Source organism: Aeromonas jandaei (assembly GCF_037890695.1).
Taxonomy (GTDB): Bacteria; Pseudomonadota; Gammaproteobacteria; order Enterobacterales; family Aeromonadaceae; genus Aeromonas; species Aeromonas jandaei.
This window is the reverse complement of sequence record NZ_CP149571.1, coordinates 4,398,999-4,454,420: the sequence shown is the minus strand read 5'-3', so window position 1 is coordinate 4,454,420 and position 55,422 is coordinate 4,398,999. Positions and strand designations below refer to the sequence as shown.

The 55,422-nt window shown below is 56.6% G+C and carries 57 protein-coding genes and 2 pseudogenes (2 of these 59 running past the window's edge); 28 read left to right on the top strand and 31 right to left on the bottom strand.

Annotation, left to right across the window (positions count from 1 at the left end):
• Positions 1-119, top strand: partial view of a hypothetical protein gene (locus WE862_RS20935; RefSeq protein WP_033114700.1) — the 3' portion only. 79 nt of this gene lie to the left of the window's left edge; only the last 119 of its 198 coding nucleotides appear in the window; its start codon lies off the left edge, out of view; it ends in the stop codon at positions 117-119.
• A gap of 41 nt (positions 120-160) precedes the next feature.
• On the opposite strand, the gene WE862_RS20930 is transcribed toward WE862_RS20935, so the two are convergent.
• Together WE862_RS20930 and WE862_RS20925 are read right to left on the bottom strand one after the other, a co-directional pair.
• Positions 161-1,069 (bottom strand): pseudouridine-5'-phosphate glycosidase, encoded by a 909-nt coding sequence (locus WE862_RS20930; RefSeq protein WP_005335313.1) that lies wholly within the window; start codon positions 1,067-1,069, stop codon positions 161-163.
• Positions 1,063-2,154 (bottom strand): PfkB family carbohydrate kinase, encoded by a 1,092-nt coding sequence (locus WE862_RS20925; RefSeq protein WP_042030835.1) that lies wholly within the window; start codon positions 2,152-2,154, stop codon positions 1,063-1,065. Before WE862_RS20925 ends, WE862_RS20930 begins: the two co-directional genes overlap by 7 nt.
• 203 nt (positions 2,155-2,357) lie before the next feature.
• On the opposite strand from WE862_RS20925, the gene WE862_RS20920 reads away from it, so the two are divergent.
• The gene (locus WE862_RS20920; protein WP_042030834.1) at positions 2,358-2,810 is read left to right on the top strand and encodes an RNA methyltransferase; all 453 of its coding nucleotides are present in this window, start codon (positions 2,358-2,360) and stop codon (positions 2,808-2,810) included.
• 17 nt (positions 2,811-2,827) lie between these two features.
• On the opposite strand, the gene WE862_RS20915 is transcribed toward WE862_RS20920, so the two are convergent.
• Both WE862_RS20915 and WE862_RS20910 read right to left on the bottom strand, forming a co-directional pair.
• Complete coding sequence (locus tag WE862_RS20915) at positions 2,828-3,190, bottom strand: FlxA-like family protein (protein WP_042030832.1); 363 nt, start codon at positions 3,188-3,190, stop codon at positions 2,828-2,830.
• Between the two features lie 95 nt (positions 3,191-3,285).
• Complete coding sequence (locus tag WE862_RS20910; RefSeq protein ID WP_042030857.1) at positions 3,286-4,026, bottom strand: substrate-binding periplasmic protein; 741 nt, start codon at positions 4,024-4,026, stop codon at positions 3,286-3,288.
• Positions 4,027-4,220: 194 nt separating this feature from the next.
• On the opposite strand from WE862_RS20910, the gene WE862_RS20905 reads away from it, so the two are divergent.
• Positions 4,221-4,652, top strand: a complete 432-nt coding sequence (locus tag WE862_RS20905; RefSeq protein ID WP_033114597.1) for a universal stress protein — start codon at positions 4,221-4,223, stop codon at positions 4,650-4,652.
• Positions 4,653-4,719: 67 nt separating this feature from the next.
• Here the strand turns inward: WE862_RS20905 and WE862_RS20900 are convergent, their stop codons facing one another.
• From WE862_RS20900 to crp, 4 genes are all read right to left on the bottom strand, one after another.
• Positions 4,720-5,355, bottom strand: coding sequence for a murein L,D-transpeptidase catalytic domain family protein (locus tag WE862_RS20900; RefSeq protein WP_042030831.1), 636 nt, complete (start codon positions 5,353-5,355; stop codon positions 4,720-4,722).
• A gap of 177 nt (positions 5,356-5,532) precedes the next feature.
• On the bottom strand, positions 5,533-6,657 hold the full coding sequence (locus WE862_RS20895) for a porin (RefSeq protein ID WP_042030830.1): 1,125 nt from the start codon (positions 6,655-6,657) through the stop codon (positions 5,533-5,535).
• Positions 6,658-6,985: 328 nt separating this feature from the next.
• Positions 6,986-7,786, bottom strand: a complete 801-nt coding sequence (locus WE862_RS20890) for a putative RNA methyltransferase (RefSeq protein WP_042030829.1) — start codon at positions 7,784-7,786, stop codon at positions 6,986-6,988.
• Positions 7,787-7,895: 109 nt separating this feature from the next.
• Entirely contained in the window at positions 7,896-8,534 is a 639-nt protein-coding gene (gene crp, locus WE862_RS20885; RefSeq protein ID WP_005335304.1) for a cAMP-activated global transcriptional regulator CRP, read from the bottom strand.
• 333 nt (positions 8,535-8,867) lie between these two features.
• On the opposite strand from crp, the gene WE862_RS20880 reads away from it, so the two are divergent.
• Together WE862_RS20880 and WE862_RS20875 are read left to right on the top strand one after the other, a co-directional pair.
• Complete coding sequence (locus tag WE862_RS20880; RefSeq protein WP_033114601.1) at positions 8,868-9,272, top strand: OsmC family protein; 405 nt, start codon at positions 8,868-8,870, stop codon at positions 9,270-9,272.
• A gap of 49 nt (positions 9,273-9,321) precedes the next feature.
• Positions 9,322-9,618: an MliC family protein gene (locus tag WE862_RS20875; protein WP_033114602.1), complete on the top strand. Its 297-nt coding sequence runs from the start codon at positions 9,322-9,324 to the stop codon at positions 9,616-9,618.
• A gap of 88 nt (positions 9,619-9,706) precedes the next feature.
• Here the strand turns inward: WE862_RS20875 and WE862_RS20870 are convergent, their stop codons facing one another.
• From WE862_RS20870 to WE862_RS20860, 3 genes are read right to left on the bottom strand one after another with little or no spacing between them, the layout of a single operon-like run.
• Complete coding sequence (locus WE862_RS20870) at positions 9,707-10,240, bottom strand: DUF4136 domain-containing protein (RefSeq protein ID WP_042030827.1); 534 nt, start codon at positions 10,238-10,240, stop codon at positions 9,707-9,709.
• Between the two features lie 16 nt (positions 10,241-10,256).
• Positions 10,257-11,126: a phosphoribulokinase gene (locus WE862_RS20865; protein ID WP_041210528.1), complete on the bottom strand. Its 870-nt coding sequence runs from the start codon at positions 11,124-11,126 to the stop codon at positions 10,257-10,259.
• Between the two features lie 52 nt (positions 11,127-11,178).
• Positions 11,179-11,403, bottom strand: coding sequence for a YheU family protein (locus WE862_RS20860; protein ID WP_033114605.1), 225 nt, complete (start codon positions 11,401-11,403; stop codon positions 11,179-11,181).
• Positions 11,404-11,502: 99 nt separating this feature from the next.
• Between WE862_RS20860 and WE862_RS21380 the strand changes: the two are divergent.
• Positions 11,503-12,144: pseudogene (locus WE862_RS21380) on the top strand (membrane-associated sensor domain-containing protein); the annotation flags it as partial.
• Positions 12,136-12,654: a diguanylate cyclase gene (locus WE862_RS21375; RefSeq protein WP_422388486.1), complete on the top strand. Its 519-nt coding sequence runs from the start codon at positions 12,136-12,138 to the stop codon at positions 12,652-12,654. The pseudogene WE862_RS21380 and the gene WE862_RS21375, both read left to right, overlap by 9 nt.
• Here the strand turns inward: WE862_RS21375 and WE862_RS20845 are convergent.
• The 3 genes from WE862_RS20845 to WE862_RS20835 all read right to left on the bottom strand — a co-directional run bounded on the left by WE862_RS20845 (position 12,633) and on the right by WE862_RS20835 (position 15,395).
• Complete coding sequence (locus tag WE862_RS20845; RefSeq protein ID WP_042030825.1) at positions 12,633-13,619, bottom strand: hydrolase; 987 nt, start codon at positions 13,617-13,619, stop codon at positions 12,633-12,635. The genes WE862_RS21375 and WE862_RS20845 overlap by 22 nt on opposite strands.
• A gap of 67 nt (positions 13,620-13,686) precedes the next feature.
• Complete coding sequence (locus WE862_RS20840) at positions 13,687-14,586, bottom strand: chemotaxis protein (protein WP_041210532.1); 900 nt, start codon at positions 14,584-14,586, stop codon at positions 13,687-13,689.
• Positions 14,587-14,744: 158 nt separating this feature from the next.
• Complete coding sequence (locus WE862_RS20835) at positions 14,745-15,395, bottom strand: hypothetical protein (protein WP_042030823.1); 651 nt, start codon at positions 15,393-15,395, stop codon at positions 14,745-14,747.
• Positions 15,396-15,434: 39 nt separating this feature from the next.
• On the opposite strand from WE862_RS20835, the gene WE862_RS20830 reads away from it, so the two are divergent.
• A complete protein-coding gene (locus tag WE862_RS20830; protein ID WP_019446475.1) occupies positions 15,435-15,638 on the top strand; it encodes a YheV family putative zinc ribbon protein in 204 nt (67 codons plus the stop codon).
• Positions 15,639-15,780: 142 nt separating this feature from the next.
• Positions 15,781-16,452, top strand: coding sequence for a peptidylprolyl isomerase (gene slyD, locus WE862_RS20825; protein ID WP_019446474.1), 672 nt, complete (start codon positions 15,781-15,783; stop codon positions 16,450-16,452).
• Between the two features lie 82 nt (positions 16,453-16,534).
• Here slyD and WE862_RS20820 read toward each other — a convergent pair whose 3' ends face one another.
• Both WE862_RS20820 and WE862_RS20815 read right to left on the bottom strand, forming a co-directional pair.
• The gene (locus tag WE862_RS20820; protein WP_033114612.1) at positions 16,535-16,750 is read right to left on the bottom strand and encodes a SlyX family protein; all 216 of its coding nucleotides are present in this window, start codon (positions 16,748-16,750) and stop codon (positions 16,535-16,537) included.
• A 14-nt stretch (positions 16,751-16,764) separates the two neighbouring features.
• Positions 16,765-17,733, bottom strand: a complete 969-nt coding sequence (locus tag WE862_RS20815; RefSeq protein WP_042030822.1) for a WD40 repeat domain-containing protein — start codon at positions 17,731-17,733, stop codon at positions 16,765-16,767.
• A 118-nt stretch (positions 17,734-17,851) separates the two neighbouring features.
• Here WE862_RS20815 and fkpA point away from each other — a divergent pair, with 118 nt between their 5' ends.
• Positions 17,852-18,646 (top strand): FKBP-type peptidyl-prolyl cis-trans isomerase, encoded by a 795-nt coding sequence (gene fkpA, locus WE862_RS20810; RefSeq protein ID WP_033114614.1) that lies wholly within the window; start codon positions 17,852-17,854, stop codon positions 18,644-18,646.
• Between the two features lie 150 nt (positions 18,647-18,796).
• The gene (locus tag WE862_RS20805) at positions 18,797-20,203 is read left to right on the top strand and encodes a sigma-54-dependent transcriptional regulator (RefSeq protein ID WP_042030821.1); all 1,407 of its coding nucleotides are present in this window, start codon (positions 18,797-18,799) and stop codon (positions 20,201-20,203) included.
• A 56-nt stretch (positions 20,204-20,259) separates the two neighbouring features.
• On the opposite strand, the gene WE862_RS20800 is transcribed toward WE862_RS20805, so the two are convergent.
• From WE862_RS20800 to WE862_RS20790, 3 genes are all read right to left on the bottom strand, one after another.
• A complete protein-coding gene (locus WE862_RS20800) occupies positions 20,260-21,129 on the bottom strand; it encodes a hypothetical protein (RefSeq protein ID WP_042030820.1) in 870 nt (289 codons plus the stop codon).
• 113 nt (positions 21,130-21,242) lie between these two features.
• Positions 21,243-21,578 carry a hypothetical protein gene (locus WE862_RS20795; protein WP_042030818.1) on the bottom strand — a complete coding sequence of 112 codons (336 nt, stop codon included), beginning with the start codon at positions 21,576-21,578 and terminating at the stop codon, positions 21,243-21,245.
• A 170-nt stretch (positions 21,579-21,748) separates the two neighbouring features.
• Positions 21,749-22,093: a DUF2956 domain-containing protein gene (locus WE862_RS20790; protein ID WP_041210540.1), complete on the bottom strand. Its 345-nt coding sequence runs from the start codon at positions 22,091-22,093 to the stop codon at positions 21,749-21,751.
• Between the two features lie 259 nt (positions 22,094-22,352).
• Here WE862_RS20790 and ushA point away from each other — a divergent pair, with 259 nt between their 5' ends.
• A complete protein-coding gene (ushA, locus tag WE862_RS20785; RefSeq protein ID WP_042030815.1) occupies positions 22,353-24,077 on the top strand; it encodes a bifunctional UDP-sugar hydrolase/5'-nucleotidase UshA in 1,725 nt (574 codons plus the stop codon).
• A gap of 457 nt (positions 24,078-24,534) precedes the next feature.
• On the opposite strand, the gene WE862_RS20780 is transcribed toward ushA, so the two are convergent.
• Positions 24,535-25,395: a Tim44-like domain-containing protein gene (locus WE862_RS20780; protein WP_339058672.1), complete on the bottom strand. Its 861-nt coding sequence runs from the start codon at positions 25,393-25,395 to the stop codon at positions 24,535-24,537.
• Positions 25,396-25,758: 363 nt separating this feature from the next.
• Here WE862_RS20780 and dnaB point away from each other — a divergent pair.
• The 3 genes and pseudogenes from dnaB (at position 25,759) to WE862_RS20765 (ending at position 28,837) form a co-directional block, all read left to right on the top strand.
• A pseudogene (dnaB, locus tag WE862_RS20775) lies at positions 25,759-27,154 on the top strand (replicative DNA helicase).
• A 190-nt stretch (positions 27,155-27,344) separates the two neighbouring features.
• On the top strand, positions 27,345-28,418 hold the full coding sequence (alr, locus tag WE862_RS20770) for an alanine racemase (RefSeq protein WP_042030813.1): 1,074 nt from the start codon (positions 27,345-27,347) through the stop codon (positions 28,416-28,418).
• Complete coding sequence (locus WE862_RS20765; protein ID WP_042030812.1) at positions 28,418-28,837, top strand: secondary thiamine-phosphate synthase enzyme YjbQ; 420 nt, start codon at positions 28,418-28,420, stop codon at positions 28,835-28,837. The genes alr and WE862_RS20765 overlap by 1 nt, the downstream gene beginning before the upstream one ends.
• 120 nt (positions 28,838-28,957) lie before the next feature.
• Here the strand turns inward: WE862_RS20765 and pepE are convergent, their stop codons facing one another.
• The 8 genes from pepE to WE862_RS20725 all read right to left on the bottom strand — a co-directional run bounded on the left by pepE (position 28,958) and on the right by WE862_RS20725 (position 38,873).
• Complete coding sequence (pepE, locus tag WE862_RS20760; RefSeq protein ID WP_042030810.1) at positions 28,958-29,695, bottom strand: dipeptidase PepE; 738 nt, start codon at positions 29,693-29,695, stop codon at positions 28,958-28,960.
• A 213-nt stretch (positions 29,696-29,908) separates the two neighbouring features.
• On the bottom strand, positions 29,909-31,717 hold the full coding sequence (locus tag WE862_RS20755) for a carbon starvation CstA family protein (RefSeq protein ID WP_042030809.1): 1,809 nt from the start codon (positions 31,715-31,717) through the stop codon (positions 29,909-29,911).
• 207 nt (positions 31,718-31,924) lie between these two features.
• A complete protein-coding gene (btsR, locus tag WE862_RS20750) occupies positions 31,925-32,662 on the bottom strand; it encodes a two-component system response regulator BtsR (RefSeq protein ID WP_042030807.1) in 738 nt (245 codons plus the stop codon).
• Positions 32,656-34,350, bottom strand: a complete 1,695-nt coding sequence (locus WE862_RS20745; RefSeq protein WP_042030806.1) for a sensor histidine kinase — start codon at positions 34,348-34,350, stop codon at positions 32,656-32,658. The genes btsR and WE862_RS20745 overlap by 7 nt, the downstream gene beginning before the upstream one ends.
• Positions 34,351-34,596: 246 nt before the next feature.
• Positions 34,597-35,967 carry an endonuclease/exonuclease/phosphatase family protein gene (locus WE862_RS20740; RefSeq protein WP_042030805.1) on the bottom strand — a complete coding sequence of 457 codons (1,371 nt, stop codon included), beginning with the start codon at positions 35,965-35,967 and terminating at the stop codon, positions 34,597-34,599.
• A gap of 214 nt (positions 35,968-36,181) precedes the next feature.
• A complete protein-coding gene (locus tag WE862_RS20735) occupies positions 36,182-36,982 on the bottom strand; it encodes a heme ABC transporter ATP-binding protein (protein ID WP_042030803.1) in 801 nt (266 codons plus the stop codon).
• 11 nt (positions 36,983-36,993) lie between these two features.
• Positions 36,994-38,025, bottom strand: a complete 1,032-nt coding sequence (locus tag WE862_RS20730; protein WP_042030802.1) for a FecCD family ABC transporter permease — start codon at positions 38,023-38,025, stop codon at positions 36,994-36,996.
• Positions 38,022-38,873 carry a heme/hemin ABC transporter substrate-binding protein gene (locus tag WE862_RS20725; protein WP_042030801.1) on the bottom strand — a complete coding sequence of 284 codons (852 nt, stop codon included), beginning with the start codon at positions 38,871-38,873 and terminating at the stop codon, positions 38,022-38,024. Before WE862_RS20725 ends, WE862_RS20730 begins: the two co-directional genes overlap by 4 nt.
• A 167-nt stretch (positions 38,874-39,040) precedes the next feature.
• Here WE862_RS20725 and hutX point away from each other — a divergent pair, with 167 nt between their 5' ends.
• Positions 39,041-39,553 (top strand): heme utilization cystosolic carrier protein HutX, encoded by a 513-nt coding sequence (gene hutX / locus WE862_RS20720; protein ID WP_042030800.1) that lies wholly within the window; start codon positions 39,041-39,043, stop codon positions 39,551-39,553.
• Entirely contained in the window at positions 39,550-40,107 is a 558-nt protein-coding gene (gene hutZ, locus WE862_RS20715; protein WP_042030798.1) for a heme utilization protein HutZ, read from the top strand. The genes hutX and hutZ overlap by 4 nt, the downstream gene beginning before the upstream one ends.
• A gap of 77 nt (positions 40,108-40,184) precedes the next feature.
• Here hutZ and WE862_RS20710 read toward each other — a convergent pair whose 3' ends face one another.
• Genes WE862_RS20710 through WE862_RS20700 form a run of 3 tightly spaced genes read right to left on the bottom strand, consistent with a single transcriptional unit; the run spans position 40,185 to position 42,155 of the window.
• Complete coding sequence (locus WE862_RS20710) at positions 40,185-40,568, bottom strand: hypothetical protein (protein WP_042030797.1); 384 nt, start codon at positions 40,566-40,568, stop codon at positions 40,185-40,187.
• A gap of 38 nt (positions 40,569-40,606) precedes the next feature.
• A complete protein-coding gene (locus WE862_RS20705) occupies positions 40,607-41,161 on the bottom strand; it encodes a cysteine hydrolase family protein (protein ID WP_042030796.1) in 555 nt (184 codons plus the stop codon).
• Positions 41,162-41,186: 25 nt separating this feature from the next.
• On the bottom strand, positions 41,187-42,155 hold the full coding sequence (locus tag WE862_RS20700; protein WP_042030856.1) for a ChaN family lipoprotein: 969 nt from the start codon (positions 42,153-42,155) through the stop codon (positions 41,187-41,189).
• A 181-nt stretch (positions 42,156-42,336) separates the two neighbouring features.
• Here WE862_RS20700 and WE862_RS20695 point away from each other — a divergent pair, with 181 nt between their 5' ends.
• From WE862_RS20695 to WE862_RS20645, 11 genes are all read left to right on the top strand, one after another.
• Entirely contained in the window at positions 42,337-44,442 is a 2,106-nt protein-coding gene (locus WE862_RS20695) for a TonB-dependent hemoglobin/transferrin/lactoferrin family receptor (protein ID WP_042030794.1), read from the top strand.
• A 116-nt stretch (positions 44,443-44,558) separates the two neighbouring features.
• Positions 44,559-45,455, top strand: coding sequence for a LuxR family transcriptional regulator (locus tag WE862_RS20690; protein ID WP_082035440.1), 897 nt, complete (start codon positions 44,559-44,561; stop codon positions 45,453-45,455).
• A gap of 227 nt (positions 45,456-45,682) precedes the next feature.
• Positions 45,683-46,201, top strand: a complete 519-nt coding sequence (gene hcp1, locus WE862_RS20685; protein ID WP_010634242.1) for a type VI secretion system effector Hcp1 — start codon at positions 45,683-45,685, stop codon at positions 46,199-46,201.
• Between the two features lie 343 nt (positions 46,202-46,544).
• Entirely contained in the window at positions 46,545-48,629 is a 2,085-nt protein-coding gene (gene tssI, locus WE862_RS20680; RefSeq protein ID WP_198493475.1) for a type VI secretion system tip protein TssI/VgrG, read from the top strand.
• A 53-nt stretch (positions 48,630-48,682) separates the two neighbouring features.
• Positions 48,683-49,081, top strand: a complete 399-nt coding sequence (locus WE862_RS20675) for a hypothetical protein (RefSeq protein ID WP_042029887.1) — start codon at positions 48,683-48,685, stop codon at positions 49,079-49,081.
• 12 nt (positions 49,082-49,093) lie between these two features.
• Positions 49,094-51,682, top strand: a complete 2,589-nt coding sequence (locus WE862_RS20670; protein ID WP_082035413.1) for a murein hydrolase activator EnvC family protein — start codon at positions 49,094-49,096, stop codon at positions 51,680-51,682.
• The gene (locus WE862_RS20665) at positions 51,679-52,041 is read left to right on the top strand and encodes a hypothetical protein (protein ID WP_156128651.1); all 363 of its coding nucleotides are present in this window, start codon (positions 51,679-51,681) and stop codon (positions 52,039-52,041) included. The genes WE862_RS20670 and WE862_RS20665 overlap by 4 nt, the downstream gene beginning before the upstream one ends.
• 460 nt (positions 52,042-52,501) lie before the next feature.
• Entirely contained in the window at positions 52,502-53,323 is an 822-nt protein-coding gene (locus WE862_RS20660; protein WP_156128650.1) for a hypothetical protein, read from the top strand.
• A gap of 217 nt (positions 53,324-53,540) precedes the next feature.
• Positions 53,541-53,951, top strand: a complete 411-nt coding sequence (locus WE862_RS20655; protein WP_156128649.1) for a hypothetical protein — start codon at positions 53,541-53,543, stop codon at positions 53,949-53,951.
• A 212-nt stretch (positions 53,952-54,163) separates the two neighbouring features.
• Positions 54,164-54,964: a lysozyme inhibitor LprI family protein gene (locus WE862_RS20650; protein ID WP_082035412.1), complete on the top strand. Its 801-nt coding sequence runs from the start codon at positions 54,164-54,166 to the stop codon at positions 54,962-54,964.
• Between the two features lie 413 nt (positions 54,965-55,377).
• Positions 55,378-55,422, top strand: partial view of a 3-phenylpropionate MFS transporter gene (locus WE862_RS20645; protein ID WP_042029882.1) — the 5' end (the start) only. Its footprint extends 1,110 nt past the window's final position; 45 of the gene's 1,155 nt are visible here — the first part of the coding sequence; it begins with the start codon at positions 55,378-55,380; its stop codon lies off the right edge, out of view.

Genomic DNA, 55,422 nt, shown 5'->3' with positions numbered 1-55,422 from the left:
ATACCTCTCGTGATGTCACCCGGGAGATCGGTCATACGACCCGTGATGTGACCAAAGAGATAGGTCACGGCACGCGCGATACCGTCAAGGGTATCGGCAACGAGATCAAAAACATGTGATAACAGGAGGGCCAACAGGCCCTCCTTTCATTTGCGCTTGATTACAGCGCGGCTGCGATGCGGGCTCCGAGCGCCGCGTTGTTAAGTACCAGCTGGATGTTGGCTGCGAGCGAGTTGCCGCCAGTCAGCTCGCAGACGCGAGCCAGCAGGAAGGGGGTCGACGCCTTGCCCTTGATCCCCTGCTCGTCCGCTTCATGGAGCGCCCGGGCTATGGCCGCGTCGATATCGGCTTTAGGCATGGCGTGTGCGGTCGGGATGGGATTGGCCACCACGGCGCCGCCCGCCAGTCCCAGCTCCCACTTGAGGCGCAGCGCCTCGGCGATGGCTGCCGGACTCTCCAGTCGATAATCAACCTTGAAGCCGCTCTCGCGAGTGTAGAAGGCGGGCAACTCTTCGGTCTGATAGCCGATCACCGGTACGCCCTGGGTCTCCAGATACTCCAGCGTCAGCCCGATATCTAGAATTGATTTGGCCCCCGCACAGACTACGGCCACCGGCGTTTGCGCCAGCTCCTGCAGATCGGCCGAGATATCGAAGGTCTCCTGCGCGCCGCGATGTACCCCGCCAATGCCACCGGTGGCAAAGACCCGGATCCCCGCCATGGCGGCGATGATCATGGTGGAGGCGACCGTGGTGGCTCCCATCCCCTTGCGCGCCAGTACGAACGGAATGTCGCGCCGGCTGCACTTGGTCACGCTGTGGCCAGCACGGCCCAGCGCTTCCAGCGCACCGGCATCCAGACCCACCTTGAGGCGGCCGTCGAGGATGGCGATGGTCGCCGGAATGGCGCCGTTATCGCGCACCACCTGTTCAACCTGACGGGCCGTCTCCACATTCTGCGGATAGGGCATGCCGTGGGAGATGATGGTGGATTCGAGGGCGACCACCGGTTTGCCGGCGGCCAGTGCGGCAGCAACTTCCGGTTGGATATCGAGGTAAGCGTTCAGCATGAGTACTCCTCCAGTATGCGGTCAACGGCGGTCTTGCTCAGACCGGAAAAAACGGTATCGGAACAATTGACGGTGAGGGCGGCGCAGCCCAGGGCAAAGCGGGTGGTTTGGGCAATGTCGAGCTCTTGCAGCCAGGCGTGGGCGAGGCCAGCCATAAAGGCATCCCCGCCGCCGGTGACGTTGAGCACCGGACTGCCCAGCACCGGCAGGTGGCCCTGCTGCTCGCCATCGCTGTAGAAGAGCCCCTGTTCACCCAGACTGAGGAACAGTCGCTTGACCCCGGCGCGGTGGAACCAGGCGGCTACCATGGGCCAGGTTTCGGGCCCGGCGATGGTCATGCCGCACAGCTGCTCAGCCTCGCTGCGATTGGGTTTGAGGGTGTGGATCTTGCTGAGCCAGGGGCGGATCTTCTCCACCTTGGCCACCGAAACGGTATCGACAAAGATGGCGTGATCACCCTGCCGTTCAAACAGCCAGTCGAGGGTATGGATGGCCAGATTGGTGTCGAGCACCCAGAGCCGGGCACCGCCGAGAAAGCCGCCGAGCGGGGTAAGGCGGGCAGGAGTGAGCTGCTCGATAATGGCCATGTCATTGATGGCACAGCTCATTTCGCCGCTGCCATCATGCAGGCTGAGGTAACAGGAGGTGGTGTGGCCATCGAGCACCAGAGTCTGGCGCACATCGACGCCGGCCCGCTGGCTTACCTCCAGCAGATGGTGACCATACTGGTCGTTGCCGACTGCAGTCAGCAGTCGGGTATCACTGCCGAGCCGCGCCAGATTCTCGGCGATATTGCGGCCAACACCACCGGCCGAGGTGCGCACCTTGCCCGGATTGGAGTCGCCGAGCAGCAGGTTGTCGTGGCTGGTGCCGCAAATATCCATATTGGCACCGCCGATTACCACCACGTAGGGACCCTCTCGCAGTACATAACCTCTGCCTTGCACATACCCCTGCCGGATCAGGCTTGAGATGTGGCTGGCCAGCGCAGAGCGGCTGATGCCGAGGCGATCGGCCAGCTCCTGCTGGGCAATCATGGGATCCTGACGCAGCAGGGCGAGGATCTCTTGTTCACGCTCAGTCATAGACAAACATCCATTTACAAACGTTTGTCTATTATTGCTGGGAAACGTTTGCTGGCTATCGACTTGTACAAAATTTGTCGGCTTGCGCACAAAAAATCGACATCCGTGATGGGGCGACGAGTCGTTGAGCCTGGCGAGGTACTTTTAACGGGTCGATGACCCCGCAGCGGCATATAATGGCCGCCGCAAGATGAGGAGAGATGATGGAAAAGAGAGCATTCTGCTGCGTGGGGCTGGTCAATCCCAAATCCCCGGAAAATGTCGGTGCCGTGATGCGGGCTGCGGGTTGCTACGGGGTGGATGAGGTCTACTACACCGGCAACCGCTTCGAGCTGGCGCGCCGCTTTGCCACCGATACCAAGCAGATGGTAGAGAAGATCCCGTTGCTCGGGGTGGATGACCTGCTGCAATTCATGCCGGAAGGGTGTGTTCCCGTGGTGGTCGATCTGATCGACGGCGCTACGCCGCTCCCCGACTATGTCCATCCGGAGCGCGCTTTTTATATCTTCGGGCCGGAGGATGGCACGCTCGATCCCGCCCTCTATGGCGCGGTGAAAGATGTGGTTTATGTGCCGACCCAAGGCTGCATGAATCTGGCTGCATCGGTCAACGTGATCCTCTATGACCGGTTGGCCAAGGGGTATGGCAAGTCCTGAGACTGGGCTGTAGCTGGCTAAACCTTGATGGTAAAGGTGCTGTTCAGTGGCAGAGTGGTGCGATCGGTTACCGCAGGTGTCCCTTGCTCTTGGGGGGCAGGCTCGTCTCCTTTGGCTTTATCAGCCTGCAGGCGAGCAATTTCAGCCATGATCATTGCCAGTTGTTGCTGCAGAACCTTTATCTGGTCTTGCCGCAATTTGGCGGACTCTTTGTCATTCAGGGTATTTTCATCAGGCTTGAGAAGCGAATTGATCTGTTTTTGAATCTTGGCGGCCTTGGCTTGCAGCTGTGCGATTTTTCCTTGAGGTTCACCTGATTTATCGCTGCCGGCAGCCGGATCTGCACGGCCTATGGCCGATGGAGGCATGTATATCTGCATGTTTTTACTCTTTTTTATAGATAAGCACCTCCCTCTATCGGCCAACATGCTGAAGACTTGACCATGACGTTTATATAGTTATATCTGTCATTACTTTATTTCCCTGCCTTCGCTTCCTGCTCCTTGATAAAGCCCTGGTAATAGTCGTAGAGCTGATGGCGCCGATATATATTGGCCAGCTCGCCGCTGCGGATCAGATTGACCATCTCCCTATCCCAAAGCTGCTGCAGTGCTTCCCCTCGCTCGCTGTCGCTAAAAACAGGATAGGTGGGGATCCAGCGCAAAAATATGCGGCTCATGCTGGTGGGGGGCGGATTGGCGACATGCAGCACACCGACGGTCATGTAATAGCGATAGCGCTCCTTCTCGAGCAGCTGGAGGGCCATCTCGTAGCTGTCCACTTCATGCCAGTTCATGGGTACTGATATGTATTTGTCCAGTGCCCAGCCCCGCTGCCATAACACCTGCTGGCCAGCCAGACTCTGCTCCCCCTGCCATTTCGGCTGCCACTGCTTGAGCATGATGACAGAGAGATCGTCCGCTGAATCTGGGTATTCCGGCATACGCACATCACCCAGTTCATGTTGATAGACCCCCAGTGCCATGTCCCCCTTGTTGCGGGTCACCATGGCGAGGGCCCGCTTGTAGGGAACAATATGGGGGACGATGGTGTAACCATGGGGTTGATAGATGCTGTTGACCAAATCGAGGTAGAACCCTTGTCCATCGGTTTGACAGAAACCGGGCCAGTTGTCGCAATAGACGTGGAGTGATTCTGCGCGGCATAAGAGAGATGCGCAGAGATAACAGACCAACAGACAACCGATACGCAGTATGGTCACAATCGGCCTCTCGAGGGCAGCTAAAAAGGGGGAGTTGATACCTTATTTTACACCATGCGCTCTCCGGGAGTCGCGGTAACCATCCCTTTGAATGCTCGTTTTGCGACAGGGTCGAGAGTTATTTGCAGTCGGGTTGATATGATCTCGTTGAGATTCAATAGCACCCCAATCAGTAGAGGAGACTGCTTATGCCATCGATCAAGACACTGCTTTGTCCCGTCGACTTTTCTCAAATGTCCAAAGCGGTTCTCGACTATGCCGTATTCATGGCGCAAAGCCATGACGCCCGGTTAAAGCTGGTTCACGTCGTCGATCAACTGCATGGTTTTGACAGCTACAAGATCCTGCACATGACTGCTGTCGAGATTACTCACGAGATGGAGCGTCAGGCCAGAACCCAGCTTAAGGAGCTGGTGGCTACCTTGCCGATTCCCGCCACGTTTGACATCCGTTTTGGCCGCGCGGCCGATGAGATTGTCATTCAGGCCAATGATGATGAGGCGGATCTCATCGTGATGGGGAGCCATGGTCGCTCCGGCATCAGCCACCTGCTGGTGGGCAGCGTTGCCGAATCTGTGGTACGTCATGCCCCTTGCCCGGTGCTGGTCGTTCGCCAATAAAACGAGCTGTACGGTTATTTAAAAACAAGTGTTCAAGAAAAGGGCCAGCGATTGCTGGCCCTTTTCTTTATCCGTGAGCGTAGATCACGCTCCCCCCCTTGATGGTATCTATGATGGCTCTGGCCTGCTCCTGGGGAAGGGCAGGGCAACCCCAGCTTCTGCCCAGCTTGTCATATTTGAGCAGATGGCGCGGGCTGGCATAGTCCGCTCCATGCACCACGATGGCCCGCTTGCGGGCATTGCTGTTCAGACCCGGAGTCAGACCATCCAGCCGTAGTGAGTAGCCATGCTTGCCAAGATAGGTTTCGGCGGTGCGATAGACACCGAGCGAGCTTTTCATCGAGTTTGGCTGGTTGGAGAATTGATGGGCAGCCAGTTCGCCAGAGTTGCGACCGTGGCTGACCCAGGTGTAGTAGAGCAGTTTGTAGCGTTTCATATCGATGACCAGCAGCCGGCGCAGAGTAGATGGTTTGCTGTAATCGATGATGGTCAGAATGGATTTGTTTTTATGGCGCACGCTCTGGTAGCTATTGAGCGCTTTGCGAAAGGTTTGCTGATCGAGTTTGCCGGCGAGGCCGAGCTGACGGTAGAGGCTCTTGTCCCAGCTTGCCTGCGCGGGGGCGGTAAAACCGAGACTTCCCAACAGCAGCGACAGTATCAACCACATCTGCCACCAGACCTTGTTCCAGAACAGTCGTTTCATCCGTGAATGTCCTTCTGTGCACCATTTTTGTATGCAGATAGCGGCACTTGGCAACTCTCCGCTCGATAGTTATATGCAAGGTGCTGAAAAGGCGCAATAAAAAAACCGGCCGCAAGCGGCCGGAAGAAATTCAAACAGTAGACATTGATTTCACAGGTATAACTGACTTCTAAAAACTTAGAAGTTGTACTGCAGGGCTACAGCAACAACGTCATCGGTGTTCTGACCCAGGGAGTTGACGGACTTGCCATCTACGGAATCCAGCAGGTTCAGTTTGTAGTCGATGTAAGCGTTGAAGTTGTCGGTGAAGTTGTACCAGGCACCGATAGATACGTACTCGGTGTAGGTATCATCGATACCGTGAGCGCCATCTTTCACGTCAGTGCGCAGGTAGGCCAGAGAAGGCTTGAACTTGCCGATGGTGTACTGGGCAACGGCTTCGTAACCATCCATCTTCTCGGCGTAGCCGTTCTTGACGAACAGGTGATCTTCACCGTGGGAGTAGGTAGCGGCCAGGTAGAGGTTATCAGCAGCGTACTTGGCACCAAAGCCCATCAGCTTGGCATCTTTCTCGCCACCGAAGGCAGCGTATTTGGCCTGCTCGTCGGTCTTGCCTGCCTGGTTGTATACGGCACCCAGGCTCAGACCCATGTTGAAGTCATAGTTGGCGGAGAAGGCAAAGCCCTCTTTGGAACCTTTAGGATTCCATTTATCAGTGACGTCATCATTGTTCCAAGGGGTACCCTTGTCATCGAGAGTAACGGTCTGATCAGAGCGGCCGGAGTTCTGCGGATCGTTGTTACCGGTGAACTGGGCACCCAGGGTCAGACCCTGGTAGGTGTAGATGTACTGGGCCAGGCCATTGGTACGGCCGGTACCGAATACTTCGGTATTTTTACCCAGGCCGTCACCGCCCCACTCGGGCAGTACGTCGGTGTAGTTGTTAACGGCTTTGGTGAACAGGCCATCCTGACGACCGTAGCTGAAGGCACCGAAGCGGTCGTGCTGGATACCGGCGTAGGCATAACGCAGTTCATCGTTGTCAGAACCGGAAGTCGGCAGGTTGTATTCGGCAAAACCGAACGCTTTCATTTCCGGAGCAATTTTGGTTTCGCCCGCAACGTGCAGACGGAAATAGCTCTGGTCACCTTCGGCGCTGTTGTTGTCAGTGCCATAGTAAGCACCTTGAGCGCGGCCGCCGATGTCCAGCTTGGTGTCGTTCTGGTTGTACACAGTAGCAGCATGGGCACCGCTCGCCAGCAGCAGGCTGGAGATGGCCATAGTCAGTGCAGACTTCTTCATATGCTTATTCCTCTGATGTAAACACTTCCGAACCTGTATTCGGTTCTGTTAAATCGGAAATGGTCCGATTGCCACACGGTAGGCGCCCTAACCTTGACTGGCGCTGAATCTATCAATGTTTAATTGGCGTCATAAGGAGATGAATATGTTGAGTGTGTCAGGTTTGCGCAGTTTAAAAGTCTAGTTAATTCAGATTGTTAGTTTTTTAATCTGAGCTTGGCTGGGGGGGAGGGCAAAGGGGAGAGCAATGATTGAGCGTGTGAACCAAATCACGTTTTGATGTTCAAAGGGGGTCGGCGAGAGCAGGGAGCCTGCTCTCGCACTGTGATCAGAGCGGTTTTTGCCACAGGGTCAGCAGCAGATCCTGTTCCAGTTCGTCGGGGCCCTGATGGGTGAACGCGTGGCGCTGCTCACCCGTAGCCCGCCAGCCAAGGCGGCTGGTTTCCAGAATAAAGCTGCGCAGTCCCTGATCGAGAGTCTGGGAGAATTGAGCGCGTTGCTGCGCAATCTTGGTCAGGCCTGCGAGGGTCGGCCAGCTGAGCGGGTGTTCCATGCTGATCGGGTTGAGGCTGACTCTTAGTTGCCACTGATGGCGGGGGCCCGGCTGCAGATAGAGCAGATAGCCGCCCGGTGCCAGCCAGTTGACCAGCTGTTCGGTTTTGATCTTGAGGTCGTTGACCAGCAGCAAATCAGCGGAGTTTGGCATAAGCGGGGCTTTGGCTGGATCGGCAATGACGAAACTGCCGTCAGGCTGCGCCTTGGTGGCGGCAAAGATGGCATTCTTGGCGATATCGACGCCGGCAAACTGCCAGCCCGGCAGGCGTTCGGCCAGCGCGCGGCAGTAGTAGCCCTCGCCACAGCCCAGATGGATCAGTTCGCGCGGCTCGAGAGGGGCGAGCAGGCTGGCCATTGTTTCGACCAGCGGCAGCTGGTGGCCCTGTTCGAGAAAGTGACGCTTGGCGCGCATCAACGCCCGGCTGTCGCTGTCCTTGGGGTTTTTCTTGCCGGGGATGAGATCCAGATAGCCTTCCGGGGCGGGATCGAAGTGGTGCTTGTTGTCGCAGTAGCGACCCTTGGAGGCTTCGTGTAAATGCAGCTGGCTGCGGCAACGGGGACATTGAAGGTGCATAGCGATTCTCTTGGCGAAAGCTGGAATGGGCGTTTGGGATTATAGGGGAGGTGATCAAAAAAGGCTGCCGTAGCAGCCTTTTGGAGCCAGTGGTCCGGGAACCAGTGGATCAGCGGGTACCGAATACCACAATGGTTTTACCGTGGGCAGAGATGAGCTCCTGCTCTTCCAGCATCTTGAGGATGCGGCCAACGGTTTCACGGGAGCAGCCGACGATCTGGCCGATCTCCTGACGGGTGATCTTGATCTGCATGCCATCCGGGTGGGTCATGGCATCCGGTTGTTTGGCCAGGTTCAGCAGGGTCTGGGCAATCCGGCCGGTTACATCCAGGAAGGCGAGGTTACCCACTTTCTGGCTGGTGTGCTGCAGGCGCTTGGCCATCTGGCCGGAGAGGCGCATCAGGATATCCGGGTTGACCTGGATCAGCTGACGGAACTTCTTGTAGGAGATCTCGGCAACTTCGCAGGAGCCCTTGGCGCGCACCCAGGCAGAGCGCTCGGGATTTTCGTTCTCTTCGAACATACCCATCTCGCCGAGGAAATCCCCCTGGTTGAGATAGGAGAGGATCATCTCTTTGCCCTCGTCGTCCTTGATCAGCACGGCAACCGTGCCCTTGACGATGTAGTAGAGGGTTTCCGCTTTTTCACCCGCGTGGATCAGGGTGCTCTTGGCGGGGTACTTATGAATGTGGCAGTGCGACAAGAACCATTCCAGGGTGGGATCGCTTTGCGGTTTGCCAATAACCATGAGAATTCCTCTGTAGTGTCTTTTTATGGACTCGAGCGTCCAGGCAAGCAGCCAACTCTTGCCATTCCTTGTATTAGTCGCAGTAGGATAAGAGCCTTTGTCTGTGCTGACAAGGCTTTGCGCCCTTTTGAATAGAGCCCTTTGAGTAATGCCTGCTGCGCCGCTTCAGCCATTCTAGGGAAGATAGGGAGGGGAGATGTTGATTTTGATCTATTAACCTCCCAATCATCTTGCCCCTGTGGTTGCCCGGTCGGGTGAAGAGATGCCGAAGCCGTGATGGCTGGGGTATGCTAGGAGCATCATGAGCACAGGCTTAACCAAAGAGGATGCGAGATGAAAGCCAAGGTCAGCTGGGTTGAAGGGATGAAGTTTGTCGGGGAGAGCGAATCAGGGCACAAGGTGATCCTGGATGGCGCCAACCCGGGCGAGGGGGCCAGCCCGCTGGAGATGGTGTTGCTGGCCGTGGGTGGTTGCAGCTCCATCGACGTGGTATCCATTCTGGAGAAGGCGCGTCAGGTCGTGACGGCTTGCCATGTTGAACTCGACGGTGAGCGGGTTGACAGCGTGCCCCGGGTCTTTGAAAAGATTAATCTCCATTTTGTGGTGACCGGCAAGGGGCTGGCAGAAAAGCAGGTCGCCAGAGCGGTCGAGTTGTCGATGGAGAAATATTGTTCTGTTTCCCTGATGTTGGAAAAAGCGGTACAAATTACCCATAGTTATCAAATTCTTGAGGCTTGATAACCGAAGCCTTGTTCCATCGATAACGCCATGACATAAGGAAAGTGCAATGAAAAAAATGATCGCTCTGCTTCCCCTGTTGGGTCTGGCTGCGTGCACCAGCCCGCAACCCACCAAGTATCAGTACAGTCAGTACCAGTGCGGGGAAGAGCTGTTGGCTATTACTTATGATGCTCAGGCTGACATGGTGCAGTTCCCCTATGCCGGGGTCTATCACAAGCTGGGCCGTGTCGAATCGGATAACGGTGCCAAATATTCCGACGGTGTGACCACCTTCTGGAATCAGGACAAACAGGCACTGTTGACTCAGAAAGGGGTGACCCTGCTCACCTGCAAGCTGAAGTAATTCCGGCGCATTCCAGCAAAAAGAGCGGCTTGTCATCTGACAAGCCGCTCTTTTTTATTCAAATCATCAGCAAAAAATGATGAGGGCGTCAGTGGGTGGGGACTGGTGCCAGCAGTTTGGCCGCGAGCTGCTGGCTGAGAGCCTGGCGCTGGTTATCGGCAATGGCGGCATCGCTGGCCAGCGAGATGACACTGCTCCAGACGGCTTTCTGGGTTTTGCGGTCGAGCAGTACTATGGCCAGGGTGCCTTTGCGCTGATCCGGTGCGGCCTGCATCCCGGGTGTCATGCCAAGGCGGGCAAAAATCTGGCCATCGCTGATATCCTTGTCACCCGCTACACCGATAGCGACCCAGAGATCCGCCTCATCAAGGGGAACACTCTGCCACCCCTTGCCATTGAGTTCTTTACTGACCGCATTCTGGATGGGTTCGAGCCACCCTTCGGCCTGATCGCCGGCAAACTGATACTGTTCGGCCAGGGCGTAGCGCGGAGTGGCGCCGAAGGTCCAGTCACCGAGCGAGCGAGCCACCATGGTTCCGGGTTCAAACGTTGGTGCTGACGGCCCGCTGCTGCAGCCACCCAGTAGGGCGAACAGCACCACAGAGAGAGAGGCAAAGCGCATCATAAGCTCCTTTGTATCAGGTGATTTTGCCCGTTTCGAGCAGTTGCTGGATCAGCGGCTTGAGGATCAGCTCCATCGCAAAGCCCATTTTGCCACCCGGAACCACGATTGTGTTCATCCGCGACATGAACGAGCCGTCGATCATCGAAAGCAGGTAGGGGAAATCTACCTGCTTGATGCCGCGAAACCGGATCACCAGCATACTCTCGTCCAGGCTCGGGATCACCTTGGCACTGAAAGGGTTGGAGGTATCCACCGTCGGAACCCGCTGGAAGTTGATGTGGGTGCGGGAAAACTGCGGGGTGATGAAGTTGATGTAGTCATCCATCGAACGAACGATGGAGTCGGTTACCGCCTCACGGGAGTGTCCCCGCTCCGAGGTGTCGCGAATGAGTTTCTGGATCCACTCCAGGTTGACGATGGGGACCACGCCTATCAGAAAGTCCACGTGGCGAGCCACATTGTGATCTTCGGTGACCACACCGCCGTGCAACCCCTCATAGAAGAGCAGATCGGTATCGTTCGGCAGATGCTGCCAGGGGGTGAAGGTGCCGGGCATCTGGTTGAAGGGCACCGCTTCATCAAAGCTGTGCAGATAGCGGCGGTACTGGCCGGTGCCATCCTGGCCATAGCCCTGAAAGAAACTCTCCAGCAGCCCGAAATCATTGGCCTCGGGGCCGAAATAGCTGATGTGGCGCCCCTGTTCACGGGCCTTGCGGATCGCTACGTCCATCTCGGGGCGGGTGTAGCGGTGAAAACTGTCACCCTCGACCACTGCCGCCTGGTAACCCAGCTGATGAAACATGGAGCGAAAGGCGATGGTGGAGGTGGAGGTGCCGGCACCGGATGAACCGGTGACGGCAATAATGGGGTGCTTGGCCGACATAGAATTCTCTCTTCCTTGGAAATTCCGTTATAAAGGCAGGCTTCGGGTTCGGTCAAGCCGACTCGTCAAAGCGATCTTTGGGCACAATATTGACCGACTCGTGCAGCTCGCTGTAGACGATCACCGCCTTGCCTTGCTGTAATTGGTTGCGCACTTCCTCAACCTTGGTACCCAGTGATACATCCTGTTCGCCATACTCGGTTCCTTCCTGTAGTACGAAATGTTCGATCAGGTTGGTCAGGGTGTCGGCATCCAACTCTTGCCAGGGAATTATCATGAAGGGATCTCGATGCAAAAAGATATAACCACCGAGCTATTGTTGTGTTGAATTGCCCGAGTGCAACCAATTTCTTCCTTTTTTGCCGGAGTGCAAGAGATGTTGTCTGAAGAGCAACGCAGTGCGCCGTTAACCCTGGCGGATCATCTGGCTCAGGCGCGCCGGCAGGCCATTGGTCGCGGCATGGCGTGGTTCTGGCTGCTGAACTGGCTGGTGGTGCTGTTTCTGGCGATTCGCTATGAGGTCTACAGTCAGGCTGGCCTTGCCAATGATCACTCGCTGCCATGGAGTTTTCAGAGCGAGCTGGCTCTTGTCATGGTGGTGCTGGTGTTGCTGCCTGTCGTCAGCCTGTTTTGTGACCATCTGCAGGATCGCATCTGGTTGCGGATAGCGGCGCTGGTGATGGTGCTCTGGGGTGGGATCTGAACCCTGCATATCTACACCCTTGGCCAGGTCGAGCTGCGCGGTGGCCTCAGCTATGCCAACGGGATCATGCGGCTCAACCTGTTGGCGGCACTCATCGCTTTTTATCCCGACCGCAAGGTGTTTTACGGGTATCTCTTGGGGCCGATGACTGCCGGTGTCGGGCTGGAGCTCTTTTTGCACGTCGACTTTCCCCAGATCTATCTGCTTGGCGTGCTGTTCGGCGTTATCGCACTGGAGGTGGGGCGGCGAATGCTACACCGCTGGTTCGAGTTGGCGATCGTGCGCGAGCACGAGAATCTGGCCCTGTTGCGCCGTCTGGATCTGTTGGCCAAGCAGGATCCGCTGACCGGCGTTGCCAACCGGCGTCACTTCAATGTCGAGCTGGAACGGGGGCTCACTCATTGCGGTGAGAGCGGCATGCCTCTCTCCCTCATTCTTATTGATGTGGACTACTTCAAGCGTTTCAATGACCGCTATGGGCATCAGGCCGGGGATATATGTCTCAAGGAGGTGGCAACTGCGCTCACCCATTCGGTTCGTAATCCGTCAGATTTGGTTGCCCGTTATGGCGGTGAGGAGTTTGTCCTGTTGCTGCCGGATGCGGATCAGCAGGGGGCTCGTGAGGTGGCGCGGCGGCTGCAGGACGGGATGGCCAGCCTGCAGCTGGAGCATCAGGCTTCTGATGTCGCCTCCTGGGTGACGGTGAGTCAGGGGATTGCCACACTGCTGCCTGGTGAAAGTGCAAGCCAGCTGCTGGAGCGGGCTGATCAGGCGCTCTATCGGGCCAAGGAGTCGGGGCGCAATCAGTTCTGTGTCGCGGCCTGACTCTGTTCGGCGATCCAGCGGCTGATCCGCTCGTCCAGCCAGAAGCGGGGACGCCACGGAGTGCCGTGCAGGAAGCCGACATGACCGCCACGGCGGCTCAATTCATAGTGCACATGGGGCGAGAGCTGCTCGGGGCGCGGGATGACGGCATCGGACATAAAGGGATCGTCGGCGGCGTGCAGGATCAGGGTGGGGATGGGGATCTGGCCCAGCAGCGGCAACCCCGAGCAGCTCTGGTAGTAGTGGCTGGCGCTGTGAAAACCGTGCAGCGGCGCGGTTACCAGCTCGTCAAAGTCGCGTAGAGTGGCAATCTGTTCCACTTGTTTTGGTTGCCAGCGCTGGCCCGCTTTTTGCTGCTGACTGATCTTGTTCAACAGATTGCGGCGCATGGTGCGCAGCAGGTAGTTCTGATAGACCTTGGAAAATCCCTGATTGACCCGCTCGGCACAGCTGGCCAGTTGCAGCGGGGCCGAGACCACCACCGCCGCTTTCAGCGCCGCAGGGCAGGCGCGTGCCAGCAGATTGACCAGCATATTGCCCCCCAGAGAAAAGCCGATGGCGATCAATGGCTTGTCCGGAAAACGCCTGCTCAGCTCGGCAATGACCTCCTGGGCATCGTCGATGGCGCCGGAGTGATAGGCTTGCAGATGGCGATTTGGCTCGCCACTGCAGCCACGAAAGTGCATTAGCACAGCCGCCATTCCCTGTTGTTGCAGATGGTCAAACAGCCCCTTGGCGTAGTGGGAGTGGATGCTCCCCTCCAGACCATGAAACACCACCACCAGCGGTCGCGCATCAGCCGTGATTTCACCGCTCCATGCGAGATCGACAAAATCCCCGTCAGTCAGTTCGAAGCGCTCGGCCACAAATCGGGCCGGAGTCCGGCGCAGCCATTTGGGCAGAATGGTTTGCAGATGGGGATTGCGAGCCCACCAGGGGGCGTGGAAGTGGCTTTCTGTGAGCATGGCGATGATCCGCGACGGCGATAATAAGATGACAAACCGGCGAGCAGTGCTGCCCGCCGGATGGGGATCAGACCAGCAGTTTGTCGTGGTGCTCGGCACCGCGCAGCATGGCCTGGATCAGCTCGTTGGCCTCAAACTTGGTCAGCGCCTCGTGGGCGCCCACCTGGTGGGCACGTTCGACGCTGATTTCGCTCGAGAGGGAGGTGTGCAGAATGATGTAGGCGCCAGCCAGCTTGCTGTCGCTCTGCACCTCGAAGGCGAGTTCGTAGCCATCGAGCCCCGGCATCTCGATATCGCTCACCAGAATGTCGATCGGTGTTTTCTGGCTTGCCCGCTCCTGCATCAGGGCCAGCGCGTCCTTGCCATTGGTACTCACCTCATAGGGGATATTGATGTAGTCGAGCGCCGCCATTAGCTGGCGCCGGGCGACGGAGGAGTCATCCACCAGCAGGATCCGCATCGGCTTGATCCGTTCGCGCTGCACATCGGTCAGCACCGGATAGAGGTGGCTCGGGTCATCGGGGTAGACCCGCGACAGGATGAGTTCGACGTCCAGCAGCTGGATCAGCTGATCGTTGACCCGGGTTACCCCGGTTACAAAGACGTTGTGACCCAGCGACGCGGGAGGGGGCTCAATATCGCGCCAGTTGCACTCGGTGATCTTGTCGATACCGCGCACCAGAAAACCGACCAGAGTGCGGCGGCAATCGGTGATGATGATAAAGCAGTGCGGCATCTCCTCCTTGCTGATGGGGCGATAGCCCACCGCCATCGCCATGTCGATCACCGGAATGGTGGAACCGCGCATATTGGCCGCCCCCAGCACAGTGGGGTGAGAGTGGGGCATGGCCGTCAGCTGGGTATAGGGCACTATCTCCTTCACCTTGAGAGTGCCGATGGCAAAAGATTGCTTGGCAGAGAGATGAAACAGCAACATGCCCTGTGATTGATTGGCTTTGCTCGTCATGGCAGGTGTCCTGTTGGTCGAAACTGTGGCTGTCATTTCTGGCCTCTAGCATAAAGGATTGCGGGGGCGATGGCCCCTTTGTTAACGGCCATCTGGCAAAAAGCTGGACTCAATCAGCCAAGATTTTAGCTCATTGGCTTCGGACGGCCCTATTCCCCCTAATCTTGTACTACTCCCCAGCGCTGGCAGGCAGCTTGCAGAGTGGCCTCATCGCCATAACCCAGTTTGTTGGCGACCTGAGCGGCTTTGCTGCCCCCCTTGAGCAGTCTGAGTGCCTGCAGCAGTTGCCACTGTTGTTGCAGCTCTTCCCCTGCCAGCGGTGCATCGCCACGTTGCTGCCACTCTGCCAGGGCTTGTGCGTCGCCGCGGGCCAAAGCCTGCCAGCATTGCTGCAGCGCTTCATTATCTTGTGGCTGGATGGTGCACTGCTGCAACTCATCGAGGATCACCTGCAGGCGGTGGCCATAGGCCCCTTGCCACTCTTGCGGCCGTTGCCACAGGGCAAGGGAGTCGAGCAGAGCATTGAGCAGGGGCGTGGCTTGCAGCCAGCCTGCCTGCTGCGGCTGGGTTACGCGCAAAGAGACGTTCAGCTGATCGTAATCACAACCGCTGAGCGGGCTGAAGGCGGCCAGTGCATCGGCACAGAGCCAGAAGCAACTGCCAGCCGGCAGCAGGAGTTCATGCTGGCCAAGTCTCAGCAGCGCCGCGCCCCGGGTGATCCGCAGCAGTTGCCCGACCGGCGTGCGTTTGCGGTTGCCAGCCTGCAGGCCGTGACAGGAAAAATGGTGATACTCGATGGCGTGATGCATGTAAAAACCCTGATATGATGCTGCCTGGAGGTAACAAATATGGAAACCAGACGTAAAAAACGCTTCATTGCCGGTGCGGTTTGCCCGGCGTGCGGCAAGTTGGACAACATGATGCTGTATATGGAGCATGGAGTCGAGAAGGTGACCTGCGTCGCGTGCGGTGATACCCAGGTGCAGACGCCGGAACAGGTGGAGCGGGTAACCCGTGAAGCCGAAGAGGTGATCGGCGTATTTCGTCCCTGATAGCCCTGAAGAGTGCAGGGCGTTGTTGCCAAAACTGGTGGCATCGCCGATTTTTTCATCGCCCGCTGACGGGGCATGGCATATGCGCGGCCCGCTTTTTAGGTTATTCTGGGCCCGTTTTTTCTATCCGCAGGATCCTGACATGAAAGTAGCTCCTCTGAGCGTGGTTACGCTGGAATACACAGTCACCGACGAGCACGGTGAAGTCATCGACAGCACTGTCGGCAAAGAGCCGCTGGTCTATCTGCACGGCACCCGTTATCTGGTTTCCGGCCTCGAAGCCGAGCTGGAAGGTCGTGCGGTAGGTGAAGCCTTCGAAGTGACCCTGACCCCGAGCCAGGCCTACGGCGAATACGACGAGTCTCTGGTGCAGGAAGTGCCGGGCGAGCTGTTCGACGGCATGGAAGTCTCCGAAGGGGATACTTTCGTGGCTGAAACCGACGATGGCCATCGTCCGGTGACTGTAGTTGAAGTGTCTGAAGAGTTCGTCAAGGTAGATGGCAACCATCCGCTGGCTGGCGTGACCTTGGGCTTCAAGGTCGAGATCAAGGACGTGCGCGCTGCCACTGCCGAAGAGCTGGCTCACGGCCACGTTCACGGTGCCGGCGGTTGCGGTCACGACCATGGTCATGACCACGATCACGGCCATGGCGGTTGCTGCGGTGGTCACGGTCACGACCACGACGAAGAGCACGCTCACGGCGGTTGCTGTGGCGGTGCCGGTCACAGCCACGAGCATGACCACGGCGACGACCATGGTCATGGCGGCTGCTGCGGTGGTGGCGGTTGTGGTGGCAAGGGCCATCACCACTGATCACGGCCACGCCGATGATAAAAAACCCGCGATTTATCGCGGGTTTTTTATTGGGCAACATTTGCCGGACAGAGAGCTCTCATCAGTAGTGAGGGGGCGGGGTCTCTTCGGCCATGCTGGCGATCTGGCTCGGTTGCACGCTCTTGAGCTTGTCGATCAGCAGCTGGATCTGGTGCTTGAGCCGGTCGAGCTCGCGCCCCTGGGTGGTGACCTCGTCGTTGAGCAGCTCTATGGTGTACTCCGCATAGGCGAGACGGGTTTCCAGGGTTTCGATGCGTTCGTTTAAATGCTGACTCATGGGCCTGCGGGTCCTTACTTGATGGTCCAGATTTCGGCCAGGCCACTGGAGCTGGCGCTGACAAGGTGACTATTGTCGCGCAAAGCCACGCCGTAGACCACTGCACTGGGCGGTTTTACCTTGGGATGGGGAGAAACCAGCCAGCTCTGCAACAGGGCTCCATCGCTCACCTGCCATAGCGAGAGCTGACGGGAGGGGGCGCCGGTGATGAGCCATTTGCCGTCATTGGCGAAGCGGGCGCTGGTGTAGACCTCGAACCTGTGTCCGAATTGCAGCTGGCTCACCTCTTTGCCGGTTTTCAGATCCCAGATGCTGCCTCGGCTGCTGTCCGCGGTGAAGGCGTAGCGACCGCTCGGCTCCAGCCGTGCCATGACCACCCGGCCGCCATGGTTGAAGCGCCAGACCACCTGACCACTGCGGGTATCCCACAGATAGGCGCTGTAGTCGTTGCCACCGGTCAGGGCATAACGGCCGTTGGCGGAGAGATCCACCGTATTGATCTGCTCGGTGTGACCGAGAAACTGCAAGCGCCGTCCGGTTTGGGTGTCGACCCACTCCGCTTTGCCATCTTCACGTCCGATCAGCACATTGCGTCCATCTGCCGAGAGGGCAATATCCCTCAGCCTGGATTCAGGAAGCGAGTAGTAGCCTTGCGCTTGGCCATTCTGCAGCTGCCAGATGGCAAAGGTGGTGGCTGTGGCGGTCACGGCGTGACTATCCCCTTGCGCAAAACGGACGATGGAGACCAGATCATCGGGGGAGTCGGATTGTTTCCAGCGCCAGCGCTGGCGGTTCTGCTCCAGATCCCAGACCACGACCCCCTGGCCGAGGCTGGAGACGATAGCCTGCTTGCCGTCACTGGCCAGATCGGCGGCCAGCAGACCCGAGCTGGCGAGGGAAAGTTGCCGGTCTGGTCGGGCACTCTGCTCGCAGCCGGTGAGCATGAGGCAGAGCCCTAGCAGATAAATGGCACTTTTTATCATTTTTGATGTCTCACGCTTTTGTTACCTGCAATCACGGCGTTAGTATAAGGCGCTTATCACGATAAACCTCTCATTTCACGATGGAACCGAGAGCGGTATTTGGAGTTTGGAGAAACTGATGAACAAATTTCTGAAGGTGTCCCTGTTGGCTGCGGCGGTTGCCGTAGGTCTGACTGCTTGCCAAAAAGACGAGAAGCCGGCTGCCAATAGCGCCGAGGTGAAGGCAGAGGCCAGCAAACCGGCAGCGTCTACCAAGGCGCAGAGCTTTGAAGAGCAATCCGGTTACGCCATCGGCCTCTCCATGGGTCGCTACATTGCCAACACCCTGGAGCGCCAGCAGGAGCTGGGTATCAAGCTGGACAACGCCGTCATCCTGAAAGGGGTCACCGATGGTCTGGGCAAAGAAGCCAAGATGACCGACGAAGAGATCCAGAAAGTACTGCAGCAGTACGACGCCAAGATCAACGAGCTGACCAAGGCCAAAGCCGAGAAAGATGCCGTTGAGAATCTGAAGAAAGGTGAAGAGTTCCTGGCTGCCAACGCCAAGAAAGAGGGCGTGAAGAGCACCGAATCCGGCCTGCAGTATCAGGTCGAGAAGATGGGCACTGGCGCCAAGCCGAAAGCGACCGACATCGTCAAGGTTCACTACACCGGTACTCTGACCGATGGCACCAAGTTCGACAGCTCCGTTGACCGTGGCGAGCCGGCAACCTTCCCGCTCAACCAGGTTATCCCGGGCTGGACCGAAGGCGTGCAGCTGATGCCGGTTGGCTCAAAGTTCAAGTTCTTCCTGCCGTCCAAGCTGGCCTACGGCGAGCATGGTGCTGGCTCCATCCCGGCTAACGCCGTGCTGGTGTTTGACGTCGAACTGCTGGCTATCGAGAAGCCGGCTGCAGAAGACGCCAAGAAGTAATTTCTTTGTATCGATGAAAACGGCTCCTTAAGGAGCCGTTTTTACTTGTGCATCCTCTCGTTTCGCGGGATAAACTGAGAGCATTGCGCATGGGATATCAGCGGTAGCGCTAAAAATAAAGAACAAAATCAATTAACAAGGATCAATCCTGTGGCTGAGAACGCACCCCGTGTCCTGTTGGTGGAAGATACCCGGAGTCTGGCTGTAGTTTATGAGCAGTACCTGCGCCAGGATGGCTATGAGGTGGTGCTGGCCGATTGCGGACAGCAGGCGCTGGAGGTGTTGCTGACGAGCCCCCCTCCGGTGGTGCTGCTTGACCTTGAGTTGCCCGATATGTCAGGCATGGAGATCCTGCAGCAGATCACCGAACAGCAGCTCCCCTGCGCCGTGGTGGTGATCACCGCCCACGGCTCGGTAGATGTGGCGGTGGAGGCGATGCGTCTCGGTGCCTTCGACTTTCTGACCAAGCCGTTTGACAGCAAGCGGCTCTGCGCCACAGCCCGCAATGCCTTGAAACACCAGCAGTTGAGCTCGCTGGTTGCCCACTATCGCGAGAACTTCGAGCGGCAATCCTTCTTCGGTTTTATCGGTGCCTCCATGGCGATGCAGGCGGTTTATCGCATCATCGAGAGCGCGGCGCCGAGCAAGGCGACCGTCTTTATTACCGGCGAGAGCGGTACCGGCAAGGAGGTGTGCGCCGAGGCGATCCACCAGTGCAGCCCGCGCCGCGAGCAGCCCTTTATCGCCCTCAACTGCGCCGCCATTCCCCACGATCTGATGGAGAGCGAGATCTTCGGCCATGTGAAGGGCTCCTTCACCGGTGCCCAGGGCGATCGCAAAGGGGCGGCCAGTCTGGCGGATGGCGGCACCCTGTTTCTCGACGAGATCTGCGAGATGGATCTCGACCTGCAGAGCAAGCTGCTGCGCTTTATCCAGACCGGCACCCTGCAGCGGGTCGGCAGCGGCAAACTGGAAACCGTGGATGTGCGCTTTATCTGTGCAACCAACCGGGATCCCTTGCTGGAAGTGAAGGCGGGCCGTTTTCGCGAGGATCTCTACTACCGGCTCCACGTTATCCCCCTCTATCTGCCGCCGCTCAGGGAGCGGGGCGAAGATATTCTGCTGCTGGCCCGCAGCCTGCTGCAGAACTATGCGAAAGAGGAGAACAAGCGCTTTCGCGACTTCGATGCCGCCGCGGCGCGAGTGCTGCTCGACTACCCCTGGCCCGGCAACGTGCGCGAGTTGCAGAACGTGGTGCGCAATATCGTCGTGCTCAATGACAAGGAGCTGGTCAGCCCGGATATCCTGCCGCCGCCCCTCAATGGTGTGCGGGCTCTGGCTGTTGCAACGACAGCTGCCCAGCAACCCGCAGCGACAGCTACCACTCCCGCAGTTGGCGGGCCGATCCGGCCGCTCTGGCTGGTGGAAAAAGAGGTGATAGAGCAGGCCATCGCCAGCTGTGACGGCAATATTCCCAAGGCGGCGGCCCTGCTGGAGATCAGCCCCTCCACCATCTATCGCAAGAAGCAGGGGTGGGAAGAGGCCAATCTGGCCTGAACCAGTTTGCCAAAAGAGAAGGGCAGCCAGAGGGCCGCCCTTCTCTTTTGAGCCGTTCAGAGTTTGGCGAGGCGTTTGAGCCGGGTCAGCCGTTCCGCTTCATGGCTCTTGCTCCAGCTATCGCGCGAGAGCAGAAACCAGGCGCGGGCAAAGTATTCGGCCGCCGCCGGATCATCCAGCGCCAGCGCATTCTCCCCCAGCTCCTCGAACAGATCGCCATCTTCCGCAGCGCTGGCTTCACTCATATCGGCTTTAAGCTGGGTCAGTTCGGCCATCGCTTGTTGATGCAGACCCATGGCCCGGCTTAGGCGGGCGAGACTCCAGCGGGCGATAAAAGCCTTGCCCTGCTCCTGATGCGCTTCATGCCAGCTCAGACACTTCTGTTGCAGCGCTTTTGCCTCGTCAAATCGCCCCAGCTCGAACAGGGTCCAGCACAGATTATGGTAAATGGCAGGTAGCCAGCTGCGCACCCGCTCATCCGGGCTGCGCTCGGCCAGCTCCATCCCCAACTGATGCCAGCGGCTCTGCTCTGGCGGCGGCACCGTCATGGCCACCATCTGGGCCGCGTCGATGGCGAGATAGAGCTCCTTGCTCTTGAGCCCCTGTTGCCAGGCCTGCTCAAACTGCGCTTTGGCCTGACTCTGATCGCCAGCGGCATGGAACAGGCGGCCCCGCTCGATATGCAATCTGACCCGGGCTCTGGGGGTTGCCCCGGTGAGGCGCTTCTCTACGTCATCAAGGGTCTGTCTGGCTTGCTCTGGCTGGTGTTGCAGGGCATGGGTGCGAGCAATCTGGGTCAGCAGCTCCAGCTCGAGCTGCAAATCCTGGTCGGCGCGCACTACGGGCAGCAGGGCATCGAAGCGCTGGGCAGTGGCGACGGGATCCTGATAGTCCCATAGCGCCATGAAATCGGGCGGATTCTCCATCTGGCCTCCTGGCTGGCGATCCTTGCACCAAGATGCCTGCAGGTTATTGATTGCACAAGGGGCGCTCGTCACAGAGCGCCCCTTGAGTCATGTCAGCGTCAGCGGCCAGCCGGTCAGTAGACCATGGCCAGGCTCATCAGCATCAGGCCGAGGGCGGCAAAGGCCCCCTCCTTGATGGCCAGACGTGGCACCAGTGCCTTGGGCAGGCCCGGAAACAGGCTCAGGGCAAAGCCAAGGCCCGGCATCAACCAGTGGAAGGCGGGATTGCGCAGGGCGGGGTCGGCTGCGCCATTGATGATGATCAGCAGAATAAAGAGGGTAAAGGCGGGCAGAATAAACCAGCGCACTGTGCCGGCGGCAACGGCCCGCAGCGGCGAGATGCGATAGAGCAGCATGGTCACCAGAAAGAGCACAAAGGGGGCCAGCAGGTAGAGCGGAGCGGGGTTCATAACGAATTTCCTGAAAACAGATGACCAGACAGTCTGGGTTGGCAATAGCTGGGTTAGCAACAGCTTGGGCTGGGGCAAACAGAGGCGGGATTTAATCAGCCTTCAATTAGCCTGACCAGCCTGATGGCCCTGCTCTGTGAAGCGGATCCCGGACAAAGGTTTGCGGCCTCTTAGCGCAACCACAACCAGACGGCGACAAAGCCGAGCCAGCTGGCGGCCAGCAGGGCCCATGGCAGCGGATGGTGGCGAGTGACCTCGATGACCTCAAGGGCTTCATCCTGTTCGTCGTCTTGCTGCGCTTGCTGGCTCTGTTTCGCTTTGGTCTGCAGTTTCTTCTGGCGACTGGCTTCGCGAGCCCGCGCCTTCATCTGTTTTTTATACTCGTCGATCCCTTTCTGGATCCCCTGGGCGATAAGCTGGGTCTGCTCCTTGGTCTGCCCCGGCTTCTGGTTGGCGCGGGCAATTTTCATCGCCTCCTGCTGGGTCTCGGGGGAAATCTTGTCGTACTTGGCCATCAACACACTCCTCGGGCATGGGGGAGGGAGTATGCCATAAAACCGCGTTTCGTGGCGCTTGGCACGGCATGGCCGCAAATGAGCAACGTCTCAATAAAAACATCTAAAAATCAGTCGAGAAGCGGATGTTGGGCCAGTGATCACAATTACCAGAATTTGTGAGTCATCGATGAAAAATGGCCACTGGTTGTTTGTTATATTTGCGCCCGACCTGCTGGATAGGGTCGCTAAATAACAAAACAATCAAGGTGATATGGAAATGAATAATAACTTTATCAAAGGCGGCGTGGCCCTGGCCGTGTTTGCTGCACTGACTGGCTGTAATACCTCAAAAAACGACAGCGTGGCACCCTGCACCGAAAATGTCTGCAAACTGACCATTCTGCACACCAACGATACCCACGGCCGTTTCTGGAACAACGCGGAAAACGAATATGGCATGGCGGCCCAGAAGACGCTGGTCGAGCGGCTGCGTAGCGAGGCCAAGGCGGCTGGCAGCGATGTGCTGGTGCTCTCCGGCGGTGACGTGAATACCGGGGTACCCGAGTCGGATCTGCAGGATGCCGAACCCGATTTCATGGCGATGAACAGCATCCGCTACGACGCCATGGCGGTGGGCAACCACGAATTTGACAACCCCCTCAGCGTGATCGAGAAGCAGCGTCAGTGGGCCAAGTTCCCCATGCTCTCTGCCAACATCTATGACAAGGCGAGCGGCAAGCACTACTTCGACCCCTACAAGGTGTTCAAGCTGGAGAGTGGTCTCAAGGTTGCCGTGCTGGGCCTGACCACCGAGGATACCGCCCAGCTGGTGGACCCCAACAACGTGAAAACTCTGGAGTTTCGCGATCCGACCACGGAGGCTGCCGCACTGGGCAAGCAGATCCGTGCCAAGAAGGAGGCCAATCTGGTCTTCGCCATCACCCACATGGGCCACTATGCCGATGGCCAGCACGGCAGCAACGCGCCGGGCGATGTGGAGATGGCTCGCAAGCTGCCGGTTGGCACCCTGGATGCCATTATCGGCGGCCACTCCCAGAATCCGGTTTGTATGGAGCCGGGTACCGCCAACAAGTACGCCAACTTCAAGCCGGGTGATACCTGTCTGCCGGATCAGCAGAATGGCACCTGGATCATGCAGGCCCATGAGTGGGGCAAATATGTGGGTCGTGCCCAGTTTGACTACCAGAATGGCAAGCTGACCCTGACCAGCTATGAGCTGATCCCGGTCAACCTCATCAAGCGCAACGCCAAGGGCGAGGCGATCGATGCCAACGGTGCTGTGACCAAAGACACCAGCAAGATGCAGTTCGTGCAGGACGAGATCGTGAAGGATCCCGAGCTCTACAACACCCTGCTCGCCTATCAGGAGAAGGGGCAGCAGGAGCTCAGCGTGGTGATCGGTTCCACCGATGGGCTGCTGGTCGGTGATCGCAACTCGGTGCGCAACAAGCAGACCAACCTTGGTCGCCTGATCACGACGGCGACCACCAGCAAGCTGGGCGTTGACTTCGGTATCGTCAACTCGGGTGGTGTGCGTGACAGCATCCCGGCTGGCGACATTACCTATCGCAGCGTGCTGCTGGTGCACCCCTTTGGCAACACGGTCAACAAGGCGGTGATGAAGGGAAGCGAGCTGGCGACCTATCTGGGTCAGGTTGCTACCAAAACCCGCAACACCGGTGGTTACGCCCAGTTTGGCGGTATCAATATGGCGGTGGATTGCCAGGCCAAGAGCGTGAATATCACCAGCATCGGTGGCAAGGCGTTTGACCCGGCCGCCACTTACAGCTTCGCCATCCCGAGCTTCAGTGCCTCCGGTGGCGATGGTTATCCGAAGATCGATACCATCAACGCCGGCCTGGTCGATGCTGCCGTGCTGAAGGAGTACATCGAGGTCAAGAAGACCATCAACGTTGCCGACTATCAGCCGGCCAACGAGGTGAGCTATCTGAACTCCACTTCTGCGGAAGGGTGTAACTAAGCAACCTTGCATAGCCATCACAGGAGCCGTACTTGGCGGCGCCATTCAAACAGATCCCCGGGCCTTGTCCGGGGATTTTTTTATCTTGTGGCGATGACCTGATCCGCTTGTGCTGTTGCTGCTTGGCTCTTTACCTCCCTGCTACAAGCCGTTCTGCCGCCCACACTCGACGTTTACCCCTCTGCGACCTCCTGGCGAGATCGGCCATATCCCCTTGAGGGGTCGCTGGCAGCGCTAAAGGCACAAGGAGATGCGCATCCTGCCACTATAAATTTAATTTATAGGTTTTGCTGAAATGGCCTCGCTTTGACTTATACCAAACCGGTGGCAGGAGAGAGGCTCTGCCAGAGCCATTTATCGGCACTGACAAGCCCTCCTCCGATTTTTGTGGCGATAGAGTGAGCAAAAAAAGAGGCAGCCGGATAGCTGCCTCTGCGGTTTTTCATGAACGCTGCGATTACAGCTGCTCGATACCAACGATATGCCAGGGGGCATTGTTCTTGGCTAGATCGCGCTCGAGGTGCCACACCTCTTTAATGTCTTCTTCGACCAGCTCCTGACGGTCGATGTAGCGGCCGCTGAAGCGCACGCTCACCTGGGCCCAGTCGCTGCCGTAGTCGGCGCGTACCAGCTGGGTATCCACATACATCACTTCGGTATGCTGGTCGCCAGTCAGTTCGGCGCGCTCGGCCTTGAGCTGTTCGAACAGTTCCGGGCTGACGTATTCACGCACTTTTTCCAGATCGTTCTTGTTCCACGCCTCTTGCAGGGTGCGGTAGTGGTCGCGGGCACCGGCCAGGAAGCCGTTCATGTCAAAGCCCGGCGGCAGGCGGAACGGCACATCGCTGTCGGCAAAGCCGGTCGCTTGCGGGGCGCTGTGGCTCTGCTCGAACTGCTGCGGGGCCGCGCTCTGGGGCGGCTGATAACCGGCATAGGCCGTCTGTTGCGGCTGTGGCGCTCCCATCTTGCCCCGGCGCATGGCCCGGAACAGGAACACGGCACCCAGTGCCAGCAGGGCGATCAGCAGGAAGTCCATCCCTTGCAGACCTTCAAAGGCGCCACTGCCCAGCAGGTAGGCAAACAGGCCACCGGCCAGCAGACCGCCCAGCAGACCACCCATCATGCCGCTCTTTTTCGGCGGAGTCTGGGCACCCAGGGTCGGGTTCTTGTTGTCGACCGGTTTGGCCGCAGGCTGTGCCGGCGCTGTCTTGTAACTTTTGCCAAAGGATTTGCCGCCACCAAATTTCTTGGCCTCGGCATGCGGTGCCCCCAGGCCGATGGCCAGGATCATGGCAAACAGGGTCAGCATCTTTTTCATTTTGACTCTTTCACTCTCGTCTGTAGTTGGGGCATGCTCTGCTTAGGCAAGCTCAGCAAGGCGCATGGCAGGCTGCCTGTCCCTAAATGTGTCGCAGCTTGTGCCGATAAGTACCATGACAGGCATGAATTATTCATGAACGAATTACCACCTCGGGTGGGTCTCGATGTCAGGAGTGTGCAGCATGAAAAGCAGACGATTGAGCCGCAAAGAGCGCAAGATGCGCAGCAAAACCAGAAGCAGCAAGAGCGAACAGACCCTGGTCTGGCCCTTTATGATGGTATGAGCCGCCAGATAGGGCTCGCCGTAGTTGGCTTTCTTTTGTAAAATTCCCGTCCCCTTCCCGCTGCGGTTTTTATGTGTATGGCAGAGCAAGTGACGGCGAAAAAAGACGCCAAGACACAACAGCTGAAAGTTCCCCCCCACTCTTTTGAGGCCGAACAGTCCGTACTGGGCGGCCTGATGCTGGATAACGACGCCTGGGATCGGGTCGCCGAGCGGGTGATCGACAAGGATTTCTACAGCCGTCCGCACCGGTTGATCTTCCAGGCCATGACCCGCCTCTCCAACGCGGGCAACCCCATCGACCTCATCACCCTGCAGGAGGAGCTGGAGCGCTCCGAACAGCTGGAGGAGGCAGGTGGCTTCGCCTATCTGGTGGAGATCGCCAAGAACACCCCGAGCGCCGCCAACATCAACGCCTACGCCGAAATCGTGCGCGAGCGGGCGGTAGTGCGGGAGATGATCTCGGTCGCCAACGAGATCGTCGAAGCGGGCTACGAGCCGCAGGGCCGTACCTCCAACGATCTGCTCGATCTGGCCGAGAGCAAGGTATTCCAGATCGCCGAGCAGCGCACCAGCGCCAACGAAGGCCCTCAGCCGCTCAAGCTGATCCTCGAGCAGACTGTCGACAAGATCGAAGAGCTGTTCAAGACCCCGCACAACGGGGTAACAGGTGTCTCGTCGGGCTACAACGATCTGGACAAGATGACCGCCGGTTTACAGCGCTCGGATCTGGTCATCGTCGCCGCCCGTCCCTCCATGGGCAAGACCACCTTTGCCATGAACCTCTGTGAGCATGCGGCCCTCACCGCCGACAAGCCGGTGCTTATCTTCTCGCTGGAGATGCCCTCCGAGCAGATCATCATGCGTATGCTCGCCTCGGTGGGGCGTATCGACCAGACCAAGGTGCGTACCGGTCAGCTCGACGACGAGGATTGGGCCCGTCTCTCCTCCACCATGGGATTGCTGCTCGAGAAGGGCAAGATGTATATCGATGACTCCTCCGGCCTGACCCCGACCGAAGTGCGCTCGCGCGCCCGGCGGGTGGCGCGGGACAACGGCGGCATCAGCATGATCATGGTGGACTACCTGCAGCTGATGCGGGTACCCAGCCTCTCCGACAACCGGACTCTGGAGATCGGTGAAATCTCCCGCTCCCTCAAGGCGCTGGCCAAAGAGCTGCAGTGCCCGGTGGTGGCGCTCTCTCAGCTCAACCGCAGTCTGGAACAGCGGGCCGACAAGCGTCCGGTCAACTCGGCACCTTCGTGAATCGGGCTCCATCGAGCAGGATGCGGACTTGATCATGTTTATCTATCGTGATGAGGTTTATCACGATGACAGCCCTGACAAGGGGATTGCCGAGATCATTATCGGCAAGCAGCGTAACGGCCCCATCGGCCGGGTGCGTCTCACCTTCCAGGGTCAGTTCTCCCGGTTCGACAACTACGCCGGCCCGGCGTTTGACGACGATTATTGATGTAAACCCAAGGTGATGGCGATTTCGTCATTACCACGACTGCCCTGATCGATAGCCAGTCATTGGCTGCCCTCAGGGCCTGTTTTCCCGGTTCGACAATTATGCCGGTCCGGCCTTCGACGACGATAAGTGAGTGGCGGTCTTCTGCCCGATGAGGGGGAGACCATTTGTGCCCTCGTAAGGGAAAACCATGAAAGCGGCTACTGCCCAAATCAACACTGCGGCCTTGCGCCACAACCTCGCCGTGGTCAAGCGCCACGCTCCCGCTTGCAAGATCATCGCTGTGGTCAAGGCCAACGCCTATGGCCACGGACTGCTGCCGGTCGCCCGCACCCTGGTGGATGCGGATGCCTATGCGGTGGCCCGTATCGAAGAGGCGCTGATGCTGCGCTCCTGCGCCGTGGTCAAGCCCATTGTGCTGCTGGAGGGCTTCTTCTCCGCCGACGATCTGCCGGTGCTGGCGGCCAACAATCTGCAGACGGCGGTTCACACCTGGGAGCAGCTCGAAGCGCTGGAGCAGGCCGAGCTGCCAGCCCCCGTGGTGGCCTGGCTCAAGCTCGACACCGGCATGCACCGGCTCGGGGTGCGGGCCGACGAGATGCCCGCTTTTATCGAGCGCCTTGCTAAGTGCAAGAACGTGGTGCAGCCGTTCAACATCATGACCCACTTCAGCCGTTCCGATGAGCTGGAGCAGCCCACCACCCGCGAGCAGATCGACTTGTTCAGCAAGTTGACCGCGCCGCTCCTGGGCGAACGGGCCATGGCCAACTCGGCGGGCATTCTGGCCTGGCCGGACTCCCACTGCGACTGGGTGCGCCCCGGCGTCATCCTCTATGGCGTGTCGCCGTTCCCCAATACGGTGGCGGCCGATTACGACCTGCAGCCGGTGATGACCTTGAAGACCCAGCTGATTGCGGTGCGGGATCACAAGGCGGGCGAGCCGGTGGGCTACGGCGCCAACTGGGTGGCGGATCGTGACACTCGCCTTGGCGTGATCGCCATCGGCTACGGTGACGGCTATCCGCGCATGGCGCCCAACGGCACATCCGTGCTGGTCAACGGCCGCATCGTGCCGCTGGTGGGGCGTGTCTCCATGGATATGAGTACGGTGGATCTGGGCCCGGGCGCGACCGACAAGCCCGGCGACGAGGCGGTACTGTGGGGCGAAGGGTTGCCGGTGGAGCGAGTGGCCGACGAGATTGGCACCATCCCCTACGAACTCATCACCAAGCTCACTTCCCGCGTCTTTATGGAGTACATCTGATGTGGCAGCAGTGCCTGCTGACTCTGAAGCCCCGTTCGCGGGGCTTTCATCTGGTGACGGACGAGCTGGTGGCCAAGCTGCCGATGCTGGCGGATTACCGGATCGGCATGGCGCACCTGCTGCTGCAACACACCTCCGCCTCGCTCACCCTCAACGAAAACTGCGATCCGAGCGTGCGCAGCGATATGGAGGCCCATCTGCACCGGCTGGCGCCGGAGGATGCCCCCTACTATCGCCACACTTATGAGGGGCCGGATGACATGCCCGCCCACATCAAATCCTCCCTGCTTGGGGTTAGCCTGCAACTGCCGATCCGCGATGGTCAGCTGGCGCTCGGCACCTGGCAGGGGATCTGGCTTGGCGAACATCGCGTCGATGGTGGCGCCCGCAGGGTGCTGGTGACCCTGCAGGGTGAGTAAGCAGGCTGCAACCAGCCGAAAGATGACGATGAAAAAGAGGGATGGCATTGAGCCATCCCTCTTTTGTTTTAACGGTTTCGCGAGCTATCCGCCTGCCAGTGGCGCTGCGCTCTGCGTGGCTCAGCCGACCTTGAAGGGGGTCAGTTCGGCCAGCGGGGCGGCGTCCATAAAGGCTTGCGGCTCCTGACCGTGTTTGAAGATCTTGAAGTCCTGCTCGCGGGCGCTCCAGTACTCCAGACGCTCGCTGCCGTTTTCTCCGGTGATTTGCAGCAGGCTCGCTTCACGCAGGGCCACAACATATTCGCTCGGGTTGATGGCGCAGAACTCGGCCAGACGCTCGTCGCGGGTCTCACCCATGTGGCCGCTGATGCTGGCGTCCAGATAGTGCGGGTTGATCTGCAGCGGGAACAGGCCCAGTGCCGGCAGCACGGCGGCGCTGCAAACCGGCATGTCGTTGGTGGTGCGGATGCTCGGGGTCGCCACGTTGCAACCGGCGCTCCAGCCCACATAGGGGACACCCCGCTCGCGCACGGCACGCTGGATCGGCACGATCAGACCGTTTTCATGCAGCATCTGGTTGAGACGCCAGGTATTGCCGCCGCTGATAAAGATGGCGTCCGCCTGATTGATGGCATCAACCGGATCATCGAAGTGGTGGATGCTGATGGCATCGACTCCCAGACTCTCCTGCAGTTCGTTGGCGCGGGCATCCCAGTCGCTGCGGATCACCGCGTAGGGGATGAGCAGGATGCGCTTGACCTGTTTGCGCGCGAGCAGGCTTTGAACCCGATCCCGGGCCCAGCCGAGCAGACCCGGAAATTCGTTGGCTTTACCGTTGCTAAGCAGAAGCAGTTCCATCAAATCGTTCCTCAAAAAGTGAAAGCGGAGGAGAGGCCACCCCGGTTTGCCGTCGGACAGCAGGGTGACAGGAGCGGGCATACTACCACTTTCGGATAGACGGTTCTGTGATCGGGGGGCTCATTAATGAGTTGTTCCTCAATGAGTCCGCATAAAAGTCACCACATAAACAGAGGCCCCGCTTGTGCGGGGCCTTGGTCATGGTCGGGATGATCAGGAGGCGGTTGCCTCGACCACCTTGTAGGAGGGCTGCTGGCGCAGCTTCCACAGCTCGCTCCACTTGCGCAGGGCAGAGAGCAGGATCAGCATCCCCAGCACCAGCATGATGAGGGAGATGATGCCGTTCATCGGGTTGTAGCCCTTGGCGGCCGAGTTGAAGTAGACGTTGCTCATCATCCAGTAGGCGGCGTAGTTGACGGTGACGAACAGGTAGGCCAGCGGGATCAGGCAGGTCAGCATGTAGCGGCGCTTGCTGGCCAGTCGCAAGATGATGGTGGCACCTATGATGAGGCCCACCGAGGCCATCAGCTGGTTCGATACCCCGAACAGCGCCCACACAGACCCGATATCACCGGACATCAGCAGGTAACCCCACATCACGCAGGCGAGCACACTGGCGCCGATGGCGCCCGGCATCCAGTCGATGCGCTTGAGGGGCGGGTAGAACTCGCCGAAGAAGTCCTGAATGAGGTAGCGGGAGACCCGGGTACCGGAGTCAACGGCGGTCAGGATGAACACCGCTTCGAACATCACCACGAACTGGAAGAAGTAGGAGGCGAGGTTACTGAACCAGGGCACCTTGGTGAAGATGTAGGACATGCCCACCGCCAGGGTGACGGCGCCGCCGGTGCGACCGTTCAGGTCCATGCCGATCTCTTGGGAGAGGAACGGCAAGTCCACCACCTGCATCCCCAGTTTGGCGAAGGCTTCCGGGGTGGCGTTGATGGCGAAGTAGTCAGCCGGGTGCAGGGCTGTGGCGGCGATCAGTGCCATCACGCCCACCACGCACTCGGCCAGCATGGCACCGAAGGCGACCGGCAGGATGTCGTTCCACTTGTCCACCAGTTTCGGGGTGGTGCCGGAGCCGATAAAGGCGTGGAAGCCGGAGATGGCGCCACAGGCGATGGTAATGGAGATAAAGGGCCAGACCGGGCCGCCGAGTACCGGGCCGCCGCCGTGGACGAACTGGGTCATGGCGGGGAACTGGATCTCCGGGTTGATGCAGATGACACCGATGACCAGGGCGCCGAATACACCGATCTTCATAAAGCTGGAGATGTAGCCGCGCGGGGTGAGCAGCAGCCAGACCGGCAGCGCGGTAGCGAAGAAAGCGTAGATGGGCAGCGCCAGACTGATGGTCTCGGCACGCAGGGTCAGCCAGGCACCGAAGGCGCTCTCCTGCACGTAGGGGCCGAAGAAGACACAGGCCAGCACGGCGATGAAGCCCACCCAGGAGGCCGCTTGCAGGTTGCCGGTCAGCTTGTGCCAGATCCCCACCACCATGGAGATGGGGATGGTCATGAAGACGGCAAACACGCCCCAGGCGTTACGCTCCAGCGCATGCACCACCACCATGGAGAGACCCGCCATGGTGATGGTGATGATGAACAGCATCGCAAGGCCGGTACACCAGCCGGCGATGGGGCCAAGTTCGGCCTTGGCCACCTCGGAGAGGGACTTGCCCTGATGCTTCATGGAGGCGAACAGCACGACTGTGTCGTGCACCGCGCCGCCGATGACACAGCCGATCAGCAGCCAGAGAAAGCTTGGCAGGTAGCCGTACTGGGCGGCCAGTACCGGGCCGACCAGCGGACCGGCGGCGGCGATGGCCGCGAAGTGCTGGCCGAAGTTGACCCACTTGTTGGTCGGCACATAGTTCTTGCCATCTTCCAGCTGGTGGGAGGGGGTGACCAGTTTATCGTCAGCCTGCAGCACCTTGCGCACAAAGAACACGCCGTAGAGGCGATAGGCAATGGCGAGGATGCAGAGGGCCGCAATGACAAAAGTGATTGCGTGTTGCATGGGGGAGTTTCCTTTTCCTGTGGCCAATCTGGCCGGGCTCAGGCTGCACTTTACGCAGGCGACAGGGAAAGGGGAGCGCAGAAAAGGTCAGTGGCAGAGGGCCGCCTGCGAGTGGCAGAAAAGCGGCCCCGAGCGGTTTGAGGGATGAGCCGGCGGGCGTGGGAAGCGGGTAACGGGCAGGGGAGCGGGAGGGAGTGGCCCACCCCCTCAGGGGATCTCCAGCAGCTCCTTGAGGGGCTTGAGGTAGCGGCGGCTCACCGGCACCTTGTGGCCGCCTTGGGTCACCACCTCCGCCAGCCCGCCGTCCAGCAGCAGGATTTCGCGGATCTGGCCCGGATTGAGCAGGTACTGGCGGTGACAGCGCACGAAGCCGGTCTTCTCCTCCAGGGTGCGCAGGGTCAGCTCGGTGGTGCCCTGCTGCTGGCCGCTGATCACCCGGTTGCCGGTGAGATCGCTGTGGATGAACTCCACTTCGCCAAGAGGTAGCAGCAGAATCCGGTTGTGGCCGCTACAGGGGATGCTGCGCAGGGGCTGGGCGATGCGGGTCGGATCCGGCAGCGGCTGGCCAGCTAATTCACCTTTGGGCGAAAGCAGCCGCTGGATGCGCTCCAGCGCCTTGTTCATCCGCTCCGCCGTGACCGGTTTGAGCAGGTAGTCGAGGGCGTTCTCCTCAAAGGCGCGCAGGGCAAACTCGTCGTAGGCGGTGATGAAGACGATGTGGGGGCGCAAGTCCGGGTCCAGCATGCTCACCAGCTCCAGCCCGTTGATGCGCGGCATCTGGATGTCGAGAAACAGCAGGTCGGGTTTGAGGCGGTGGATGGCGGGCAGCGCATCCATGGCGTGGGCGCACTCTCCCAGCAGGCGGATATTGCCCGCCTGCTCCAGCAACAGGCGCAGCTCCTCGCGGGCGAGGGGTTCATCGTCAACGATCAGGGCGGTCAGCATGGGCTCTCCTGCAGGGGAAGGGTGATCCTCACCCGGGTTGATTGATGGGGGACGCAGTCGATGGCGACCCCGTACTCGGCGCCGTAACGAGCCTTGATGCGCCGATCCACTATGTTCATGCCAAGGCCACCTCCCTCCTGTGTCGTCTGGTAGAGCCCGGCGTTGTCGCACACCTCCAGCACCACCCGCTGCGCCTCAACCCGGGCGGTCAGGGTCAGCAGGCCGGGTTCGAACATCTGGGAGATGCCGTGCTTGACCGCGTTCTCGACGATCGGTTGCAGGGAGAAGGTGGGCAGCCGGTACTCCAGCAGCTGCTCGGGAATATGGATCTGCACGCTCAGGTGCTCGGCGAAGCGGGCCTGTTCGATGTGCAGATAGGCGTTCACATGCTCCAGCTCGTCGGCCAGGGTCACCTCGTCCCCCTGGCGTTTGAGGTTCTTGCGAAAGAAGGTGGAGAGGTTGTGCACCAGGGTGCGGGCGCTCTCGGGGTCGCGCCGGATTACCGCCGACAGGGTGTTGAGGGCGTTGAACAGAAAGTGCGGGTTGATCTGCGCCTGCAAGAGCTTGATCTCCGACTGGGCCAGCAGCCGCTTCTGCTCGTTGTATTTGCCGGCCAGGATCTGGCCGGAGAGCAGCCGGGCGATCCCCTCTCCCAGGGTGCGATTGATGGAGGAGAAGAACTTGCGCTTGGGCTCGTAGAGCTTGATGGTGCCCACCACCGAGCCCTCTTCCCCCCGCAGCGGAATGACCAGCGAGGAGCCGAGTCGACACTGGGGATGCAGGTTGCAGCTGTAGGGGATGAGGTTGCCGTCGGCATAGACCACCTCGTTGTGCTGGATCGCCTTGAAGGTGTGCGCCGAGTTGATGGCGGTACCCGGCAGGTGGTGATCCTCGCCGATGCCGATAAAGGCGAGCAGCTTCTCCCGATCGGTGATGGCCACGGCGCCCACTCCGGTCTCCTCGTAGAGAATGCGCGCCATCTGCTGACACGCATCCTGAGTGAAGCCCTTGTCCAGCACCCGCATCGCCCGCTCGGCGATCTTGAGGGCGCGGGCGGAGAAGGCGACCGAGTACTTCTCCAGCATGGCGCGGTGATCGAGGATCATCCGCATGAACATGGCGGCCCCCAGGGTATTGGCCACCAGCATGGGGGCGATGATGTTCTCGATAAGGTGGATGGCATCATCAAGGGGGCGGGCCACCAACAGGATGATCCCCATCTGCATCAGCTCGGCGATGAGGGCTACCGAACCGACCACCCAGGGGCTGAACAGCAGGTCGAGCCGGTGGCGGGCGACGAAGTGGCGGTGCACCAGTCCGCCGAGCAGCCCCTCGGCGATGGTGGAGAAGGTGCAGGCCAGCGCGGTAAAGCCCCCCAGCGAATAGCGATGAATGCCGCCGGTGAGCCCTACCAGCAGCCCCACCACCGGGCCGCCGACTATGCCTCCCAGCACGGCGCCAATGGCGCGGGTATTGGCGATGGAGTCCTCGACCCTGAGGCCAAAGTAGGTGCCCATGACGCAGAAGCCGGAGAAGATGAGGTAACAGAGGATCTTGTGGGGCCAGCTCAGGGTCACCTGAGTGAGCGGCATGAACAGCGGCGTCTTGGAGAGCAGCCAGGCGATCACCAGATAGACGCAGAGCTGCTGGAACAGCGAGATCACCAGAGTGAATTGTTCAAACGCCACGGCTCATTGCCCCGGTTATGGTTGGTCATTTAATGGACGCGGAGTATTAGCAAACACCATACCCCCTTGCAAGGCAGGGGTATCGGAATGGTGGTGTAGCGCACGATTTGCCGAATCGTCTGCCGTCGTGGCGGGCGGTAACTGTCTGGTTACTCAGCATGGAGCTTGAAGCAGTAGCAGACGTGGCGATATGGCGGAAACAAAAAGGGGGCCTGAAGGCCCCCGAATTGGCAGTCAGTGGGTGGCTCAATCGAGTTTGAGATCGACCCAGACCATGCGGTGATCCGAACTGACTCCCTTGGCGATGCCGAGTTTCGCATCATAGACCAGGTGGTAACCGGCCTCGAAGCTGGCTGGCCAGTAGACACCACTCTTCACTGCGTTGAGGTTGGCTGAGGGGATAACGTGATCCAGCTGCAGCACGCTGGTGTTGGTGATCCGCTCCGGGTTGGGACGATTGAGGTTGCGTTTGCAGTCGGTCCCCTTGCTGACACACTCCGGGCCCCCTTCGCTGACCGGGATCAGGGTGCCATTGGTGATGGCCTGATTCATCAGCGGATTGTTTAGCAGATCCTGAATGGCGCTCAGGTCACCGTCACCGGTTTGCGGATCGGCATTGAGATCCCCGGCGATAACGAACTTGGCGTTTTGCTTCAACCCACCCTTGGTGCCATTGTCATCGGCCATGTAGTTGAGCCCTTTGACGTAGTCGTTCCAGAAGGCGATCTCGGCGCGGTTGTGCTTGACGGTGTGACGCGCCGCATTGGCAAAGATGGGCGGGGTCGGGTGGGAGATCAGGAAGTGGATCACCTCTTCCCCCTTCTCAGTTTTTATCCGCACCGGCACGTCAGCGTGGTTCTTGGAGGAGAGCGGGTACTTCTGCCACACCTCATCGGCATACCAGGCATCGCCGCACTGACGGCCGGCCGGGATCTTGGCATTGGGGTTGTTGCAGTCATCAATGACGGGGTTCTTCTCGCCCGGCATATCCTTCCACTTGAAGTTCTGGAAGGTGCGGATCTGCTTGGTGTCGATGGGATATTTGGACATCACGGCAAAGGCGTACTGGCCGTGGTAGTTGCCAAAGCCCCAGGCATCATCGGGGCCGTTGTTGACCCTGCCATCCAGGTTGAGGTCGTAGCCGCTCATCAGGCCGGTATTGGTGGCGAAGTTTTGCAGCACAGGATAACTGATGGCCGTCACTTCGCTGTGTTGGGCGTGGGCCAGATAGTTGTTGTTGAAGGCTTTCAGATCGGTTGTGCTTTCGCCTTTGCCGTCGTTGTCGAACTCGTTGAGCAGGAACACATCCGGGCGGGTGCGCTGGATGATTTCTGCGACATTGCGGATCTGCTGCACGTTCAGGGCCTTGGTCTTCTCTGCCCCGTTCAGATTGCCGTCGGCGAGGCGGGCCAGCAACTCATCCTGCGCGGAGCGAGTCAGTGCCAGTTCACCAGAGAGCATGCCGGCGGCAGTGCGGTCAAAAGAGAGGTTGAAGGTGGCAAAACGGACCATGGAGTTGGGTGCCTTTGCTTCGTTGTTGTCGGTATCACTGTTGCAGCCTGCCAGCATTCCGAGGGAAATGGCGGCGGCCAGTAGGGTCTTGTTGATATTTTTCATTGTAATTATTCCGTAGCATCAATGAGTTAAGCGTGCCATGCGGCTGCGCCATTATAGAGATCGCTCAAGGCTACGGGATGTTTGTCTGGCCAAAGTGTGAGGCTATTCACAGCCAGTTTGGGTCGATGATGAATATTGGCTGGCCTGTATGACTCGGGGTAAATCAGGTCACTTCGGCCCGAGTTGCGGTAAGGGACGACAGTTTTCCTATCTCTTACACCACCATCGGCAGGCCGCTTTCTGGATGGTGGAGCACCTGAGCCGGATAGCCGTAGAGGCGGGAGATAAGCTCGGGGGTGAGCACTTCGCCCGGTGTGCCATCGGCCATCAGTTTGCCCCGCTCCAGCATCACCAGCCGGTCGGCATAGCGCGCCGCCAGATTGAGATCGTGCAGTACCACCAGCACGGCGGTGTTGCGGCTGGCCAGCGCCCGGGCCATGGCGAGCAGCTGGTGCTGATATTTCAGATCGAGGGCCGAAGTGGGCTCATCGAGCAGCAGCAGCCGTGGTTGTTCCGATTGCTCGGGTGAATCAGGGGCTTGCCAGATCTGGGCCAGTACCCGGGCAAACTGTACCCGCTGCCGCTCGCCGCCGGAGAGGCCCGGATAGAGCCGCTTGGCCAGATGTTCGACCCCTGCATGGGCCATGGCGGCGGCCACTATCTCCTCCTTGCGGCGAGTGGGTTCGCTGTGGGGCAGGCGTCCCATGGCCACCACCTCTTCACAGAGAAAGGGGAAGTTGAGCGACGAGCTCTGTGGCAGCACCCCGAGCCGGTGGGCCAGCTGGCTGCTATCCCACAGCTGACGCTCCCGGCCAAACAGGGTGATGGTGCCTTCATGGGGCAGCTCACCGGTCAGGCATTTGAGCAGGGTGCTCTTGCCCGCCCCGTTGGGGCCGAGCAGGGCGGTCAGGGTGCCGCTGTGCAGAGCGAGATCGAGCCCATCCAGGATCTGGCGCTGGCCACGGCGCAGGCTCAGTCGGGAGCAGGTCAGCAGGGGGGAGGCAAATCGTTCCATAGCAATCCGTGTTAAAGCGCGCGGCGGCTCTTGATCAGCAGCCAGATGAAAAAGGGGGCACCGAGCAGGGCGGTAATGATGCCGACCGGCAGTTCGGCCGGAGCCAGCAGGGTGCGCGCCAGCATGTCGGCCCCCAGCAGCAGGGCTGCTCCCATCAGGGCGGAGAGGGGAAGCAGTCTGACATGGTTGGGGCCGGCCAGCAGTCGTACCAGATGGGGCACCACCAGCCCGACAAACCCAATCATGCCGGCGACGGCCACCGCCACGCCGACACCTGCTGCGGTGAGCAGAATCAGGCGGCGCTTGAGCGCCTGAACATCGATCCCCAGATGACGGGCTTCCCCTTCGCCGAGCAGCAGGGCGTTGAGGGGATTGGCATCGCGCATAAAGAGCCACAGCAGGGCCGCCAGCGTAAGCAGCGCCAGCGCCATGTCTGCCGGTTTACCAGCAGCTAGGGTGCCCATCTGCCAGAGGCTGAGATCCCGCAGCATCTGATCGTCGGCAAGATAGCTGAGCAGGCCGATCACCGCGCCCGAGAGCGCTGTGATGGCGACCCCGGCCAGCAGCATGACGGTCACCGAGGTGCCGCCTTCGCGGGTTCCGAGCAGATAGACCAGAGTGGTGGTCAGCGCACCGCCGAGAAAGGCGAGCAGCGGCAATAGCCCGACGCCGAGCAGCTGTTGCAGCGATTGACCGAGGGGGGCCAGCAGCACGATGGCCAAGGCTGCTCCGAGTGCCGCGCCGCCGGAGACCCCTATGATGCCGGGGTCAGCAAGGGGGTTGCGAAACAGCCCCTGCATCACGGCGCCACAGAGCCCGAGGATCCCGCCGACCGCGATGCAGAGCAGGGTACGAGGGAGCCTAATCTCCTGCACGATCAAAAGCTTGTGAGCCGCAATTCCGCTCCCCTGTCCGGCATAGAGCGCGCGCAGGCTCTCGCTCAGGGTGAGTGCCATCGGCCCGGTTGCCAGTGAACCGAGCAACAACAGGACGAGGGCGGCCGTGGTGAGGGCCAGCAGCCAGGGGAGGGGCAAGCGCATCATGACCCCTGTTTGAGCCACTGGGCGATCTGGTTCGCCTGCTGCAGGGAGTTGAGGCTCAGGCCCCCTTGCAGAGCGTGACCGTCGATGGCGTGAATGGCGTTGCGCTTGCCGGCCGGGGTGGCGGCCAGTGCGGGTACTTCGGCCAGCACCTTGGCCGGGTCGGCGTAGCGCTGCCAGTCGCGGCCGCTGACCAGCACCAGATCAGGCTGCATCTCGATCAGGGATTCGGCGGAGACGGGTTTGTAGTTGCGCAGCGTGGCTGCGGTATTGGTGCCGCCAGCCAGCGTAAGCAGGGCGCCGGCGGTGGTGTCGCCCCCGGCAATGCTCACCGGTTGCCCCTTGTGCAACAGCAAAAAGGCAACCTTGAGCGGCTTGCTCTGTTTGGCTTGTGCCGCCAGCTGCTCGGTCTGGCTCAGGATCTGCTGTTTGAGCTGCTCGCCCGCGGCCTGGTCATCCAGCAGGCTGGCCAGGGTATCGATACGCTCATTGAGGTTGGCCAGAGTCGGTGCCGTTTCCAGCACTTCTACCTTGACCCCGGCACGGCGCAGCTGATCGAGGGTTGGCGCAGGCCCCATCTCATCGCTGCCGACCACCAGAGTTGGTGCCAGACTGAGGATCCCTTCGGCTGCCAGTGCGCGCTGATAGCCCACCTTGGGCAACCCTGTTGGCAAGGGGCTGCTGACATCGGTCGCGACGAGGCGATCATCGCCACCGAGCGCCAGAATGAGTTCAGTGGTGGCCGGGCCAATACTGACGATGCGGGTATTGGGCGCTTCGGCAGCATGAGTGAACAGGGGGAGCAGAGAGCTGCTCAGCAGGGTGAGTGCGAGGGCAAGAGTACGGCCCATGCTAACCTCCGACAGTAGGGTGAAACGGGTGTGCCGCCGAGAATATCAAGGGTTTGAATAAAATGCACTGAGAATGATAGCAATTATCAATTGCATTGATTCTGGTGCTTTATTAGAGTAGCCGCCATGATAAACAGCGAGGCGGGTGCCTCGCCGAGGGAGAAACGATGAGCATTGCACAACGCATTCAGGAGATGCTGGAACAGGATCCCAGCGCTCACCCTTCAACCATTGCAGCCCAGCTGGCCGTCAGCGAGTGGGAGGTGGTTCGCCAGCTGCCCGCGGAGCTGGTGACCCTGTTGCCCGCCGATCGCGCACAAGCTCTGCTGGACGATCTGGCCGACTGGGGCCCGGTAACCACCATTGTCGAGTCGGAAGGTTCCATCTTTGAAGTGAAGGCGCCGTTCCCGAAGGGGAAAGATGCGCGTGGCTACTACAACCTGATGGGCCGCGACGGTGAGCTGCACGGTCACCTCAAGCTCGACAACGTGGCGGGGATTGCGCTGGTCAGCAAGCTGTTCATGGGCAAGGAGGGGCACTCCTTCCAGTTCTTCGGCCACTCCGGTCGTTGCATCTTCAAGGTTTATCTCGGCCGCGACGAGAAGCGCCAGCTGCTTGCCGATCAGGTCACCCGTTTTATGGCCCTGCGCCACCCGTCTCAAGAGGAAGTAAAAGCATGAGTGAACGTCAGGAGCGTCTGCAGAACCGTCTGCAACCGGAGATCCGCGAGTTTCGCGACAGCTGCCGTACCCTGCAGCTCGCCACCGTCGACAGCGAAGGCAATCCCAACGCCAGCTATGCGCCGTTCGTGCTGCAGGAAGATGGCTACTATGTGCTGATCTCCGAGATCGCCCGCCATGCCCGCAATCTGCAACAGGTACCCCGGGTATCCCTGATGCTGATCGAGGATGAGAGTGGTGCCCGCGAGCTGTTTGCCCGCAAGCGTCTGACCTTTGATGCGGTGGCCGAAATCGTTGCCCGTGACGACGCTCGCTGGAGCAAGGCCGTGGCGGCGCTGGAGGGGCGTTTTGGCGAGATCATCAAGGGGCTCTCCAACCTCAAGGATTTCAAACTGTTCCGCCTCAAGCCGGAGCAGGGGCTGTTCGTCAAGGGCTTCGGCCAGGCGTTTGCGGTCTCCGGTGACGAGTTGGTGGACTTCGTCCATCTGGTGGAAGGGCACAAGCGTATCGACAACGGTGCCGAGCTCACTAGCCCGGCCGATGCGCCGGTCTGACGACACGACATCAGTTACAACAAAACGGGCAGCCAATTGGCTGCCCGTTTTTTATTGCGTTATCTCGTCCGGATTGCTTAATCCTGCCAGGAGGCCTTGTTGGGGAAGGCGCTGCGATCGGCAGTGGTTGCCGTCTCGTTACACTCACCCCGCACCTTCCAGGAGGTCTGGCTCAGCACTATGTACCCTTCCCTGCAGTACTTTTTGCTGGCGAGGGTCTGGGTCAGCAGGTTCTCTTGCAATGCTTCCCGCTGCTCCAGCAGGCGCTGGCTCTGGGCGGCAGAGAGGCCGCGCGGCAGGGTATCGTTGGGCGCGGCTTCAAAGGTGAAGCGCTTGCTCCCCTCTTCGTTGATGTGGGTCAGAAAGAGGGGCTCGGGCCCGTCATACTTCTGGCCAAGCAAGCTGGAGCAGGCCGACAGCAGGGGAAAGAGCAGCAACAGGGTGGCGGGCAACAGGCGCACGGCAAGACTCCGGTGAGAAACAAAGCGAGGGCGCCAGATTAACATGGCTGCCCAACGGGTGTTACTGCCAGCAGCTCGTCGGTGGTGAGCAGGGTCACACTGCGCCCATTCGGCAGGTCGAGATTGCGCCATATCCAGTTGTGATGCTCGATGATCTGGGGAGCGCCAAGGTGGGGGCGATTGGCGGTGGAGTGAGCATCGCTCAATACGAACACCTCGAAGCCATGAGAAGCTGCGCTGCGCACCGTGGTATCGACGCAGAAATCGGTGTTGCTGCCGCAGAGGATAAGCCTGTCGACCGGCTGTTCTGCCAGCAGAAACGCGAGCTCGGTGTCGAGGAAGCTGTCACATGCGCTCTTGCGTACCCGGCTATCGCTCTTGGCTGGCTGCAGCGCACTGTGCAGTTGCCAACCCGGGGTGCCGGGCTCCAGTTCGCCACCCGGCAGATCATCATGCTGGATATAGATGACTCGCCCCTGTTGTTGCCTGACATGGGCCGCAGCCCGATTGATATTCGCCAGCACTTGCTGTTGTTGATGATGGGTCTCCTTCATGACCCCTTGCTGCACATCGATGATCAGTAACACATCCATATTGTACCCGCCGTTTCCTTGATGATTAGGGTTGCAGCCACTGGCTGCAGTCACGGCTGCGGGATTGATGCAGCGCGCCCATATCTTGCTTCATCTCGGCACTGTTTTGCCAGCGTTCGGGGAGCGGCATCATCTTTACGGTTACATCGGCGGCTCGGCCCGGGGCTGTCTCTTCCCCGGTTTGCGGGACTACCAGTGCCACCTTGAGCGCCGGGTTGCGGCTGGCGATGCGACTGGCAATCCCGAGCCCCCCCTCTACATGGAAATTACCGGCGATATGCATGATCTGCTGGCCCGGATGGCTGGCGAGGTAATCCACCATGCTCTCGGCCATGGTGTCGTCCCAGCTGGTCTGGGCGGCGAAACGGCGGGCGTTGCTGTCGGCATCGCCGTGGTGCATGGAGGCCATAAATTTCTGGCGATAGGGATCATCCCCCAGCGTCAGCTGGCGGGCCAGCTGGCTGCGACGTGAGGTGGGCAACTTGTCTAGCCAGGCGACGCCTTCCTGACCGACACAGCTCACCAGCGGTTTGGGGGCATTGGCGGCGATCACCTGCATGTGGTGCGCCTTGGCGAACTCCACCAGCGGGCGATAGTCGCTCGGGTAGTTGGGCCAGGCATGCCCTTCGCGGATCAGCGCAGCTTCACCAATCTTGCCTGCCAGATAGGCATCAAGGGTCGTTTGATCGGCCCGGCTGAACTGCTCCATGGAGAGGGTCAGCCCCCGCCCGTTCTGCTCTGCTTGCTGATACAGGGCGCTCAGCAGTCGTGACTGCAACAGGTGAATGGCTGGGTGGGTGTGCAGTTCGCCCACCAGAATGATGTCGGCCTCCGCGAGACGGGCAGTGGCCTGCTCCAGAGTCAGCGCTTCCTGCTGCGAATTACCTAACTGATAGTCATAGAGGGTCGCCAGTGGGGGGGATACTGCTGGCTGGCTGGTGGCGCAGGCTGCCAGCAGCAGGGGAAGAGCAAGCAGAGGGAGTCGTTTCATCAGCAATCTCGCAGCATAGAGAGGCCCGAACAGGGGTTGTGTCGCAGGCATAAAACAGGAAATGGCTGGCAGTGTAAAACTAACAATTCTCTTTTTAAATGATAATGATTCTTTTTTATTGATCTTTGGGTTGGGGTGGGTAAGATGCGGCCTGTTTGATAATAGTTCTCAATAAGGATTCGCTGTGACCCATCAAAACGCACTCTCTCTGGTCGCGCTCGCCGTAGCGGCCGGTCTCTCCTCCCAGGTCTTTGCTGCCACTCAAAAGGCGGATGAAGTCGTGGTCGTCAGCGGCTCACGGATGGAGCAGAAGCTGGAAGATGTCTCCGGCCCCATCTCGGTGATCACTGCCAAACAGATCGAAGAGCAGGTGGTGACCGATGCCGCTGATCTGTTCCGCTATGAACCCGGTGTCGCCGTGCTGGGCGGGCAGGGAGATGCCCAGACCTTCATCATCCGCGGCATGGGTGAGAACCGGGTCAAGGTGGTGCGTGACGGGGTGCGCCAGAACGATGCCTACAGCAAGGGCGGAGTGGGTCAGAGCTACTTCGATACCGACATGATCAAGCAGGTGGAAGTAGCCAAGGGGCCTGCATCCGCGGCTTATGGCTCCGATGCGCTGGGTGGCGTTATTGCCATCACCACCAAGGATGCCAGCGACTTCCTCAAGGGCAAGGATAGCTATCTGGATGTGACCAGCGGTTACGCCTCCAGCAGTCACCAGAAGATGGCTGGTTTTACCGGCGCCCTGCGTACCGGTGACGTGGAGAACCTGCTGCGTTACACCTGGCGCGATGGTGGCGTCACCCAGAACTACGATTCAACCAAGACCGATTTCGATATCGGTACTCACGCCCTGCTGCTCAAGAGCAAGTGGAATCTCTCTGATGAGCAGTTCCTCAAGCTGACCGTCGATTATCTGACCGATGGCGAGGAGCCTGACGCGGTCAAGCTTAACAAGGTCGGTACCGGCACTGCCCGTGTGTTCGAGCAGCCCATCACCGACAAGCAGACCGACAACCTGTCGCTGGTGCTGGATCACGGCATCGCGCTGAATCAGGGTTGGGCCGACCGTATGGATACCAAGGTCTACTTCGGACGCACCAAGCAGACGCTGGATCAGTACGCCTCATCCAAATACCCGGTTAACCCGCGCAACCCCTATGTGACCAAAAACTCGCTGGATCACAACGTGTTCGAACAGAAGAACCTCGGCGCCCAGCTGCAGTTCCACAAGGCGGTGGCCAATCATCGTCTGGCCTGGGGGGCCGAGTATGAGCACACCGACAATGAACGCTCCCGCTACAAGGGGCCGACCAAACCGAACGATTTTGTCGGCTATAACGAGCTGAGCTTCCCGGCTACCACCAGCGAACGTGGCGCCCTGTGGGCCTTCGACGAGATGAAGTTTGGCGAGCGCTGGGTGCTGACCCCGGGCGCCCGCTATGACTACTACCGGATGACCCCGGACAATGATCCCGCCTACACCGGTGACCAGTTGCACAAGTTCTCCGAAGGGGAGATCTCGCCCAAGCTGGGGCTGGTATTCAAGGCGCACGAGGCGGCCAACCTGTTTGCCCAGTACAGCCACGGCTTCAAGGCGCCCATGTATGACAGCGCCTTCTCCACCCTGAACCATCAGGCTTACGGCTATCGCATCGAGCCGAACCCGAACCTCAATCCGGAGAGCAGTGACGGCATCGATCTCGGTGTGCGTGGCAGCCACAATGGCTTCAGCTACGAGGTGGCCAGTTTCTACAACAAGTTCGATGATTTCATCGAGATGGTGGAAGTGGGCAAAGAGGGGCGCACCTCTGTCTACCAGTATCAGAACCTGAGCAAGGCGACCACCAAGGGGGTCGAAGCGAAAGCGGATTACTGGCTGACGGATCTGGTCAACGTCTGGGGCAACCTCGCCTACATCGACGGCAAGGATGGTGATGGCAACTACATCAACAGCCTGAGCCCGCTCAACGGTTCGGTCGGCGTGCGTCTGGAGCAGGAGAAGTGGAACTTCAATACCGCGCTGCGCTTTGCTGATGACATGGACAAGGTGCGCAAAGATGCCAAGGGCAAGGAGTATGAGAAGGCGGCCGGTTGGGGCGTGGTGGATATGTATGCCCAATTCAACCCGATGCAGGATCTGCAGCTCAACGTCGGTCTCTTCAACCTGTTTGACAAGGAGTACACCCGTTACGAGCGCATCGCCGGCCGTGATGCGGGTTCTGACAACAGCCTGATGACCGAGCCGGGCCGTAACCTCAGTGCCCGCGTCAAGTACGTATTCTAAAAACGACAATACACGCAGTGAACCCGGACTTGAGTCCACTCCGAATCCCCGCCCTGACAGGCGGGGATTTTTTATGAGGCATCCAGATATTGTGATGCTAACCCGTCACTGAGGCTATGAAAGCAGCATTTTCTTTGCGTAAACAAGATATTGTGCTATTTGTTCCATGCTTAATAACATCTAGAACATTTTGGCAACGGGGAAATGCGCTTTTGACTTCTACATCCCCCCACACTTTCGAGACGACCAACGCACTTGAGCTGATCACCCGGTTCAATGACGCATCCAATGAACAGACAATACTTGCTCTGCTGCGCCAGATCTGTGAGTTGATGGGATTTCACTACTTTCGCTTGGGATTTATCTCGCCCAGATCCATTCAGCGGCCGGATGTGCGGATCTTCAACGGCTGCCCGAGCGACTGGGTTGAACTTTATGAAGAACGCGGCTTTTTCGCTGTGGATCCTGTTGTGCGCAAAGGAATGGCTCAAAGCACGCCAATTCTTTGGGCCAACCTCATTACTGAGTGTTGTGACCTGCAAGACAGCGCCGGGCTGGAAGTGATGCTGCTGGCTCAGGAGGCTGGCTTGCGCGATGGCATCACCATCCCCTGGCACGGTGCAAATGGTCATATTGGACTGTTCTCATTGATTACCAGTGAGCCCCGCACCGAACATCAATGGTTGACTGCTATTCCGTTTCTGAGCTGGCTGGCGACCCATATCTTTGAAGCCGTGGCCAGGGTCTGCATTGCAGCCATGCCTCCTCGAGAGATGTTAACCACTCGCGAGTTGGAGGTGTGCCAATGGGCGGCAGAGGGCAAACAGGTCAGCGATATTGCCCAGATCCTGGATATCAAACCCAGAACCGTGACCTTCCATCTGGAGAGAATTGCGGAGAAGCTGGGGGCAAGCAGCAAAAATCAGGCGATTTCCTGGGCCCTCAAGCAGGGGGTGGTCAAGCTCAATATTGATGCCGCGCAGGTCGAGAATGTGCTCGATAGGAGTGAGTAGTTCTGTTTTAGGCAATCAATTGCTCATCTGGTAGATGAAATATCTGCCTGTGCGAACTGTGCTGGTCAAAATGGTTGTCTGCGCAATTTATTGCATGGTTACGCTGTGTGATTTCAGCCTGAAGTGGTTAAGGTATTGATTTTTAAAAGATAAAAAAATGGCATGGTCGCTGCTAATAGTCTGGTCGAGTGCTATCTCATTTAACCAATCTATTTAGGAGCATACACATGCCAACTCCATGTTATATCAGCATCGAAGGTAAAACCCAGGGCAATATCACCGCCGGTGCCTTCACCTCTGATTCCGTCGGCAACATCTTCGTACAAGGTCACGAAGACGAGATGTTGGTACAAGAGTTCCAGCACGTTGTGACTGTCCCGACCGACCCGCAATCCGGTCAGCCTGCTGGTCAGCGTGTCCACAAGCCGTTCAAGTTTACCGTTGCCCTGAACAAAGCCGTGCCGCTGATGTACAACGCGCTGGCTTCCGGTGAGATGCTGCCGAAAGTGACCCTGAAGTGGTACCGCACCTCCGTTGAAGGCAAGCAGGAGCACTTCTTCTCCACCGTGCTGACCGATGCCACCATCGTTGACATCGACTGCCAGATGCCCCACTGCCAGGATCCGGCGAAGTCTGACTTCACCCAGCTTATCCAGGTCTCCATGGCTTACCGCAAAATTGACTGGGAACACACCGTTGCCGGTACTTCCGGTGCGGACGACTGGCGTGCGCCCATCGAGGCCTAATCCTCGTTTTGTTACTTTGGTATTCCTTGCAAGTAGTTATGTGTCTTATGGGCCGGTTGCCAAACCGGCCCTCTTAGCCCGTATTTCTCCGGCCCGCTCAGTTAGCCGGAGCTTTTCTGTTTTGCCATCCCCCTGCCGGGGTTTGATGCCCTGCTGGTGAGCGCGGAGGGATGGCAAAGCACTAAAGGGTGTCCTGTGATGCAGACCCAATCCGCCCGTAATCCGTGTTCGCCGCTATCTTGGTTGCCCGTTGTGGCACCGGAGAGGGCGGTAGCGTGGTTTGGCGGCTGGGGTCTTGAAGAGGGGCGCAGACATCGCGTGGCCGTGACAAGAGGGGAGAGCCATGGCTAATCAAACCGGATTGCAATTTACCGTCAAGGTGGGGGCGCTGCCCGAGAGCACCTTCGTGGTGGCGAGTTTCCAGCTGGACGAGGGGCTGAACCGGCCGTTCAACCTGCGCCTTGAGCTGGCCAGCAGCCAGCCCGATGTCGACTTTGGCGCCGTGCTGGACCAGCCGTGTGAGCTCATGGTGTGGTACAACGGCGAGCTGCAACGCCGGGTGTGCGGGGTAGTGAGCGAATTTGCCCAAGGGGACAGCGGCTTTCGCCGTACCCGCTATAGCCTTGAGGTGAAACCTGCCCTGTGGCGGTTGGGTCTGCGCCAGAACTCTCGCATCTTTCAGGCCCAGAAGCCCGATGAAATCCTCAGCATCTTGCTGCAAGAGCACGGCATCACCGATTACGCCTTTGCGCTCAAGAATGAGCATGCCCAGCGCGAGTACTGCGTCCAATATCGCGAGACCGACCTCGATTTCGTGAACCGCCTTGCTGCCGAAGAGGGCTTGTTCTACTTCCACGAATTCGAAGCAGGCAAGCACCGCATTGTGTTTGCCGACGACGCGGCAGCATTGACTCAAGGCCCCGAGCTCTTCTTCAACCTTGGCAACCGCTCGCTGGAACAAGGGCCCTATGTGCGCCAATTCCACTACCGCGAGGCGGTGCGCCCCTCGGATGTGGAGCTCAAGGACTACAGCTTCAAGACCCCTGCCTATGGCCTCTCCCACAAAAAGCAGGGGGCAGAGCTGGAGCATCAACGGGACACTTACCAGCATTTTGACTATCCGGGCCGCTACAAGCAGGACCCGAGCGGCAAGGCCTTTGCCCAGCACCGGCTCGATGCGCTGCGCAATGACGCGGTGGCGGGCAGTGGCAAATCCAACAGCGCAGCTCTGCTGCCGGGTCAGCACTTCTCACTCACCGAACATCCGAACGGTAGCCTCAACACCGACTGGCAAATCGTCCATATCCGCCACACCGGTGAGCAACCGCAGGCGCTGGAAGAGGAGGGGGGCAGCGGCCCGACCGTCTACCACAACGAATTTGGTGTGGTGAAAGCGAGTACTACCTGGCGCGCCCGCATCGGCAGCCCGGAAGCACCTCACAAACCCATGGTGGATGGCCCGCAAATCGCCATCGTAGTCGGCCCCGAGGGCGAGGAGATTTACTGCGACGAGCACGGCCGGGTGAAGCTGCAATTCCCGTGGGACAGATATGGCAGCTCCAACGACCAGAGTTCCTGCTGGGTACGAGTATCGCAAGGCTGGGCCGGTGGCCAATATGGCATGATGGCGATTCCGCGCATCGGCCACGAGGTCATCGTCTCGTTTCTGGAAGGGGACCCCGACCAGCCCATCGTGACGGGGCGCACCTATCACGCCACCAACCGGCCACCGTATGAGCTGCCTGCCAACAAGACCCGCACCGTGCTGCGCACCGAAACCCACAAGGGCGAAGGCTTCAACGAGCTGCGTTTTGAAGACCAGGCGGGACAAGAAGAGATTTATATCCACGGTCAGAAAGACCTGAACGTGCTGATAGAGAACGATGCGGCTTGGCATATCAAGCACGACCAACACACCGACATCGATAACGAACGGGTGACCCGTATCAGAAAGGTGCCGGGCAAGGATGGCGCAGCGCCCAGCCTCGGCAATGACCACCTGACGGTGGAGGGTGAAAAACGCGACCACATCAAGGCGGACTATTCGCTGACGGTGGATACCTCCCTGCACCAGAAGCTGGGTCAATCCCTGTTGGTGGAAGCTGGCGAAGAGGTGCATATCAAGGTGGGTGACAAGTTGGTGCTGGAGGCTGGCTCCGAGATCACCCTCAAGGGGGGGGGTAGCTTTGTCAAAGTTGACCCGAGTGGCATCAAGCTGGTCGGCCCCGCCATCAAACTCAATGCCGGCGGCAGCCCGGGAGCTGGCTCTGGCTGGGCTGGCCATGCTCCCGTTACTCCCAAAGGGGTTGAGGTGGTCAAAGCCCCGGAATTGGTTGAACTGGTCAAGGCGATTGCCACCGAGAAGGCGATGGAGGCGCTCTTGAAAGAAGAGAAAAGCCTCGCAAAAGTCAGTTTTTCAGGGCGATAGGGTTAAAATGTCTTTTGAAATTTATTATTTAAATTTTTAAGTCTGGAGTTTTCATGAAAATCCCACAAATATTTAAGCTGCTTATATTTATTTTCATCTCGTTCCGATGCGCTGCGGAGTCTTGTCCCGCTGGCGACTTCGATAACTTTTCTCGAATTTTCATTAATGATGTTGAAGTTCAAACTAGATATACAATGAAGCCTGTTAATATTGTTTTTTATCAAGATTTGGATGATGATGTTAAAGAGGTAAAAGAGTCTCGCTTTTTTAAATTGTCAGATTTTCCTATTGTAAGTAGTAAAGGGAATGATGGGGAAAGAGAGGTGAAAATCGACAGGAATAATTTAGTGGTTGATATCAATGGGAATGATGCCGGTTATCAAGTATCCTTGTCTTTTTCCGAAAAGGACAAGTGTTGGTATCTTGTAAAAATAACTGACCATTCGATGTAGGCGGAGGTAAATATGTCTTTTGATATTGCCATGAATTTGATACTTCCTCCTCGCGATGGAAAGAAGCCACATATCACAGCCCCTTTTGGTGAAAAAAGAGCATCAGGGCCACATAAAGGTGTTGATTTCAATTATATAGGTGGGCAGACGGGGGTTAATATGCAACATCCCGCAGCCTTTTCACCCGTTGATGGTACGATTTCATATTCAGGTGGTTTATTTGGCACAGTAAAAATACTGGACAATAAAGGTTTTAGTCATGAGATTCTCCACCTGCAATCGCAAAATGTCAAAGAAGGGGAGTCTGTTAAAGCTGGGATTACCCCGATTGGCAGAATGGGTGGCAGAGGACCACAAAAGGAAAATCAATATGCAATGCATATTCATTATCAGATAAAAGATTCCTCTGGAAAAATTGTCAACCCTCAAGAGTGGTGGGCTAATAAAGGTGCGACTAGCAATAGCAATCCTATAGATGTTAAACCCATCGCTTCACCTTGTTTACCTATTGCCCAAGCTGATGGAAAGGAGTTTAAGGATGCCAAATCGTTAGCTTCACTTTTAGGAGCTGAAGCTAATTATCTATTGGGCCTAAACACTTGGCATGGCGGTATTCATATTAGTGATGAAAAAGCACCTTGGGTCAAAGATATTCATCCTATTCGATGCATGGCTGATGGTGAGGTTGTAGCTTTTCGAATGATGCCTGACTATCTTGTCAGCAATTTTAAAGGGCAGGAATATCGCTATTCCAATTCTTTTTGCTTGGTTCGTCATCATTTCAAACAACCCAAGTCAGCAGGGGGAAATAAAGGTTCTACGCAGAAAGAGAACAGTTCTGAAAAAGGGGGGGGTACAGAAGATAATGGGTTTACCTATTACACACTATATATGCATTTATGTCCTTGGGATAAATGGCCGAAAAACAGCCGCTATCGGTTAAAAAAGGGATGGCGGGTGCGTCATAGTGTACCGAATCATGATTACCAACCTCCCGCACTAACCTTGAAAGCGGGAGAGGAATTCGAACTTGTCGAAGGTGTTACTGCACAACGTGGTTATGTAACAGGTCAAGGGGAGTTCGAATTTGCTCGTATAAAGGTACTGAGTAATGGTGCTAGTAGCAAAGAGGTCTTGGCCATAAAAGGAATGGATAGCCTTTGGATGGCACAAGACCCAAGCGCGATAGAGAAAGTTGGCAACATTGTTAGACCTATGTGGGTATATGACAAAATAGAAGCTCGTGTGAAAGAAGATATGGTTGGTCGTGCCGACCCCAAAGCTCAAAAAGGGAAAACAGGACATTATGTAGCTGGTGACAGTGTTTTTAGTGTACCAGCCGGAAGTCTGATCAGCTTTGATGCACATAGGTGCGAGTGGCAGGAAGTTCGCGGTAGAGCGCGGCGAATGGCTCGTTGTGTCGTACAGCCTCTTGGTCGCCCTGTTTGGTTATGTGTAGAAGAAGAGAATATTGAGATTAAGCGCCAAGAGCCTACTCACTTGGGTAAGCTGTATGAATTGCCTACACCAGTACCAATTCGTGCTGGCGAGACTATTGGCTATCTAGGAATGTACGAAACGCCAACTTCTACCGAAGGGGGAATGTCGAGCAAGCACATGGTTCACCTTGAGCTGTTTAGCGACGATCCACGAGCAGAGGCAGTAGTTAGTAGCAAAGAGTGGAAGGATAAAGGCTTCACGCTGATTGATGGCTCTGATAGTGATGGTGCCCTGGATCCTGCTAAAATCCCCCCATTTTTCCTGAACCTGTATCGTCATGCTTCAGATGATAAAGAGTTGAAAAATAATGAGCTTACAGTTAAAAAGCTGGAGAATACCGTCGATAGCATAGAGAACTATGACCGAGTTAAAGGGATGGTGGTGAAGCATAGTAGTGAGTGGTGGGCACCCACTTCAAAAGTTATGATGGAACGATTTAAAAGCATATTTAGTGAAGTGACTGAACTGCCGGGGCTTATTACCCATGAAGTTGAGCGTGTTGAAAGCATTGGGTGGATGCATATATTAAAAAATAAAAAAATAGATGGGCCAAAAGTATGGCACTTACATCCTCTATCTTTATTAGATTTTTCTGTTTCGCAAAAAATAAGCAGAGGGTTGTTTACCTATGCTGATGCAGAAGAAGCATTGCGGTCCATATATAATAAATATGGTTATGATATGGCGGTAGTTGTTGAACGTATGTATCGTGATGAAACCGGACATTTTAAATCACTTCAATATCAACATTGCGGCACAGGGGGAATGGAGGCATTTGGTAACCCACCTTACTATGGCTGGGATAAATCTTTTTTTGAAAAAAATCCGTCGTATAAACCTGTCGGAACTTGGAGTGCATTTGAAAATAAAGGGAAAAGTGGTTTGGGTGGAAATGTTCAGGTGACGAATAAGAAAAAAACATTTATTAAATTCCCTTCGGTTCTTGCCGCAATGGAATATAAAGTTTTCTATATTAATAAACATGATGGAAATTGGGCCCGTTGGCACAATGCATCTGATGCTAATGTTCAAAAGGTATATAAAGAATATATATCTAAGATAAAGCCAAAAATTAGTGATTCATTTAAGGACATAAAATGAGAATATTGTTTTTTATTATTTTTTTCTCTCATGTTGCAATCGCTGGCAATAATTTGCAATGTTATGACTATTTGGCGGATGCGGTTCGCAGTAGTAATTATGATTTTATATATGTTGCGGCTAAGGATGTAAATGTTATTGTAGATTCTGATGATGGCCAAGAAGTTAGTATGCAATTGACTTATGACACTGATGGCAGTGGTAGTATTGGATGGGCATCATACATTTATTCTGATGCATCATTATGGAATACATCTGCTTACCTTGAAGATAAGATAAAACTGCAATACGATGAATCAATAAAAAATAAGTTAAGAAAATGTTTTGACTCACAATCCCCCTTGTCAAAGAAAGGCTGATTGTTAATTTAGCGATTAATGTCGTAAGCTTTACATTAAATATATATATAAGTTAGATTACAGTAAGACACTGGATTCATACCAGAGTCTTACTTCCCTCTCCCAAAAAATAAATTTTGAAACCATTCTTAAGTTTGTCTTGCATATGATAATTGGGTGGTATTTGGTTCTATCAAAATATACTTATTGAATTTGATTACATATTACTTGTTGGTAAAGACTCCTTATGTTTTTATATGACGGTCTAGGCTTGCTTTATCACTTAAGTTTAACATGTGTAACCTAATTTATTTGTGGTGGTCAATGTGCGAGTGGTTTTTATTTTTTTAAATTTATTCTCGTTATTTGTTAAGGTAAGTTTTTACAGGGAATAAAGTTGATTCTAGTTTGTTTTTAAATGTTTTTCTGGCTATTAGGTATCAAAATAACATGGGCGTATAGGTATAGATAGGTATCTGCAATGCGTTTCTTTCTTGTTTTTGTGGTTGTGTTTATTTTTAATTCGACCAGTTATGCATATCAATGCTTATCTCCGGAAGAGGTTCCTGCTTCTCAACTACATGCCAAGACAGATATGGTGCCGGGTGGAAGTGCAATATTTTCTGCAAATGAAAAAAGGGTGTGGTTTTATTCGTATCCTAATGCATCCTGTAGACAAAAAGAGATATTCATAGTTAAAGGGGATCTAGTTTATGTTTTTTCCTTATATAATGCTTTTTACTATGTCGAGTATGTATCTCAGAAAGGAAATTCAGTGTATGGATGGGTTAATAAAGAAGATCTTGTTCCTTATAATCTCCATTCCATCAATGCAGGTGAAAAAATATCAATAGCTGACTTTTCTATATATGTGAATGAACGCTGGATTTCCATAAATACAATCTCAGAGCTGTTGAGTAATATAACGGGGAAGCATGAAACGTTTTTTGTTGGTAGTTATCCAAATGCAGTAGGTGGATTGTATAAATATTATAGTCACATATATCCATTTGGTGAAATTATATCATCAAATGTTTCATATGATAAAAGAATGCAGAATATTGATAATAGTTATAGATTGACATCAATCCTGATAAGTGAGCATGGCTATTTTACAGCAAGAGGGATTGGTGTGGGTGACACAGTAATTGATGTAAAAGGTAAGTATAAATCTAAAAATTTATTGGATGATGTTTCTAGGCTGACCTATAGATTAGGTAATTATTTTATCTCGTATGATATTAAAGATGGGCTGGTTTCATCAATTAATATTGGACAAGAATTTCCCGATGAGAAATCTTGATAAAAATCTAATCCTAAATGGTCGGCCATCGTGCATCTGAGGGGGGATGTAATATAGCGGATGAAACTTAAGGTTGAGTATATCTCTGTTTGATCCAGGCGATTGGTCTCGAGCGTTGTATCTAGTTTGATATTACATCATTGATAGCGGAGTTGTCAGTATATTTACAGGTCCTTAGCATATGATAATATCAAACCTGAATGTGATAGATTTATGTATGAATGATTGTTTACAAAAAGGTAATAAGTGGTTTTTTATATGCTTTTGTTTTTTTTCGGTCAAGGCATATTCAATTGTATTGAATACTAAATTAATCATAAATCAAAAACAAGAAGAGTTAATTGATGGTTGTGCTGCTAGCCAGACGTATATATTCAATATAAATGGCGACAAAGCTTTTTTAAAAATAAAATCATGGCATTCCATGTATTCTTGTGATGGTAATTATATTGTCAAAAATAAAGATGATATTGTATATCTCTCATGGAATACATCAGTTAATGGAAAAGAATATTATTGTGAATATCCATCCCCACAGTTTAAAATAAAAATAATGAGCAATGGGGTTTATTTAAATAGTCAGTTGCTGAATGATAAGAGCAAATGGTATCTAATGACTGAAAAATAAATTTTAGTTTATAACAATCCTCTTTAGGAGTTTAGGAGTTTAGGAGTTTAGGAGTTTAGGAGTTTAGGAGTTTAGGAGTTTAGGAGTTTAGGAGTTTAGGAGTTTAGGGGGTTAGGGTGAGTTTAAGTAGATGAGTTTGTTTTTATAATATATTTATCAATTTCTGTAATGCTTTTATATATTAGGTTCTAATGTTAATAGTCGAGTGAGTTATGAATATAAAATTACTTTTTATTGTGTCTTCATTGGTATTGTCTAGTGCTGTCAACGCTGGTATTTTTGACTCGAAAGAGGAAAAGCAGCCTTTCAAATGTGGTCGTGAGGATGCGGTAAACGCATTAACAGAGGCTCTGCGTGATAATGCCTTGTCGAGGATGTCAGTATCACCAGAAAAACTCGATTTCTTTCAAAGTCAAGTCGAAAAAATTCCCGTTAGCATCTCTGATGTTTCGACTACAAGTGATTCATCACAAGAGTTACGATGTGTAGCGACCGTATCAATGACTGTTCCTGTTGAAGTCAGGGAGTTAGCACAGAAAGCCCCGGACGTGTTCTCTGAGTTTATTAGAGAAAGTCATGGGTTGTATAAAAATGGCAATGTTACGTGGAATGGTGTTTCTTATAAAGCAAGGCTGGCCGATAATGAAAAAGACATTTCTGTCGCTTTAGGGGAGACTTATTATGCCCCAATGTCATTAGCCAAGGCATCATACTTGACGATCACTAAAGATGATATTGTTAAACGAAATGACCCATCTCGAGTTGCCATCGCCAAGCAGGCTTATGAAGCTGAAGATGCCCGCTTGAATAAAATCTGGAAAGCTATTCCAGCATCTTTTAGAGCATCGATGAAAAATGAACAGATTTCTTGGGTATGGCAGAAGGAGAATGATTGCGGTAATATTGAATCTGTAAATAATCAGAACTTGTCAATATCTGGTAAAGTGGAACTGTATGAGTGCCAAACCGAGATGACCAAGGCTAGGATAAAATATTTGAGTGTCCAGAAATAAGTTCCTCTATTTATGCATTACTAAAGTTTTTGGCACTATATAGTGAGTTGATATTACCTGACACCGGCTTAACGCCGGTGTTTTTTATCGCTACAAATAGTTTTGGTGCAGGATAGTTCGAAGATTTGTTGTATCCAGATGATTTTTCGTTGTGAGGATGGATTTAAATTTGAATCCGAGATGCAGATCCTGGTGATGAAAAAAGTGATTAGGGGACAAAAAAGAAACCCGCCATGGGCGGGTGGAAGGATTGCAACACTAACCAGGAGGAGGTGTTACCAAGTAGACCCCGCCTCTTCGGTAATAGTTCAATTTTATTGAAGTTTTTTCGATTTCTTAGCGGGGTTTCCATCGGGATCTGCGGGGGCGGATGAGTTATCATTCTGCTCCCGTCATCCGGTTGCAGAGGATCTATGCCCGCGTTCTCATGGTTAGCGCTCTTTTTCGGCGCCTTCTAT

What these genes read in the sequence shown, in the direction of transcription:
- WE862_RS20930 (WP_005335313.1), bottom strand. Translation starts at nt 1,069, where the DNA reads ATGCTGAACGCTTACCTCGATATCCAACCGGAAGTTGCTGCCGCACTG.
- WE862_RS20925 (WP_042030835.1), bottom strand. Translation starts at nt 2,154, where the DNA reads ATGACTGAGCGTGAACAAGAGATCCTCGCCCTGCTGCGTCAGGATCCC.
- WE862_RS20920 (WP_042030834.1), top strand. Translation starts at nt 2,358, where the DNA reads ATGGAAAAGAGAGCATTCTGCTGCGTGGGGCTGGTCAATCCCAAATCC.
- WE862_RS20915 (WP_042030832.1), bottom strand. Translation starts at nt 3,190, where the DNA reads ATGCAGATATACATGCCTCCATCGGCCATAGGCCGTGCAGATCCGGCT.
- WE862_RS20905 (WP_033114597.1), top strand. Translation starts at nt 4,221, where the DNA reads ATGCCATCGATCAAGACACTGCTTTGTCCCGTCGACTTTTCTCAAATG.
- WE862_RS20900 (WP_042030831.1), bottom strand. Translation starts at nt 5,355, where the DNA reads ATGAAACGACTGTTCTGGAACAAGGTCTGGTGGCAGATGTGGTTGATA.
- WE862_RS20895 (WP_042030830.1), bottom strand. Translation starts at nt 6,657, where the DNA reads ATGAAGAAGTCTGCACTGACTATGGCCATCTCCAGCCTGCTGCTGGCG.
- WE862_RS20890 (WP_042030829.1), bottom strand. Translation starts at nt 7,786, where the DNA reads ATGCACCTTCAATGTCCCCGTTGCCGCAGCCAGCTGCATTTACACGAA.
- crp (WP_005335304.1), bottom strand. Translation starts at nt 8,534, where the DNA reads ATGGTTATTGGCAAACCGCAAAGCGATCCCACCCTGGAATGGTTCTTG.
- WE862_RS20880 (WP_033114601.1), top strand. Translation starts at nt 8,868, where the DNA reads ATGAAAGCCAAGGTCAGCTGGGTTGAAGGGATGAAGTTTGTCGGGGAG.
- WE862_RS20875 (WP_033114602.1), top strand. Translation starts at nt 9,322, where the DNA reads ATGAAAAAAATGATCGCTCTGCTTCCCCTGTTGGGTCTGGCTGCGTGC.
- WE862_RS20870 (WP_042030827.1), bottom strand. Translation starts at nt 10,240, where the DNA reads ATGCGCTTTGCCTCTCTCTCTGTGGTGCTGTTCGCCCTACTGGGTGGC.
- WE862_RS20865 (WP_041210528.1), bottom strand. Translation starts at nt 11,126, where the DNA reads ATGTCGGCCAAGCACCCCATTATTGCCGTCACCGGTTCATCCGGTGCC.
- WE862_RS20860 (WP_033114605.1), bottom strand. Translation starts at nt 11,403, where the DNA reads ATGATAATTCCCTGGCAAGAGTTGGATGCCGACACCCTGACCAACCTG.
- WE862_RS20845 (WP_042030825.1), bottom strand. Translation starts at nt 13,619, where the DNA reads ATGCTCACAGAAAGCCACTTCCACGCCCCCTGGTGGGCTCGCAATCCC.
- WE862_RS20840 (WP_041210532.1), bottom strand. Translation starts at nt 14,586, where the DNA reads ATGACGAGCAAAGCCAATCAATCACAGGGCATGTTGCTGTTTCATCTC.
- WE862_RS20835 (WP_042030823.1), bottom strand. Translation starts at nt 15,395, where the DNA reads ATGCATCACGCCATCGAGTATCACCATTTTTCCTGTCACGGCCTGCAG.
- WE862_RS20830 (WP_019446475.1), top strand. Translation starts at nt 15,435, where the DNA reads ATGGAAACCAGACGTAAAAAACGCTTCATTGCCGGTGCGGTTTGCCCG.
- slyD (WP_019446474.1), top strand. Translation starts at nt 15,781, where the DNA reads ATGAAAGTAGCTCCTCTGAGCGTGGTTACGCTGGAATACACAGTCACC.
- WE862_RS20820 (WP_033114612.1), bottom strand. Translation starts at nt 16,750, where the DNA reads ATGAGTCAGCATTTAAACGAACGCATCGAAACCCTGGAAACCCGTCTC.
- WE862_RS20815 (WP_042030822.1), bottom strand. Translation starts at nt 17,733, where the DNA reads ATGATAAAAAGTGCCATTTATCTGCTAGGGCTCTGCCTCATGCTCACC.
- fkpA (WP_033114614.1), top strand. Translation starts at nt 17,852, where the DNA reads ATGAACAAATTTCTGAAGGTGTCCCTGTTGGCTGCGGCGGTTGCCGTA.
- WE862_RS20800 (WP_042030820.1), bottom strand. Translation starts at nt 21,129, where the DNA reads ATGGAGAATCCGCCCGATTTCATGGCGCTATGGGACTATCAGGATCCC.
- WE862_RS20795 (WP_042030818.1), bottom strand. Translation starts at nt 21,578, where the DNA reads ATGAACCCCGCTCCGCTCTACCTGCTGGCCCCCTTTGTGCTCTTTCTG.
- WE862_RS20790 (WP_041210540.1), bottom strand. Translation starts at nt 22,093, where the DNA reads ATGGCCAAGTACGACAAGATTTCCCCCGAGACCCAGCAGGAGGCGATG.
- ushA (WP_042030815.1), top strand. Translation starts at nt 22,353, where the DNA reads ATGAATAATAACTTTATCAAAGGCGGCGTGGCCCTGGCCGTGTTTGCT.
- WE862_RS20780 (WP_339058672.1), bottom strand. Translation starts at nt 25,395, where the DNA reads ATGAAAAAGATGCTGACCCTGTTTGCCATGATCCTGGCCATCGGCCTG.
- alr (WP_042030813.1), top strand. Translation starts at nt 27,345, where the DNA reads ATGAAAGCGGCTACTGCCCAAATCAACACTGCGGCCTTGCGCCACAAC.
- WE862_RS20765 (WP_042030812.1), top strand. Translation starts at nt 28,418, where the DNA reads ATGTGGCAGCAGTGCCTGCTGACTCTGAAGCCCCGTTCGCGGGGCTTT.
- pepE (WP_042030810.1), bottom strand. Translation starts at nt 29,695, where the DNA reads ATGGAACTGCTTCTGCTTAGCAACGGTAAAGCCAACGAATTTCCGGGT.
- WE862_RS20755 (WP_042030809.1), bottom strand. Translation starts at nt 31,717, where the DNA reads ATGCAACACGCAATCACTTTTGTCATTGCGGCCCTCTGCATCCTCGCC.
- btsR (WP_042030807.1), bottom strand. Translation starts at nt 32,662, where the DNA reads ATGCTGACCGCCCTGATCGTTGACGATGAACCCCTCGCCCGCGAGGAG.
- WE862_RS20740 (WP_042030805.1), bottom strand. Translation starts at nt 35,967, where the DNA reads ATGAAAAATATCAACAAGACCCTACTGGCCGCCGCCATTTCCCTCGGA.
- WE862_RS20735 (WP_042030803.1), bottom strand. Translation starts at nt 36,982, where the DNA reads ATGGAACGATTTGCCTCCCCCCTGCTGACCTGCTCCCGACTGAGCCTG.
- WE862_RS20730 (WP_042030802.1), bottom strand. Translation starts at nt 38,025, where the DNA reads ATGATGCGCTTGCCCCTCCCCTGGCTGCTGGCCCTCACCACGGCCGCC.
- WE862_RS20725 (WP_042030801.1), bottom strand. Translation starts at nt 38,873, where the DNA reads ATGGGCCGTACTCTTGCCCTCGCACTCACCCTGCTGAGCAGCTCTCTG.
- hutX (WP_042030800.1), top strand. Translation starts at nt 39,041, where the DNA reads ATGAGCATTGCACAACGCATTCAGGAGATGCTGGAACAGGATCCCAGC.
- hutZ (WP_042030798.1), top strand. Translation starts at nt 39,550, where the DNA reads ATGAGTGAACGTCAGGAGCGTCTGCAGAACCGTCTGCAACCGGAGATC.
- WE862_RS20705 (WP_042030796.1), bottom strand. Translation starts at nt 41,161, where the DNA reads ATGGATGTGTTACTGATCATCGATGTGCAGCAAGGGGTCATGAAGGAG.
- WE862_RS20690 (WP_082035440.1), top strand. Translation starts at nt 44,559, where the DNA reads ATGAAAGCAGCATTTTCTTTGCGTAAACAAGATATTGTGCTATTTGTT.
- hcp1 (WP_010634242.1), top strand. Translation starts at nt 45,683, where the DNA reads ATGCCAACTCCATGTTATATCAGCATCGAAGGTAAAACCCAGGGCAAT.
- tssI (WP_198493475.1), top strand. Translation starts at nt 46,545, where the DNA reads ATGGCTAATCAAACCGGATTGCAATTTACCGTCAAGGTGGGGGCGCTG.
- WE862_RS20675 (WP_042029887.1), top strand. Translation starts at nt 48,683, where the DNA reads ATGAAAATCCCACAAATATTTAAGCTGCTTATATTTATTTTCATCTCG.
- WE862_RS20670 (WP_082035413.1), top strand. Translation starts at nt 49,094, where the DNA reads ATGTCTTTTGATATTGCCATGAATTTGATACTTCCTCCTCGCGATGGA.
- WE862_RS20665 (WP_156128651.1), top strand. Translation starts at nt 51,679, where the DNA reads ATGAGAATATTGTTTTTTATTATTTTTTTCTCTCATGTTGCAATCGCT.
- WE862_RS20660 (WP_156128650.1), top strand. Translation starts at nt 52,502, where the DNA reads ATGCGTTTCTTTCTTGTTTTTGTGGTTGTGTTTATTTTTAATTCGACC.
- WE862_RS20655 (WP_156128649.1), top strand. Translation starts at nt 53,541, where the DNA reads ATGAATGATTGTTTACAAAAAGGTAATAAGTGGTTTTTTATATGCTTT.
- WE862_RS20650 (WP_082035412.1), top strand. Translation starts at nt 54,164, where the DNA reads ATGAATATAAAATTACTTTTTATTGTGTCTTCATTGGTATTGTCTAGT.